Origin of the sequence: Pseudomonas lactis (assembly GCF_001439845.1) — a bacterium.
GTDB lineage: Bacteria > Pseudomonadota > Gammaproteobacteria > Pseudomonadales > Pseudomonadaceae > Aquipseudomonas > Aquipseudomonas lactis.
In genome coordinates this window covers 1-56196 of sequence record NZ_JYLO01000005.1, presented here as the reverse complement: position 1 = coordinate 56196, position 56196 = coordinate 1, and the positions used below count along the sequence as shown (strand labels likewise).

The window sequence follows — 56196 nt, the reverse complement described above, 5'->3', positions numbered from 1 at the left end:
GAGGATGGCCGGCTCATCGGGCGGACGGCCTGTGTAGGTACTGTGGTAGATCGGCTTGACCCGATGGGTGATGCGCTCGACGGTGAACACCGGAAAGCTGTCGACTTCGTTGTAGTAACCGGTGTGGTCGCCGTACGGGCCTTCATCGGCCATTTCACCAGGGTGAATCACGCCTTCAAGAATGATTTCGGCGGTGGCCGGCACTTGCAGGTCGTTACCGCGGCACTTCACCAGCTCCGTGCGATTACCGCGCAACAAGCCGGCGAAGGCGTACTCGGAGAGGCTGTCAGGTACGGGTGTCACTGCGCCGAGGATGGTCGCAGGGTCAGCACCCAGGGCGACGGAAACCGGGAACGGCTTGCCGGGATGCTTCTCGCACCACTCGCGGAAGTCGAGGGCGCCGCCGCGGTGGCTCAGCCAGCGCATGATCACTTTGTTACGGCCAATGACTTGCTGACGGTAGATACCGAGGTTCTGGCGGTCCTTGTTCGGGCCCTTGGTGACGGTCAGGCCCCAGGTGATCAACGGGCCGACGTCGCCGGGCCAGCAGGTTTGCACCGGGAGCATGGCCAGGTCGACATCATCGCCCTCAATGACCACTTCCTGGCATACCGCGTCCTTGACCACCTTGGGGGCCATGGCGATGATCTTGCGGAAGATCGGCAGCTTGGACCAAGCGTCCTTCAAGCCCTTGGGCGGCTCGGGCTCCTTGAGAAAAGCCAGCAGCTTGCCGATCTCACGCAGTTCGCTGACGGACTCGGCGCCCATGCCAAAGGCCACGCGCTCGGGAGTACCGAACAGGTTGCCCAGCACCGGGATATCAAAGCCGGTCGGGTTTTCGAACAACAGCGCCGGGCCCTTGTTGCGCAAGGTACGGTCGCAAATCTCAGTCATTTCCAGCACCGGAGAAATCGGCATCTGGATACGTTTCAACTCTCCGCGCTGCTCAAGTTGCTGCACGAAATCCCGAAGATCCTTGAATTTCATTAACCATGCCACCCGTAAAATAGGCGTACATCCTACCTGCTCTGAGGGCGGCTGGCAGCTTAATTGGCCGTCAATCCGCGTGATTGCAAGGAACTGAACAACGGCTCCAGGAAGGCTTCGATGTGTCGCGCACCGACGTCTGAAAGGTGGTTATCGTCGGTATACAGCGCGCGGCCATAGAGTTCGACCCGGCACAACCCATCGGCGCCGCACAGCAATGGCGCGGGGTCCAGCACCGCGACACCGCTGTCGGCAGCCGCCAATTCATCAAACAAGTGCGTGATAAAGGCCTGGCGCTTCACATGCTCGGCCACGGCCAGCCCTTCACCGTCCACGGGCCGGTTCATCATGGCCAGGCGGCTGAGACGGTAAGGCACGATGATTTCCTGCAGCGGCACTTCCTTGACCAGCCAGACCTTGTGCCCGGCAGCGCGCAAGCCCTGGATGCGCTCGCGCAGGCCCTGGGCAAAGCGTTGTTCGGCGACGGCACGCACATACTGGCCGGTGCCAGGGTCCTTGAGCGCATGCTCCTTGTCACCGGACATTTGCCCATACACATACAGGCTCCAGCGGGCGGCCAACACCACATCGCTGAACGTCTGCTCAGCCATGGCCTTCTCGACGCGACGGTTGAAATGCGCGCAGCGGGCAATATTTTCCAGGCCATCGAGGGGAATACAGCCGGCAAAACTGGCTTCGACCAGGCTGATATCGTGGCGATCAGCGCCCTCTTTGAGTGCCGGTATCAGCGCGGTGGCGTGGCTGTCACCCCATACCAACGCTGAAACCGATTGGCCTTTGGGGCCGAAATGGCAGAACAAGCGTTCATCGGGCGTATCTTTGTCGGCCATGCACGCCAGCAGGTCCGGGCTCCACTTCTTGGCTTGGGCAAAACGCAACGCCTGTTCGGACAAGCGCGAAGGCACGCCGTCAGCTTCGCGTATCGCAAGGCCAGTGAAACCCAGCCCCAGAATGCCGACCATGGCTGACGCCAGAATCGCCTTACGCGAAGCCAGCAAACGTTTTTCCCGAAACGGCGTTTCCACGAAACGCCAGGACAGATAGCCCAGCACCAGCGAAAGCAGCATCAGCCCCGCCAGTTCCAGCGCGCTCAAGCCATCCACCGCGGCATAGTTGGCGTACACGAATACCGGCCAGTGCCAGAGGTACCAGGAATAAGAGATCAGCCCGATGCCCACCATGATCCGCGTGCCCAACAGGCGAGCGACCCAGGTCTGTTGCTGACCGTTGGCCCAGATCAACCCGACCACACCCAGCACAGGCAACAACGCGGTCGCGCCTGGGAACGGCGTTTTCGCGTCGTAACCCAATACAGCGATGAGGATCAATGCCAGGGAAGCCAGGCTGACCCCTTGAGCCAAGGCCGGCGAGGCGCGCCATTCACGCTTGGGCTGCACCGCCAGCATCGCACCGGCCAGTAGTTCCCAGGCCCGCAGGTGCAACAGGAAGAAAGCTTTCTGCGGCTCATGCTGAACCGCCCAGACGCTCATGCCAAATGACACCAGCAGCACCGCGAACAATGCCAGGCGCCAGTGCTTCAAGCGACTGGAGAGCAAGGTCAGCAGTAACGGGAAGAAAATATAGAACTGCTCTTCTACTGCGAGCGACCAAGTATGCAGCAATGGCTTGATGTCGGATGAGGCATCAAAGTAGCCGTGCTGGCGTGAAAACAGCAGGTTCGAGGTAAAGGTCACCTGATAGTGCGCAGACCGCCCCAACTCTTCATAGTCCTTGGGCGCCAACAGAAACCAACCCACTGCCAGCGTCGCCGCGATCATCACAAACAGGGCCGGCAAGATACGGCGGGCGCGGCGGGCCCAGAAGTCGATGAAGCTGAAGCGGCCGGCCTGACGCTGACGCCAAATAATTGACGTGATCAGAAAGCCGGAAATGACGAAAAACACGTCAACGCCAACAAAACCGCCAGTAATGCCAGGTACACCAAAGTGAAACAACACGACTGCAAGGACAGCGATGGCACGCAGGCCGTCGATGTCTCTGCGGTAAGCAAGGGTGGTCATAAGAATGTGGTCAGTCTGCGACGAAAGGGATGAGCGAAGTCACGCGTCAATTTTTGTTACTTAACGGATACTTATGCCACAAAAATCGCAGAATCTCGACGCAAAAAAAATGGCGCCCCATTAAGGACGCCATTTTTTTGGACCTGAAACGCTGTATTACTTGCGTTTCATCGACAGGAAGAACTCGTCGTTGGTCTTGGTGGTTTTCAGCTTGTCGATCAGAAACTCGATGGCCGCAACTTCGTCCATCGGGTGCAGCAGCTTGCGCAGGATCCACATACGCTGCAGTTCGTCGTCTGCGGTCAGCAACTCTTCGCGGCGAGTGCCGGAGCGGTTGATGTTGATCGCAGGGAACACACGCTTTTCAGCGATGCGACGGTCCAAAGGCAGTTCCATGTTGCCGGTACCCTTGAACTCTTCGTAGATCACTTCGTCCATCTTCGAGCCGGTTTCAACCAGCGCGGTGGCGATAATGGTCAGCGAGCCGCCTTCTTCGATGTTGCGCGCAGCGCCGAAGAAACGCTTCGGTTTCTCCAGGGCGTGGGCATCGACACCACCGGTCAGCACCTTGCCGGAGCTCGGGATCACGGTGTTGTAGGCACGGGCCAGACGGGTGATGGAGTCGAGCAGGATCACCACGTCTTTCTTGTGCTCGACCAGGCGCTTGGCCTTTTCGATCACCATTTCGGCAACCTGCACGTGGCGGGTTGGCGGCTCATCGAACGTCGAGGCAACCACTTCGCCGCGCACGGTGCGCTGCATTTCGGTCACTTCTTCCGGACGCTCATCGATCAACAGCACGATCAGATGAACTTCAGGGTTGTTACGTGCAATGTTCGCGGCGATGTTCTGCAGCATGATGGTCTTACCGGCTTTCGGCGGTGCGACGATCAGGCCACGCTGGCCTTTGCCGATTGGAGCGCAGAGGTCGATCACACGGCCGGTCAAGTCTTCGGTGGAGCCGTTACCGGCTTCCATCTTCATGCGCACAGTCGGGAACAGCGGAGTCAGGTTCTCGAAGAGAATCTTGTTTTTCGCGTTCTCGGGGCGATCGAAGTTGATCGTGTCGACCTTGAGCAGGGCGAAGTAACGCTCGCCTTCCTTCGGGGGACGGATCTTGCCAACGATGGTGTCACCGGTGCGCAAGTTGAAGCGACGGATCTGGCTCGGCGAGACGTAGATATCGTCTGGGCCGGCGAGATAGGACGCGTCTGCAGAGCGGAGGAAGCCGAAGCCGTCCTGGAGAATCTCCAGCACGCCATCACCGGAGATTTCCTCGCCGCTTTTCGCGTGCTTCTTGAGCAGGGAGAAAATCACGTCCTGCTTGCGCGAACGGGCCATATTTTCTATGCCCATTTCTTCGGCCAGTTGGAGCAGGTCGGTAATCGGCTTTTGCTTGAGTTCAGTCAGATTCATATAGGAATGACGTAATCATTTATGGAGGGGGGAAATTAAGCTTTTGGCTTAATGAGGCCGCGCCGCAGAGAAGGCGACAGGATCGCGTACTAATCGAAAAGGAATGCGTCGGCGACGGCTTGCAGGGGGCAGTGGAGAAACCACTGCGGGGCCGAATGTACCACCTGGATTTCGGAGCGTCTAGCCCTGTTTCACGAAAAAGCCCCGCAATTTGCGGGGCTTTTTTGACGACGCTTAGATGCTCGCGTCGAGGAAAGCTTGCAGCTGGGACTTCGACAGCGCGCCCACTTTAGTCGCTTCGACGTTGCCGTTCTTGAACAGCATCAGGGTCGGGATACCACGCACACCATGCTTGGCCGGGGTCTCCTGGTTCTCGTCGATGTTCAGCTTGGCAATGGTCAGCTTGCCTGCATAGGTGGTTGCAATGTCGTCCAGGACCGGAGCGATCATTTTGCAAGGGCCGCACCATTCAGCCCAGTAGTCAACCAGCACCGGGCCGTCAGCCTTGAGGACTTCGGCTTCAAAGGTCGCGTCGGTGACGTGCTTGATAAGATCGCTGCTCATGGATGTCTCCGGATTGTAAGCAAAAAAAACGTTGCCCATCATAGCCGCCCTTCCCCTGTTCAGGAAGCCGCGTCTGATTGAGTCTTGCTATGAACTTGAATGAGTGTGGGTATGACCCCGTCACGGCGTAGCGGGCGTCACGAACGCAATGCCCGTGCGCAACGCTGCATTACGTATATGTTCCTGCATGGTTTTCTGCGCCGCCGTACTGCTGCGGCGGGCCAGGGCGCGCAGGATTCTGCGATGTTCCTGCCAGGTTTCCATGGCCCGTTCCGGCCGGATGAACGGTAGCTTCTGACTTTCCAGAAACACCTCGGCACTGGCGCTGAGGATGCTCACCATGGCCTGGTTACCGCTGGCCAGCAGAATGCGCTGGTGAAACTCGAAGTCCAGGCGGGCAGCCGCTTCGAAATCGCCCGCCTTGAGCACTTTGCGCATGGCTTGAACATTGTCTTGCAGGCTGTCCAATGCATCGAGGGTTAGTGTCACCGCTGCCAAGCCCGCCGCAAACCCCTCCAAGGCGTAGCGCAACTGGAAGATATCCGGCGGCGTGGCCTGCGCCGCAAAGGGCCAGGCGAACCCCGGCGCCTCTTGCACGTCCTGCACAAACACGCCCTTGCCCGGCTGCACGCTGACCACGCCCAAAGCGCTGAGGGACGACAGCGCCTCACGCAACGACGCCCGGCTCACCCCCAATTGCAGGGCCAGGTCGCGCTGGGACGGCAACGCGTCGCCCGGCCCGAAGCCCTGCTCCTTGATCAGTTTGCGGATGGCCTGCAAGGCCGCTTCCGGTACGGCTTGGGCAATGGAATTCATAAAAAGCTCAGGGTTCCCGATAGCGTGTGTGACCGTTGTAAAACTATTCAGGGCCGGCTGCAAGCCACGCCCCAAAGGGGCTCGCCGCTTTTTGCCGACGCTCGAAAAGGGTGCGAAATCCCTGGCCACTGTTCAGACCAGTAAGACCTGTACACCTCAACAACCATCAGCCTTGCAGACGATCCGAGCAGTGCTGGCATGGGCTGTGCACTGGGCAAACTCAGAAAATTCCTTCGCCATTTTCGGAGAGTTGCCATGACCAAGCGCTACAGCGCCCTGCTCACTGCCCTGTTTGCCAGCCTGATGCTGAGCCAGGCACCCGCCCAGGCGAATGGTCTGGATGACATCGTCGCCCGGGGCACCCTGAAGGTTGCCGTGCCCCAGGACTTCCCACCGTTTGGTTCGGTGGGTCCGGACATGCAACCCCGGGGCCTGGACATCGACACCGCCAAGCTGCTGGCCGACCAACTCAAGGTCAAGCTGGAACTGACCCCGGTGAACAGCACCAACCGCATCCCGTTCCTCACCACTGGCAAAGTCGACCTGGTGATTTCCAGCCTGGGCAAGAACCCCGAGCGCGCAAAGGTCATCGACTTCTCCAACGCCTACGCGCCGTTCTACCTTGCCGTGTTTGGGCCGCCTGACGCCGCCATCGTCAGCCTCGACGACCTCAAGGGCAAGACCATCAGCGTAACCCGTGGCGCCATCGAGGACATCGAGCTGACCGCGGTAGCGCCCAAGGAAGCCACGATCAAGCGCTTTGAAGACAACAATTCCACCATCGCCGCCTACCTGGCCGGCCAAGTGGACCTGATCGCCAGCGGCAACGTGGTCATGGTGGCCATCAGCGAACGCAACCCCAAACGCGTACCGGCACTGAAGGTGAAACTCAAGGACTCGCCGGTGTACGTGGGCGTGAACAAGAACGAGCCGGCGCTGTTGGAAAAGGTCAACCAGATCCTGGTGGCAGCCAAGGCTGACGGCAGCCTTGGGAAAAACGCGATGCAGTGGCTCAAAGAACCGCTGCCTGCCGATCTCTGACGCGGAGCTCAAAGATGGCCTATCAATTCGACTTTGTGCCGGTGCTGGCCAATACCGACCTGCTGCTGCGCGGAGCGCTGTTCACCCTTGAGCTGACGGCTATTGGCGCCGTCCTCGGAGTGGCCCTGGGCACCGTCGGTGCCGTGGTACGGGCGTGGAAGATCCAGCCGTTTGCGTGGATTTTTGGGGTGTATGTCGAGTTGATCCGCAACACGCCGTTCCTCGTGCAACTGTTCTTTATTTTCTTCGGCCTGCCGTCCCTGGGGTTGAAAATCACCGAGTGGCAAGCCGCCGTGCTGGCGATGGTGATCAACCTGGGGGCGTACTCCACCGAGATCATCCGTGCGGGCATCCAGGCCATCCCACGCGGGCAACTGGAGGCGGCCGCGGCGCTGGCAATGACGCGCTTCGAGGCGTTCCGCCATGTGGTGCTGCTGCCGGCCCTGGGCAAGGTGTGGCCGGCCCTGAGCAGCCAGATCATCATCGTGATGCTCGGTTCGGCGGTGTGTTCGCAGATCGCGACTGAAGAGTTGAGCTTTGCCGCCAACTTTATCCAGTCGCGTAATTTCCGCGCCTTTGAAACCTATGCCCTGACCACCCTGGTGTACCTGTGCATGGCGCTGATGATTCGCCAATTGCTCAACTGGATCGGCCGACGGTTTGTCATGAGGAACAGCCGATGAGTGATTTTTCGTTCTGGGACATCGTGCGCAACCTGCTGACCGGCCTGCAATGGACGCTGCTGCTGTCATTGGTGGCGTTTGTGGGCGGCGGCCTGATCGGCTTACTGGTGATGACCCTGCGTATCAGCCGCAAAGCGTTCCCACGCAATATGGCCCGCACCTATATCGAACTGTTCCAGGGCACGCCGTTGCTGATGCAGCTGTTCCTGGTATTTTTCGGCGTTGCCCTGCTTGGCGTGGACATATCGCCCTGGCTGGCAGCGGCGATTGCCTTGACCCTGTTTACCAGCGCCTACCTGGCAGAAATATGGCGCGGCTGCGTCGACTCCATTGCCCACGGCCAATGGGAAGCCTCGGCCAGCCTGGCCCTCAACCCGTTTGAACAACTGCGCTATGTGATCTTGCCTCAGGCGTTGCGTATTGCTGTCGCGCCGACGGTGGGCTTCTCGGTGCAGGTGGTCAAAGGCACCGCCGTAACCTCGATCATCGGCTTCACCGAACTGACCAAGACAGGCGGCATGCTCGCCAACGCCACCTTTGAGCCCTTCATGGTCTACGGCCTGGTGGCCCTCGGTTACTTTTTGCTCTGTTACCCCTTGTCCCTCAGTGCGCGCTACCTGGAAAGGAGACTGCATGCCTCTGCTTAGAATTTCTGCCCTGCATAAGTATTACGGCGATCACCACGTACTCAAGGGCATCGACCTGACGGTGGACGAAGGCCAGGTGGTGGCGATCATCGGCCGCAGCGGCTCGGGCAAGTCCACCTTGCTGCGCACCCTCAATGGCCTGGAGTCGATCAACGACGGCGTCATCGAAGTCGATGGCGAATACCTCGACGCCGCCCGCGCCGACCTGCGCAGCCTGCGGCAGAAGGTCGGCATGGTGTTCCAGCAATTCAACCTGTTCCCGCACCTGACCGTGGGCGAGAACGTGATGCTGGCGCCGCAAGTGGTGCAGAAAGTGCCCAAGGCCAAGGCCGCTGAATTGGCCAGGCAGATGCTGGACCGGGTCGGGCTGGGCGAAAAATTCGACGCCTTTCCCGATCGTTTGTCCGGCGGCCAGCAACAGCGCGTCGCCATTGCCCGCGCCCTGGCCATGTCGCCCAAGGTGTTGCTGTGCGATGAGATCACCTCGGCCCTGGACCCCGAACTGGTCAATGAAGTGCTGAGCGTGGTGCGCCAACTGGCCCAGGACGGCATGACCCTGATCATGGTGACTCACGAAATGCGTTTTGCCCGTGAGGTCGGCGACAAGCTGGTGTTCATGCACCAGGGCAAGGTGCATGAAACCGGTGACCCGAAGGTGTTGTTCGCCAACCCGCAAACAGTTGAGCTCGCCAACTTCATTGGCTCGGTGGAACAGCCTGGCTGATCAGTTCGAAACTGCCCAGCCCTTCAAGGTTGGCCTCCCCACGTACCATCAACGCCTCGAAGGGCAGTTCGGTGTCGAGATCGACCTGGGCGGTGAGTCGCCGCCCTGCCACCGGCAAACCTGCGGCGCGCGCGACCAAGGCCTGGCCGGGTAATAACTGGCCTCTGGCCGACTCGTCAGGCGCTTGAGCAGACACCCAGCCGACAGCTCGCCCGTCGACCTGGGCATGCTTGAGACGCAAGCGAAAACGCCCCTCACGACCAAACCGAAACCCTTGCCCATCGGCAGGCGCTGCGACAAAACGCAGGGCCATTACCGCCGGTTCAACACAGAGCACAGACAGGTTGAACGTGCGAGTGGCCAGCACCACAGCGGCGTTTTCGACCACTGCATCCCGGCGTATTGCGCCATAGTCGATGCGCGGCGGGCTCAGCGAAAGCCGACAATTTTCAGCTTGCGCATCGAGCGTTGCCAGCAGCACGCATGAGAGCGCCAAGGGCAGGCTGGTACGCTTAACCACCCTGGCATACCGCCGATGCAGCTTCATAGAATTTGTCATTGTCAGGCTTGGCCTCTGGGTCAATGTGCAACAGGCAAGTGGAAGAGTCCGGCAATGAAACCCTCAGGTTTTGCAGCTCGGAAACGTCGTTGAGAAAAATCATGCCCTCGCCCACCACGCTGGTGAGGAAGCGGTTGCCCTTGCCGAACACCGAGGCGCCCTGAGGCAATGGCCGGCCGTGCTGATCGTTGGCGGTCACCAGCATCCGGCGCACTTTCACCACGTCAAAATCCACGTGATTGAATGAGCCTCGGCCCGCCGCAATGACCTGGGTGCCGTTTTTCAGGTCTACCTGCTTGGGCAACGAAGGGGTCTGTACCTGGACGCGGCTGTTGGTGTAGGCCGGCAAGCCGGCGATCACCGCCTGGCCGCTGAAGTCGGTCCATACCGGGCCTTGTGGCGTCTCGACTTTCGCCGAGCCGATATCGCCGACCGAGACGATGCCGAACGTGTCCTGCACGCTGTACGGCGAAAAGGTCAGCCCGCCTTCGTGAGCCACCACGCCCCCCTGCAACTGGCCTGTGTAGCTGCTACCCAACGGGTCGTGGCTGACGCCCAGGCCCACTCGTGCATAGCGTGGCAACACGTCCACTTGCCCACGCAACGATTGCTCCCGGGCCCGCATGTCACGCTCCACCGCTACTTCGTAGTTCACATACTCGTTGACCCGTTCGCTCAGTGCAGTACCGGCAGTAAATTGCTCCCCACGGCGGCTGGTGTAGCTGCTCACACGGCGATCGCCGCCTAGCGGCACACTGACCTGCAACCGCAGGGACACGTCGTTATCTACCGCACGATCACGCCGGCTACCGGCATAGTTGGCGTCTTGGCGAGCCCGCGAGCCGCCCACTTGAGAGTCAGCGATCAGCGCCACATCGGCCCGGCCAAACGACTTGTTCCATGAGGCAAACACATGCTCGCTGGTTTGCCCGCCAAATTGCGCGCTGTGGGTGTAATTCAAAGAAAATACGCCCAGCGTGGGTTCGGCCCAGCTCACGCCTGCGGTGTACTGGTTTTTGAAGTACGAATTGAGATCATCGGCTCTGAGCGGCTGGCCCACCTGCGTGACTTCGCGATAACCACGCGTCTGGGTGGTGGCGCTGAGGTTGACGTCGATATTGGCCCCGACGGGGCTGCTCAGCGACAGGCTGCTGCGTGAGCCGGACACGGCCTTGTGGCTGTCCCGGGACAGGTTGTGGCGTGCGTTGACAGAAACCCGTTGGAAAAACACGCTACTCAGGGTCCCTCCTGCCGCCCAATAGTCATCGGTGCTCAACAAGCCAAAACCCGCAGACGAATGACTCCCCAGCCCCCAGGTGCCACTGCCCATGGCGATCACCGGGGATGGCCCTTCCTCACCCGCCGTTCTGCGCAGTTCGCCCACCGATAAATAGTAACCAGGCGCCGCCGGGGCAGCCCCCGCGAATGATGCCGCCGGTACCACGAAACTGCGCTTGGCGCCCCGCACATCAATCACGCTGACCTCAAGGTCGCTGGTGGCGTTGAGCAGGGGCAAGCCCGTCAGCCGGAACGGTCCTTCAGGCACCAAAGTACTGTGGACCAACACACCGGACTGGCGTATCTCGACCCGCGATTGGCTTTGGGCCAACCCCTCGACCACTGCGATATTGCCGCCTGCGGGTGTCCTGAACTGCCCATCGGGGGAAAACTGCACGCCAGACAGTTGGATCCCGCCAAACAGCGGGTTATTACTGGAGAGCTGGCCTGCCTGGAACGTCGAACGCAACCCGGCGATATCCCGCTGGGCATAAGCGTGCAAGTGTTCGGTACGGGTCTGGCCGTTGTCCGACACATAGAACTGGCGGCTGCGGACAATCCAATCGTCGAGGTTGAAACCCGCTTCGGTATAAGCCGACACGAACCGGCTGGGCCCGCTGCGCGAATGGCTGTCGTAACCCAGCACGTCATAGTTGAACAACGCTGCCGCGCCGCCCTGGGAAAAATCCCCGCTTTGCCACTCGGGTTCGCGCAAAGCCTGGGTCGGCACCACCAGCACCACTTCGTCGGTACCGGGACGCAGGCGCACCATCGTGGCGGGAAATGCGCCGAGAAAATCATGACAGGCCTGGCCTGGCCGGGCACCTGGCTGCAGGATTGCGCCAGGTTTAACCAGCCCGGCTTTCTCCAGTAAACCAGGGGTGAAACATAATTCCCCCTGTGGACCAAACTGAGCATCCACCAGCCCAAGCGGGTTGCCATTGACCCGTAACCCCACCACCTGGACACCTTCGCGAAAGCGCGCCGCACTGCGAAAGTAATCGGCAACCTTGGGGTCTATGCCGTGGGTTGTCAGGGCCGCCAGGTCAAACCCTTCCCCGAGTTCCAGCGCGGTCGCGATACCAGGTAAACTCCAGAGCGCCGCAAAACTGATGAACAACGTGGATCGACCGGGCCAGGAATTACCCGGAATGCCACGCCTGGAGCGAATCATCATGAACCGATCAACCCTCATCGGTGATGACCGGCGCTCGGTAGTTGTCTACCGAAAACCCGTAGACCGTGGCGGGCTGGATCTCTACTTGAGCCACATTGCCCAACGGACCTTCGCCCTTCGCCACCAATGCCTCACCTGGCAAAATGTAAGTGCGCGGCAATGTCGCCAGCGTGCCTTGTGGCAGCAGTTGCACATCTGGCGCCAGGCGCACTACATAGGCGCTGTCGTTGTGGACGCTGAGCCGGTCCCCGACGCGCTTCCACGTCAACAACTCCCAGGGCGTGTGGTGCCGTGGCAGGCCTTGGGGGTGCAGGATCAGCGGCAAATTCTGCCGCAGGGTGATGCCGATGGTCGCACCACCGGCAGCACGCGCTTGGGGGATGCCCTCGAACGACACGCGCTTGAGCCGCTGGGTCTTGAGCGGCTGTTTCAAGGTGCTGATAAAGCGCACAAGCTGCGTATCCCCCGCCTCCACACGGGTGACAGGCGGTGTGACAATCAGTAGCGGCTCCAGGTCTTCAGGCACATTCTCAACAACGGAATGCAACAGTGCCGGCCCCGCATCGGTGTTCTTGATACTCAAGGTGGCTTCGCCGTCTTCCTCATAAAGCACCACCACTGTTGTTTCCGGCAACATACCGTCGGCGGTGGCAACAGCACTAAAAAAAAGATGCCACAGCCATACACAACTTATTAAAAAACCACGCACTCAGTATTCCCCTCAACTCATGCCATTGACGATTGGCAATCGCGCAGCCATAGAAAAACAGCCAATAAGAAAGGGTTAGTTTCTTGATCGGCTGCTTTCAGTTATTTAGATGTAACTCAATACAAGCGTGGCGCGCCCATCAATGGAAATGTCGCGGCTTAAATCCAGATCCCGAGCCTTGTTGATTACCGCTTTCACCGCGAGCGTACCGGTCAATTGGCTGATAGCGGCAGGGGTAATCGTCGTGCCATTACGCCAAGAGTACTGGCTCGGCGACTGGGCCACTTTGCCATCGCTGTTGTACCAGGCCCCCAGGCCGCTGCGCATGATCGGAAACAGCGTTGTGCCGGAGGACCTTAGGTCCTTGAGAGTCACCGAATAGCCACCGGTACGCCGGGCGCCTACCATACCCAAACCATAGTTCTGTGCTTCGGTGAAGCCCGCGCCGAGGATGCCCGTCACCTTGCTGCCCGCTTGCAGGTCGGTAAACGTGAGCCCGAACCTGGCAGGCGTGGTGCCGCAATTGATCACCAGCGAAGTGGTCCTCTCTTCGCGCGGGTTAAACGCTGTTTGGGACAATTCGCCCGAGCGAATCGTGCCGTAGTCGATGATGCCACTGCCCGCCAGGCTGAGGTTGCAGGCAGCAGGTGTAATGGTGCCCCTGACGACCAACTGCGCACTGGTGGTTGCCTGGGCATTGAGGGTTGCAGCCAGGCACACCATACCGACGGTTAATCCAATAATTTTTTTCATGCTCGTCCTGTCATTAGGAATTAACAGGCGTTCTTTATTTTGGTTTTAGCGACTCCGTCGCTCAACGCTTTATCTTCCGTAACACAAAACTATAAATAAATAACACCCAGGCAGAATTGCCGAATGACAGTCTGGCGCCTTGGTGCTTGGCAAAAAAATCAGACATCGCGGTATTTACTGTGGGCTCTATTAAATTAGGCAACGGCTTTAATCTATCAGCAAAGTAGTCCTGTCGCTGAAATGGCATGATCTATGATCCTGATCACTGTAAGCAATGTCATACGCCACTTACGACGATATACAGTTAAAACGTCTTACAGTATCGGAGCACCTATTCGCTTAAAGCTTGCGAAGCTGCCCTACACTTCCCAGAGATTTACCTACAGACAGCATTGGCCCAATTACCGAAGCACAACGCGTTGGCGTCAGCGGTCGATCGTGGCACGATGGCAAGGTTATCGACCGAGATCCCCAAACCATGCCGCAATCCCAAGCCAAGAATCTGTCCTTGATCGCCGCCATCGACCTGGGCTCCAACAGCTTTCATATGGTCGTGGCCAAGGCCCAGAACGGCGAGATCCGCATCCTTGAGCGGCTCGGCGAGAAAGTGCAACTGGCCGCCGGGATCGACGACGAGCGCAAGCTCAATGAAGAATCCATGCAGCGCGGCCTCGATTGCCTCAAGCGTTTTGCGCAACTGATCAACGGCATGCCCCCTGGCGCGGTGCGTATCGTTGGCACCAACGCCTTGCGCGAGGCCCGCAACCGCAACGAATTCATCCATCGCGCCGAGGAAATCCTCGGGCATCCGGTGGAGGTCATCTCGGGCCGTGAAGAGGCGCGCCTGATCTACCTCGGCGTGTCCCATACCCTGGCCGATACGCCCGGCAAACGCCTGGTGGCCGACATCGGCGGCGGTAGTACCGAGTTCATCATCGGCCAGCGTTTCGAACCACTGCTGCGTGAAAGCCTGCAGATGGGGTGCGTGAGTTTCACCCAGCGTTATTTCAAGGATGGCAAGATCACCCCGGCGCGTTATGCCCAGGCCTACACCGCAGCGCGCCTGGAAATCATGAGCATCGAACATGCCCTGCACCGCCTGACCTGGGATGAAGCCATCGGCTCGTCCGGCACCATCCGCGCCATTGGCCTGGCCTTGAAAGCCGGCGGCCATGGCACCGGCGAGGTGAACGCCGAAGGCCTGGCGTGGCTCAAGCGCAAGCTGTTCAAGCTGGGGGATGCAGAGAAAATCGACTTCGACGGCATCAAGCCCGACCGCCGCGCCATTTTCCCTGCGGGCCTGGCGATTCTCGAAGCCATCTTCGACGCCCTCGAACTGCAACGCATGGACCACTGTGACGGCGCCCTGCGCGAAGGTGTGCTCTACGACCTGCTGGGCCGTCATCACCATGAAGACGTGCGCGAGCGCACCCTCAGCTCGCTGATGGAGCGTTACCACGTCGACCTGGAGCAAGCCGCCCGTGTGGAGCGCAAAGCCTTGCACGCCTTTGACCAGGTGGCCGAGGACTGGGACCTGGAAGACGGCGTCTGGCGCGAGCTATTGGGCTGGGCAGCCAAGGTGCACGAAGTGGGCCTGGACATCGCCCACTACCATTACCACAAGCACGGCGCCTACCTGATCGAACACTCGGACCTGGCCGGTTTCTCACGGGAAGACCAGCAAATGCTCGCGCTGTTGGTGCGCGGTCATCGTCGCAATATTCCCAAGGACAAGTTTGCCGAGTTCGGTAAAGACGGCATCAAGCTGATCCGCCTGTGTGCGCTGCTGCGCTTTGCAATCCTGTTCCACCACATCCGTGGCACCCAGGAAATGCCCCAGGTCAAACTGCACGCCGATGGCGACAGCCTGGAAGTGATGTTCCCCAAAGGCTGGCTGGATGAAAACCAGCTGACCCAGGCCGACTTCGCCCAGGAAGCCGAATGGCTGACGCGGGTGGGGTTCAGCCTGAACCTGCGCTAAGCAACTCTAAAAGCATTCTGCAAAACAAATGTGGGAGCGGGCTTGCCCGCGATGACGGAGTGTCAGCCAATGCATCTTTGGCTGACCTACCGCTATCGCGGGCAAGCCCGCTCCCACTTTTTGAACTGCGTTGGGTTTTAGTTCACCGTCAGAATCGGGCTACCCAACTTCTCCAACAACGTCGCCTGCGCGCTGCGCGGGTTCTGGTTGCCGGTCGGAGTGTTACGCACGTAGCGCCCATCCGACTGCAGGCTCCAGCTATGGGTGTTGTCGGTCAGGTAGCTTTCCAGCTCCTTCTTGACCCGCATGATCAACTTCTTGCCTTCCACCGGGAAGCAGGTCTCCACACGCTTGTCGAGGTTGCGCTCCATCCAGTCGGCACTGGAGAGGAACATCTGCTCTTCGCCACCGTTAAGGAAGTAGAACACGCGGGTGTGCTCCAGGAAGCGGCCAATGATCGAGCGCACGTGGATGTTATGCGACACGCCCACAATGCCGGGGCGCAGGCAGCACATGCCACGCACCACCAGGTCGATACGCACACCGGACTGGCTGGCCTTGTACAACGCGCGGATGATCTTCGGGTCGGTCAGCGAGTTGAACTTGGCGATGATGTGCGCCGGTTTGCCGTCGAGGGCAAACTGGGTCTCGCGGGCAATCATGTCGAGCATGCCCTTCTTGAGCGTGAATGGCGCGTGCAGCAGTTTCTTCATGCGCAGGGTCTTGCCCATGCCGATCAACTGGCTGAACAACTTGCCGACGTCTTCGCACAGCGCATCGTCGGACGTCAGCAAGCTGTAGTCGGTGTAGAGCTTGGCGTTGCCGGCGTGATAGTTACCGGTACCCAAGTGGGCGTAGCGCACGATCTCACCGGCTTCACGGCGCAGGATCAGCATCATCTTGGCGTGGGTCTTGAAGCCGACCACGCCGTAGATCACCACCGCACCGGCCGCTTGCAGACGGCTGGCCAGTTGCAGGTTGGACTCTTCGTCAAAACGCGCACGCAGCTCGATCACCGCAGTGACTTCCTTGCCGTTACGCGCCGCATCCACCAGCGCATCGACGATTTCCGAGTTGGCGCCGCTGCGGTACAGGGTCTGGCGCACGGCCAGCACATGCGGGTCTTTGGCGGCCTGGCGCAACAGGTCGACCACCGGGGTGAACGACTCGAAGGGGTGCAGCAGCAGGATGTCCTGCTTGCTCACCACGCTGAAAATGTTCTCGCTGTTTTGCAAAAGTTTCGGGATCTGCGGGGTGAACGGCTTGTATTGCAGCTCCGGGTGGCTGTCCAAGCCGGTGATGCTGAACAGGCGCGTCAGGTTCACGGGGCCGTTGACCTGGTACAGCTCGGATTCGGCCAGGTTGAACTGCTTGAGCAGGTAGTCCGACAGATGTTTGGGGCAAGTGTCCGCCACTTCCAGGCGCACCGCGTCGCCGTAGCGCCGCGAGAACAGCTCGCCGCGCAGGGCACGGGCCAAGTCTTCGACGTCTTCGGAGTCCAGCGCCAGGTCGGCGTTACGGGTCAGGCGGAACTGGTAGCAGCCCTTGACCTTCATGCCCTGGAACAGGTCATCAGCGTGCGCGTGGATCATCGACGACAGGAATACATAGTTGTCGCCCGCGCCACCCACCTCCTCCGGTACCTTGATGATCCGAGGCAACAAGCGTGGCGCCGGGATGATCGCCAGGCCCGAATCGCGGCCGAAGGCGTCGATACCTTCAAGCTCGACGATAAAGTTGAGGCTCTTGTTCACCAGCAAGGGGAACGGGTGCGTCGGATCGAGGCCGATAGGCGTGATGATCGGCGAAATTTCGTCCCGGAAGTAACGGCGCACCCAGGTCTTGATCTTGGCGGTCCAGTGACGACGACGAATGAAGCGGACCTGATGCTTTTCCAGTTCAGGCAGCAGGATGTCGTTGAGGATCGCGTACTGGCGGTCCACATGGCCATGCACCAGCTCACTGATGCGCGCCAGGGCCTGATGCGGTTGCAGGCCGTCGGCACCGGCTTGTTCACGGGCGAAGGTGATCTGCTTCTTGAGGCCGGCAACACGGATCTCGAAGAACTCATCCAGGTTGCTGGAGAAGATCAGCAGGAATTTCAGCCGCTCCAGCAAGGGGTAGGACTCATCCAGCGCCTGCTCGAGCACGCGGATGTTGAATTGCAGTTGTGACAGCTCGCGGTGGATGTACAGGCTGCTGTCATCCAGGTTGGTGACCACGGGCGCTGGCGCCGGCGCAGGTGCTTCGGCTACCACCGCAGGCGGTGCAGGCTCCAGCTCCGGCGGGGTCTCGGCGACTTGTTCAACCACCGGGTGAGCGTCTTTTACGGCAACTTCTGAGAGTCCTTCGGTATTCATCGAGTGTTCCTGTGAGGGCTATTGTTGCTCTCTAAGCAATTGGGCGGCGCGGGCGGCGAAGTAGGTCAGAATGCCATCAGCGCCGGCACGTTTAAAGGCAGTCAGGGATTCGAGGATCACCCCTTCACTCAACCAACCATTCTGGATTGCCGCCATGTGCATGGCGTATTCACCGCTGACCTGATAGACAAAGGTCGGCACTTTGAATTCCTCTTTGACCCGGTAAAGAATGTCCAGGTAGGGCATCCCCGGCTTGACCATCACCATATCGGCGCCTTCGGCCAAGTCGGCAGCCACTTCGTGCAGGGCCTCTAGGCTGTTGGCCGGGTCCATCTGGTACGAGGCCTTGTTGGCCTTGCCCAGGTTCAGCGCCGAGCCTACCGCATCGCGGAATGGGCCGTAGTAGGCGCTGGCGTATTTGGCCGAGTAGGCCATGATTCGTACATTGACGTGGCCAGCCAGCTCAAGGGCTTCGCGGATCGCCTGGATGCGTCCGTCCATCATGTCCGACGGCGCAACCACCTGGGCGCCTGCCGCAGCGTGGGACAACGCCTGCTTGACCAGTGCATCGACGGTGATGTCGTTCTGAACATAACCGTCTTCGTCAAGAATGCCATCCTGGCCGTGGGTGGTGAATGGGTCCAGGGCCACGTCGGTGATCACCCCCAGTTCCGGGAAGCGCTCGCGCAGGGCACGGGTGGCACGCTGGGCGATCCCATCGGGGTTCCAGGCTTCGGCGGCGTCCAGAGACTTGAGTTCGGCCGGGGTCACTGGAAACAGCGCCAACGCCGGAATGCCCAACTCGACCCAATTCGCCGCTTCTTCAAGCAACAAATCAATGGTCAGACGCTCCACACCCGGCATCGACGCCACCGCTTCCCGACGATTTTCACCGTCAAGCACGAAAACCGGCAGGATCAGATCATTCGTGGTCAGTACATTTTCACGTACCAGGCGACGAGAAAAATCATCACGACGATTGCGACGCAGACGGGTGGCGGGGAACAGGCGATTGGCAGGGGTAAAGCTCACGACAGACTCCTGAGCCCGTGTTTACGGGCGAGCGTTGCAGTTATAAGCGGCCATTATGACGAATGAATGACAGTTGTGCTTATCGACGCGACCTGTAGTCCCATTCGTCATTTGCGTAGGAATTGTTCACTTCGTGACACATCTCGATACTTTCATGAATCTTCGTGAAGGCGTAGGCTGCGCGTTCATTTCGCCAGCACCCTAGACCATGCTTCAACAATTTCTGCATGACTTCGGCTACTTTGCCCTCTTTCTCGGCACGTTCTTCGAAGGCGAGACCATCCTTGTACTCGCAGGCTTCCTGGCGTTCCGTGGCTACATGGATATCAACCTGGTGGTGGTCGTTGCCTTTTTTGGCAGCTACGCCGGCGACCAGCTCTGGTACTACATGGGGCGCAAGCACGGCCGCAAGTTGCTGGCGCGCAAGCCGCGCTGGCAATTGATGGGCGACAAGGCACTGGAACATATCCGCAAGCATCCGGATATCTGGGTATTGAGTTTCCGCTTCGTCTACGGCTTGCGCACGGTGATGCCCGTGGCGATTGGCTTGTCCGGCTACCCACCGCTGCGCTATCTGGTTCTCAACGGTATTGGCGCGGCGATCTGGGCGGCGGCATTGGGGGCGGCGGCCTACCACTTCGGCGCGGTGCTGGAAGGCATGCTTGGCAGCGTCAAGAAATACGAGCTGTGGGTACTGGGCGCCTTGCTGGTGCTGGGCTTTGGCCTGTGGTTGCGACGCCGCTTCAAGAATGCCCGCATCGCCCGCCAAGCGTGTGCCGAGGCCAAGGCTCGGCTGGCCAACGAGCCAGCCCCGGTGCAAACGCCTAAGACGCCAACCGAATAAGCCGGCTTCTGCAACAGTAGAGGCCGATGATGCTGAGCAGGCTGTAGCTCGCCAGGCCCAACCAGCCCAGGTTGCTGGCGGGCCACAACCCCACCAGCGGCGCCAGCCATACCAACGGCACATTCAGCGCCAGGCGTGCCAGCTCGGCCTTCAGTGCCCATGAGCGATTCTCCAGCGCCACGCCCAAGGTAAACAGCCCCAACGCCATCGTGCCCCAACCGAGGGCCAGCGCCGACGTGGGCAAGCCCTCACCGAAATTCATCAAATAGCTGCCAAACCCCACGTAAGCCGCAAACTGCAAGGCGATGTAGACCTGTTGGCTCACGTCCAGCGGCACCTCGAATTTGCGGAACTGGCTCAGGTCCGGCTTGGCCAGCGGGTACTGGGCATTGACGTCCGCCGGGCGCCAGCCGGTGCGCATGAACCAGATGCGCAGCTTGTCCCACCAACGTTCAGTACGCCGGGCGTCACTCCATAGCTGCGCATAAAACTGCAGGTTGGCCCACAGCGGGTTCCAGCTGGCCAGGGGTGTGGTCACGCCGAAAATCACCGGCTCGTTATCGTCTTCCTCCTGGAAGGTGCCGAACAGCCGGTCCCAAATAATGAACACCCCGCCGTAGTTGCGATCCATGTAGAGAGCGTTCTGTGCATGGTGGGCCCGATGATTGGACGGCGTGACCAACAGCCATTCGACCCAGCCGAGCTTGGGAACATGACGTGTATGGACCCAGAATTGATACAGCAGGTTGAGCGAGGCCACACTGATAAACACCACCAGCGGCACGCCGGCCACCGCCAGCGGCAGGTAGAAGATCCAACTCAGCAGGAAGCCGGTGCTGGTCTGGCGCAAGGCGGTGCTGAGGTTGTAGTCCTCGCTCTGGTGATGCACCGAATGCGCGGCCCACAGGATGTTGCGCTCATGGCCCATTCGGTGCAGCCAGTAGTAGCAAAAGTCATAGAACACAAAGGCGAATACCCAGGTCCAGACGTTTTCGGCTGGCAACTCGAACAGCGCCAGGTGCTTGAGGGCGAACGCATAGGTCAGCAGGCCCACGCCCTTGGTGAGCAAGCCGGTAGTGGTGGACAGCACGCCGGTGCTGAGGCTGTTGATGGCATCCGCCACTCGGTAGTTGCGCACGCCACGCCAACGGTCGGCCAACAACTCCACCACAATCAGGGCAATAAAAAACGGTACTGCGTAAGGCACAAAGTCCATGGGCGAGTCCGGTCTATTTTTGTTACATCAAGATTAGGTGCAGCGACGTGAGATCCCATTGGCAACAGGTTACAAATTAGTAGACATTTAACGCCATGAATCAGGAGAAATGCCCATGAGCAAAAAGATTGCAGTGATCCTTTCCGGCTGTGGCGTGTACGACGGCGCAGAGATCCATGAAAGCGTGATCACCCTGCTGCGCCTGGACCAGCGCGGCGCTCAAGTGGAATGCTTTGCACCCGACGTTGCGCAGTTGCACGTGATCAACCACCTCACGGGCGAAGAAATGCCCGAGTCGCGCAATGTGCTGGTGGAATCTGCGCGCATCGCCCGCGGCGCCGTGAAGGATATTGGCCAAGCCAATGCCGCAGACTTTGACGCGCTGATCGTGCCGGGCGGTTTTGGCGCGGCCAAGAACCTGTCGAACTTTGCCGTGGAAGGCGCCGGCTGCAGCATCAACCCGCAGGTGCTGGCGCTGGCTGAAGCCTTTGCCGAAGCGGGCAAGCCGGTGGGGTTGATCTGCATCTCGCCGGCCCTGGCCGCCAAGATCTACGGCCCTGGCGTGACCTGCACCATCGGTAACGATGCCGACACAGCGGCTGCCCTGGACAAGATGGGCGCCACCCACATCGAATGCACGGTAGAGGACATTGTCGAGGACCCGGCGCGCAAGCTGGTGAGTACGCCGGCCTATATGCTGGGCAAGAACATCAGCGAGGTGGCGTCAGGCATCAACAAGCTTGTGGATCGGGTGTTGGAGTTGACCCACGAGAACGACTGACGCCCTCTTTCTGTAGGAGCGAGCTTGCTCGCGAAGAACCTGAGAGCGCCGCGTTCATCCAGAGTGCCCGCGTTATCGTTGACGTTTTTCGCGAGCAAGCTCGCTCCTACAGAGGCTTCATCAAGCGGGTGAGGATACGGTCCAGTGCATTGGCAAACGCCTGCTTGTCCTTTTCGCCGTGGGGCGGTGGGCCGCCGCCCATCTGGCCTTGCTCGCGCAGGTCGGTGAACAGGTTACGCACCGCCAACCGCTCGCTCATGTTCGCCGGGCTGAATTCCTTGCCACGCGGGTCGAGGGCCGTGACCCCCTTCTTTACCAGGCGGTCGGCCAAGGGCACGTCGCTGCAAATCACCAGTTCGCCGGGCACGGCGTGCTCCACCAGGTAATCATCGGCGGCATCCGGCCCGCTGGGCACCACGATCAACTTCACACAGGCAAAGCTGGGTTTGATCTGGCTTTGCCCTGCCACCAGCACCACCTCAAACTGGCGCTTGAGGGCGAACTTCACCACTTGGTCCTTGGCCGCCCGAGGGCAGGCGTCGGCGTCGATCCACACCCGCATGCTACGCCGCCACCCGGCGCTTTTCGGTCAGGCGGCTACGGCCATACAGCACCACAATCGCCAGAATCGCCACGGCCTGCGCGCCCAGCGAATACGCATCGGCGTGGATGCCCAGCCAGTCGAAGTCAAAGAACGCCACCGGCCGCGTGCCAAAGATGCCCGCTTCCTGCAAGGCCTTCACACCGTGCCCGGCGAACACTACCGACAACGCACACAGCAACGCGGCATTGATGCCGAAGAACAGCGCCAGGGGCAGCTTCGCCGAACCGCGCAGGATCACCCAGGCCAGGCCCACCAGCAGCACCAGCGCCGTGGCACCACCGGCCAGCACCGCGTTGTGCCCGGCAGGGCCGGCTTGCAGCCACAGGGTTTCGTAGAACAGGATGACTTCGAACAGTTCGCGGTACACCGAGAAGAACGCCAGCACGGCAAAACCGAAACGCCCACCGCCGCCCACCAGGCTGCTCTTGATGTAGTCCTGCCAGGCTGCCGCGTGACGCCGGTCGTGCATCCACACACCAAGCCACAACACCATCACACTGGCGAACAGCGCCGTACAGCCTTCGAGCAATTCGCGCTGGGCACCGCTGACATCAATGACATAGGCCGCCAGGGCCCACGTAGCCAAGCCCGCCAACAGCGCCAGGCCCCAGCCGACGTTGACGCTGCGCACCGCCGATTGCTGGCCGGTGTTACGCAGGAAGGCGAGGATCGCTGCCAGCACCAGAATCGCTTCCAGACCTTCGCGCAGCAGGATCAGCAGGCCAGAGATATAGCTCAACGACCAGCTCAGGCCATCGCCGCCCAGCAAACCAGCCGATTCAGTGAGTTTGCCTTTGGCTGCATCCAAGCGCTGCTGCACCTGCTCGATAGGCAAACCGTCCTGCAACGATTGCCGATAAGCCATCAGCGCCTTCTCGGTGTCTTTGCGCACATTGGCATCGACGTTATCCAGGGAGCTTTCCACCAGCTCGAAGCCTTCCAGGTAGGCCGCGACGGACAGATCATAAGCCTGCTCGTGGTCGCCGCTGCGAAAGGCCGCGAGGCTCTTGTCCAGGGTGGCGGCGGTGTAATCGAGCAACTGCGCGGGGCCGCGCTGAACCTGCGGTGGCTGCGCACGCTGGGCGCGGAACGTCGCCGCAGCGCCAGGGCCGTCAGCGGCGAGCACTTCATTGGGGGTCTGGCGGGCCAGGTCGGCGAGGTTGAATGTCTGCTCGCCTTTGCCGGCGGCCGGGTCGGCCGTGAAGCCGGCGATATAGGTTGCCAGGTCCCAGCGCTGGCGGTCGTCCAGTTGGTCAGCGAACGACGGCATGTCGGTGCCTTCGACGCCCAGGCCGAGGGTGTTGTAGATCGCATAGAGGCTCAAGCGATCCAGGCGTGTGGCATCGCGCAGGTTAGCGGGTGGCGGCGTCATGCCCATGCCTGCGGGGCCATCGCCGGCACCTGCTGTGCCGTGGCACACCGAACAATGCTGGGCGTAGAGCGGCGCGCCTCGGGTCGGGTCCGGCGTGATGGCCGGGGCCTGGCTGACTTCATACGCCACGGCCAGTTTGGCGCCCAATTGACGGGCCTGGCGGGCAACGCTCGCTCCATCCTGGTGTGCAGTGACTGCGGCCAGCAGTTCATCAACGCCCTTTATCAGCTCGGCGCGCTCGGGTTTGTCTGGCAAATCAGCCACCAGCCCCTGCAACACCCCGAGAAATTCCACTTGTTCACGGTATTCCGAGTCATCTACCACCTTGCCCGCCTCCACCGTCGGTGGGTAGTCGGCGCCAATGTAGTCCAGCAAATGCAGGGCTTGCGGCGCGCCCTCGGCGGTCGCGGCCAACAGATTGGAGCTGCACGACAGCAACGCCGGCAACAGCAGCCAGGCGAGAAAGCGGAAAGGGGCGGTCATGAATGAATCTCAAGTGGAAATACGAAGTAACACTATTGTTGAGCTTTAATGGATTCGACTCAAGGTGTTATTTCATATCACTACAAAACGAGTGTGGGAGCGGGCTTGCTCGCGAATGCGGTGCTTCAGTCACTATTTCCTTTGACTGACACACCGCATTCGCGAGCAAGCCCGCTCCCACATTTTTGGTCCGTCGCTTGGTCAGGCCGTGGCGCGATGCAGGCTCGCCAGGAAACCGGCAGCGCCGACAAACAAGCCAGCAAAGGTGCGGTTTACGCGTTTCTGTTGTTTGGGTGTACGCAACAGGCGCAAGACTTTCGACGCCAACCCTGTGTAGCCCGCCATCACGATCATATCGACGCTGATCATGGTTGCACCCAGGATCAGGTACTGGACCAACAACGGCGCCTGCGGGTTCACGAACTGCGGCAGCACCGCCAGCATGAATACCAGCGCCTTGGGGTTGCTGGCGTTGACCAGAAAACCGCGGAACATCATCGCCATCGGTTTGCCAATGGGGCGTACGGCGGCGTCGTCGGTCATGTCCATGGGCAAAGCGCGCCATTGCTTGATGGCCAGGTACACGAGGTAGGCCACGCCGAACCATTTGATCGCATAGAACGCAGTAGACGAGGCCGCCAGAATGGCTCCCAGACCACCCGCAACCACGGCAATCTGCATCGCCAGGCCCAGTTGCAGGCCGATGGCGTTCCAGTAGCCACGCACAAAACCGTACTGCAGGCCGCTGGACATTGAGGCGATGGCGCCGGCGCCAGGAGAAAGGGAGATGATCCAACTGGCTAGGAAAAAGGCCAGCCATGTATCGAGAGCCATTGCACACCTCGTAAGGGAGTTAGCGGTTGTGCCTTAAGCTAACTCCTGCAACCAAAGGCTGGCTATAGATTTCTGTAGGAGCGAGCGTGCTCGCGAAGAACGTCAACGATAACGCGGGCAAACTGGATGAACGCGGCGCTCTCAGGTTCTTCGCGAGCAAGCTCGCTCCTACAGGATGTTGGTGCCAGAGCCGGGCCAACGGCGTACCGAACGCTGGAAGAACAGGCTATTGGGCACCTGCACCATCGCGCTGTTGGTCCCGGCTTCCTCGACTTCGATCAGCGTGGTGTAGAGCAAGTTGATCGCCACGACCCGGCCCTTCACGCCCGGCTTGTCGACGGTGTCCACCAACTCGACGATATCACCCAGGCGAAACGGCCCGACGGTAAAGATCAGGATCGCGCAAAGCAGGTTGGACAGCACCGACCACATGGCGAAAAACGCCACGGCCGCCACCGCGACAAAGCCCGACAGGGCGGTCCACAGCACCGTGGCGGACACACCCAGGCGGCCCAGCACAAAGATCAGCGCACTGCCCATGATCAGCCAGCGCAAGCCGCCGCGCAGGGGCATCAGCAATTGCGGCGGGAACGGGTAGCGCTCGCCCAGGCGTGTCAGGCCTTTGGCGACGAAGCGCTGGGCTAGGTAGCCAGCCAGCAGGATCAGCAGGATTTGCACGCCGATCCAGATGGGCTCGATCCATTGCACCGGTACTGGCAATTGCAACGCTTCCATCAGGACAGCGCCTCCAGTTGCGCTTGCAGGGTTTCGAGCAATTCGAGGGCCTCCATCCAGGTTTCCTCCAATTGCCCCTCGCGCACCTTGAGCTTGGCCTGTTCGGCCAACAGGTCACGCAGTTCATCCTTGCGCGCCGCCTCGTAGACGGCGCTGTCGCCCAGGCTGGCTTCGATCTTGGCCAGGCGCTCATGCACCTTGCCCAGCTCGGCTTCCAGCTTGTCGGCTTCGCGCTTGTGCGGTGCCAACTGCTGGCGCAGCGCGGCGGCGGCCTGGCGCTGGGCTTTCTTGTCGGTCTTGTCCGGGTTGACCGGCGTGTTGCTGGCCGGCGCATTGCGCAGGCGGTATTCGGTCAGCCAGCGCGCGTAGTCGTCCAGGTCGCCATCGAACTCTTCGACCTTGCCGTCGGCCACCAGCAGGAAGTTGTCGGTGGTGCTCTTGAGCAGGTGACGGTCGTGAGACACCACCAATACCGCACCGCTGAATTCCTGCAGGGCCATGGTCAGCGCCAGGCGCATCTCCAGGTCCAGGTGGTTGGTCGGTTCGTCGAGCAACAGCAGGTTGGGCCGGTCCCAGGCGATCAGGGCCAGGGCCAGGCGGGCTTTTTCGCCACCTGAGAAGTTCAGCACGGGCTCGTCGATACGCGCGCCACGGAAGTCGAAACCGCCGAGGAAGTCGCGCAGGGTCTGCTCGCGCTCGGCTGGCGCCAGGCGTTGCAGGTGCAACAGCGGGCTGGCCTTAGCGTCCAGCGAGTCCAGTTGGTGCTGGGCGAAGTAACCCACCACCGTGTTCTCGCCACGAGTGAGGCGACCGGCCAGCGGCTCAAGCTCACCCGAGAGGTTCTTGATCAGTGTCGACTTGCCGGCGCCGTTCGGGCCGAGCAAACCGATGCGGGCGCCCGGCGTGAGCTGCAGCTTAACCTTCTCCAGGATGGTTTTGTCGCCGTAGCCCAGGCGAGCGTCCGAGAGGTCCAACAGCGGGCTGGAGATCTTCACCGACTCACGGAAGACAAAGTCGAACGGCGAATCGACGTGGGCCGCCGACAGCTCTTCCATGCGTTCCAGGGCCTTGATCCGACTCTGCGCCTGGCGGGCCTTGGTGGCCTGGGCCTTGAACCTGGCGATGTAGCTTTCCATGTGCGCACGTTGCGCCTGTTGCTTTTCAAAGGCCTGTTGCTGCTGGGCCAGGCGTTCGGCGCGAGCGCGTTCGAACGCGGTATAGCCGCCACGGTAAAGGGTGATTTTCTTCTGTTCGACATGGGCGATGTTATCGACCACGGCGTCGAGGAAATCCCGGTCGTGGGAGATCAGCAGCAAGGTGCCCTGGTAACTCTTGAGGAAGTCTTCCAGCCACAGGATCGCATCGAGGTCCAAGTGGTTGGTCGGCTCGTCGAGCAGCAACAGGTCCGACGGACACATCAGCGCTTGGGCCAGGTTCAGGCGCATGCGCCAGCCGCCGGAGAAATCGGCGACCGGACGGTCCATCTGCTCGTTGGTAAACCCAAGGCCGGCAAGCATCTTGCGAGCGCGGGCGTCGGCGGTATAGCCGTCGGCGCTGTCCAGCTCCGAGTGCAGGCGCGCCTGGGCGGCACCGTCCTGGGCTTTTTCGGCTTCGGCGAGGTCGTGTTGTACCTGGCGCAGGCGCAGGTCGCCATCGAGCACGTAGTCGATGGCGATGCGGTCCAGGGTGTCGATCTCCTGGCGCATATGGGCAATGCGCCAGTCGGCCGGCAGCAGGCAGTCCCCGGAATCCGGGGTCAGCTCACCCAGCAACAAGGCGAACAACGTGGATTTGCCGGCGCCGTTGGCACCGATCAGGCCGGCTTTGTGACCGGCGTGCAGGGTCAGCTCGGCGTCTTCAAGAAGACGTTGCGGGCCACGCTGTAATGTTAGGCTTTGAAGTCGGATCATAATGGCGGCGGAGTCTACCAGCTTCGTTGGCCGCTGGCTTGGGTGTGAATATGTACGCTGACCTGTGGAGCTTTGCCCTGTCGACCTATGCTCGCCCGGGCGTGGAGGCCGCGTGCCTGCGCTTGCAGGAGCAAGGTGCAGACGTGTGCCTGTTGTTGTGTGGTGCTTGGCTGGAGCAACGAGGTGTGGCGTACAAGCCCGAACGCGTTCAGGCATTGCAACAGATCGCTCAGCCGTGGCGGGTGCAGGTAGTCGAACCGTTGCGACAAATGCGCGTGCAATGGCGCGCCTTGGCCCAGCAGGATGCGCAATTGGCATCGCTACGCGAGCAGATCAAGACACTGGAGCTGGAGGCCGAAAGAACGCTGCTGGCACGCTTGGAAGCGCTGGCGCAGGCATGGCCGATCAATGAGGTGCCGGGTCAGCAAGAATGGCGTGAAGGCCTGGCGACCGAAGCCGCCAACCTTGACCACGACGCGCTGCTGCAATTGCGCGTCATGGCCACCAACACTTAGGAAGCGCTGGTTGGGGTGGTGCTTGGCGCTACCGGTGCAGGAGTGCTGCTGGCCGATGCAGTTGGAGCGGTGGCTGCTGCCGGGGTGGCAGTGGGGGCTGCTGGCGTGGCTGGCTTGGCGGGCGCTGGCTTGGCAGTTGGCTTCGCGGCCGGTTTTGCGGCAGCAGGTTTAGCAGCTGGCTTGGCGGCTGGTTTGGCAGCAGCAGGTTTAGCGGCTGGCTTCACAGCTGGTTTGGCAGCAGCAGGTTTAGCGGCTGGCTTGGCAGCTGGTTTGGCTGCAGCGGTTTTAGCGACTGGCTTGGCAGCTGGTTTGGCGGCAGCAGTTTTAGCAGTTGGCTTCGCGGCTGGTTTGGCTGCAGCGGTTTTAGCGACTGGCTTCGCGGCTGGTTTGGCGGCAGCAGTTTTAGCAACTGGCTTCGCGGCTGGCTTGGCAGCAGCAGTTTTAGCAACTGGCTTCGCGGCTGGTTTGGCTGCAGCAGTTTTAGCAGCTGGCTTCGCGGCTGGTTTGGCAGCAACAGTTTTAGCAGCGGGCTTCGCGGCTGGCTTGGCTGCAGCAGTTTTAGCAGCTGGCTTCGCGGTTGGTTTGGCAGCTGCGGTTTTAGCAACTGGCTTCGCGGCTGGTTTGGCTGCAGCAGTTTTAGCGACTGGCTTGGCAGCTGGTTTGGCAGCAGCAGTTTTAGCAGTTGGCTTGGCGGCTACTTTTGCAGGCGTACGAGCGCCCAGTGCTTTAGCTACGGCTTCCTTCACACGACCAACGCCCTGGGCCAGTTTCAGGCTTTCTTGAGCGTCTTTTTTGAGTTGGGAAATGTAGCTGCGGGTTTCGGCTTGGCGATCCTTGAGAGCATCCAGCAGCTCTTCAAGTTCTTTGACCGCACCTTTGGCTTTGGCTTGTGCCTTGGACTTGCCGGCAGTGGCGGCGTCTTGCAGTTTGGTACGGGACTTGTGCAGTTTTTCTTGCGCTTTACCGCGCTGCTTTTCCAGTTTGGCGAGCAGTTTTTCTGCATCAGCCAAGGCTTGGGAGCACGCGCTTTCCAGATGTTCGAGCAGGCTGCCCGAAAGTTGTTGGAGCAAGTGCAACGGGGTATTTACAGGCTTCTGTTTGGCCGACATGGTTTACCTCCTGGCTGACGTGGGTGCGGCTCATACTAGCCCTCTGCTCTTACCGCCGCTAGGGCATGTTGACAGTATCCTTTGCCTTGCGTTGCACAGTGCGAAAATTCTTATCGATATAACGGAAAACCACGCCACTTTTTACGCACTCGCACTGGCATAATCCGTCGCACTTTCGCCGGGAGAATGACCATGTCGCGTTACCTTTTTCTAGTGTTCGGCTTGGCGATCTGCGTGGCCGATGCAAGCGAGCAACCTTCGTCAAACATCACCGACGCAACCCCGCACGACCTTGCCTATAGCCTGGGCGCAAGCCTTGGCGAACGGTTGCGCCAGGAAGTCCCCGACCTGCAGATACAGGCTCTGCTCGACGGACTCAAACAAGCCTACCAAGGCAAACCACTGGCGCTGGATAAGGCGCGCATCGAACAGATCCTCTCCCAGCATGAAGCGCAGAACACCGCCGACGCCCAACTGCCGCAAAGCGAAAAAGCACTGGCCGCCGAACAGCAATTTCTCACTCGGGAAAAAGCCGCCGCCGGCGTTCGTCAGCTAGCCGACGGTATCCTGCTCACCGAGCTGGCACCGGGCACTGGCAACAAGCCGTTGGCCAGCGATGAAGTACAGGTGAAATACGTGGGCCGACTGCCTGACGGGACTGTCTTCGACAAAAGTACGCAACCGCAATGGTTTCGCCTCAACAGCGTGATCAGCGGTTGGAGCAGTGCATTGCAACAGATGCCGGTGGGTGCGAAATGGCGCCTGGTGATTCCTTCGGCCCAGGCCTATGGCGCAGACGGCGCAGGTGAGTTGATCCCACCCTATACGCCGCTGGTGTTCGAAATCGAACTGCTCGGCACTCGCCACTGACCCATAAAAAACGGTGCGACATGCGCACCGTTTTTTATCTCGCCATCAGCTTCAAGCCTGGGTGGCGGGCTCTTCTTTATGAGCGTTGTGCAGCACTTCGATCAAGCAATCTTCCAGTTCGAAACGCTCATGCAACAGCGCGCCCAATTCCTTGAATTTTTCCGCAACACATTTCCCGGCATCACACAGGTCGGTGAACGCCAGCAGCTTTTCAGTAATCACATCGATGCGCGGGTAAATCGTCTCGGCCAACTCCAGGCCACGCTGATCATCGAAGGCTTCGGCCTCCTTGGTCAGTTGCTCGTAGACGCCGAAATGGCCGGCAGACACGTAGTCCACCAGCACACCGCAGAATTCCTGCAATGTCTCGCGATTCTCGCCCAACGCTTCGGGCTTGGCGCCGAGAGCATCAAAGGCCCGAACCAGTTCGTGACGTGCCTTCAACCAGCTGTCGATCAGCTTGTGCACTCCACCCCAGCGTTCCTGAGCATTCTGACAACTTTCCAACATGATGATCTCTCTTCCCTATTGGGGCGCCGCAGCTCTGTACCTGCGCAACACTTCAAGGATGAAGCAGCAGACGGACAAGGCCGCGTCTGACAAGCGGTTTGGATAACGCGTGCGGGCCAGATTATGCCCGCATGACTATGGCTTCAAGGTACGCAGGAGAGAATGTTCATACAAGTGTTTAATCCGCTCCTACAACCTGAGTCTCGTTTTCAATGCACTGCGAGGCGCAAATGCCTGCCGAACAACAACCGTGATACCTGCATGAGCCCCAGGATCAGCATCGCGACGAAGAACAACAGGCTCCACTCAGGCAGGCTCAGGTCAAATAGCGTCCAGTTGATTTCGACACAATCGACCGTGCCATTGAACACCGAGCGCATGGCCTGCCAGACAGACAGGCTTTCAAGCATGTGCTGCAGACTGGGCCAGCAATCCCCCACCTGACTTGCCGGCCTGTTCTGCAACAGGACTTGCCGGCCTGCGGTGATGGCGCCCAGCAACGCACAGCCCATACTCGCCAACCCATAAAGGCAAAGGCCGGAACGCCCAGGTTTGTGAAGCACGGCAATCAGGTTGATCAATGCAAAAGACGCGAGGAACAGGCGCTGTACCTGGCATAGAAAACACGGTCGTAGCAGCGCGCCGTATTGAAGGTAGAAAGACGCGCCCAACGTCAGCGCACCCGCCATGAACGCCAGGAAAAACAAAGAGCGTAAAGGGGCCAAAGACATTGTTTATCCGCACTGCAAGAGATAGGTCGCTACGGTAGAGGAAAGGCCCGACCCCTTTCAATACGCCCTAGAGCAGACATTTCCTCGAAAACATAAGGACATCCCGCCACGAGCCCGAGGAAATTCAGTTACAACAAGTAGGAATTAGCAACAAGGCCAGTTAAACCGAGTGTTTGCAGGGTTTGAAGGATCGGGGGCGGATCGGTCCGAGCCAATCCACTCACCCTTTCCTACTTCAAACTCGCGCAGGCACCGGCAGCGGCGAGGACAGCAGACGATTGTCGAGCAACCCCAAGCCTTCCTGAAACAGCTGGTTGCTGCGCTCGGTGTCGCCCAATTGGGCCAGCAGCCGAGCCAATTCGGCGCAGGCTTCGGGATTGCGTTGTACTTGCAGGCTGCTTTCCAGATAATCCCGCGCCTTGCCCCACAGACTGTTTTGCAGGCACAGACGACCCAGCGTCAGCAGCAGGCTGGCATCGCCTGGATGGTCCTTGAGCCAGCCTTCGGCAAACTTCAATTGACGCGCAGGGTCACTGCCGCGCAGCAGGCCATACAGCCGGATCAAGTGACTGTCGTAACCGCGCTTGAGCGCACCACGCAGCACTTCTTCGGCCTTGGCATCGGCGCCCAATCGACGCAGTTGGTCGGCATACGCCAATACCAGTTGTGGCTGTTGGCGCTGGGCAGCGGTCAGTTGCTCCCATGCGCGCTCCAAGGACTGCAACCCCGCCTCGCCTTGCTCTTCACGCTGGGCCGCCAGGCTCAGGTTCTCGCCCCACGCGCGGCGCTCCAGCTCGGCCAGCTCATTGGCGGGCAAGACTTTGTCCTTGCGCAGTTCCGGCAGCAGGCGAATCACCGACGACCAATCGCCACGCTGCTGATGCAGGCGTTGCAACTGTCGCAGCACTTGCGCGTTATGCGGATGACGCTCATGCATCGCCTGAAGGGTGACCAGAGCGCCTTCCGTATCGCCACGATCCATCTGCAATTGCGCATGGCTCAGTGCAATGGCCAGTTCGGCCTGGGGCTGGCGCTCCAGCGCGCGCTCCAGCAAACCGTCGGATTCCTCATAACGACCCTGCTCATTCGCCGCACGGGCCGCGCCGATGTAATACAGCAAAGGTTGACGCTCTGCTTCGGCGGCGCGGTGCAGGTGGCGTTCGGCGCTGGCCCAGCGGCCCTCGGCGAGGTCCATCTGGCCTTGCTCGATAGCAATCTGCACACGACGGCTGCGGTTGCGTCGTGACCAAGGGTTGACCACGCCACCGGATGTGGTGACCAGACTCCACAACACACGAATCAGGTAAATCGCCAGGCCAATGGCGAACAGCGCCACCAATGTCGCCCACAGGCTTGATTCGTAATGCAGCAAGTGAGGATAGGTAATCAACACGTAGCCGGTGTGCTTCGAAATGCCCACGCCCAGGGCCAGGGCGAGCGCAATTGCGAGCACCAGGATCACATAGAAACGCTTCATCAGCTCTACTCCTGGGTCGCCGGTTTGCCAGCCGAGGCCTTGGCTTCGTCGGCAGACAGATGACGACGCTCAAGGTACGCCTGCACAGCAGCCAGGCTCGCGGCCAGGTCAGGCGTGACCACCGACACGGCCTTGGGCTCGAGCTCGGCAATACGCGCCAGCATCGCCTTGCTCTGCGGGTTGTCCTGGTTGAAGTTGTCCTGCAACACGCTGCGCGCTTCTCCCAGCGAGCGGCTGTACACCGCCGCCTCGCCGTTAAGCGCAGCCCACTGGGCTTGCTCCAGCGCCAGGCTCAAGGCCAGGCGCACTTGGTTCAGACCTTGGCCTGCCAACAATGGGCGGATGTTGTCATCCGGGTTGAAGTCGATGCGGAAGTAACGGGAAATCTGCTCCCACCATTGGCTCAACTGGTTCTGCGTATCGCTGGTGGGACGCCCCTGGGAAGCGGGCTCGGTGAGCTGATACTCTGGGGCAATCGCCGCCAGTTGCACCACTTGGTCACGCAAGGCGGCCAGTTGCAGGTACAGGCCGGTACGGTCCGGTTGCTCGGTGCTGCGCAGCGCGGCCAGGCTCTTGGCCAGTTGCTCGCGTGCGGCGAAAGACCCTGGGTCGCTCTGCTCGCGAAGAATCTCGTCGGCCCCCTGGACCAGCGACTGAGCGCTGTTGATGTCTTGCAAGGCGGACAAACGCAAGCTGGCCAGACGGATCAGATGCTCGGCCTCGGCCAGGCGCCAGTCCTTGCGGCTGGCACCCAACACGGTTTCCAGACGCTGGTTGAGGCGCTGCTGATCACCCTGTAACTGAGTGACCAGACGGCGACGTTCTTCCAGCTCATCCGCACCCGGCAACTGCGCCAGGCGGGCGGCCAACTGTTGCTGGCCTTGCTTGAGGCTCTGGGACTGGTCATCCAGGGTCTGCACCTGGCCCAGCTGGTGCTGGCTGCTGGTTTGCAGGGCACGGACCTGCCAGATCCCCCAACCGCCGGCGGCTACGCCCGCAGCGCCCAACAGCAAGGCGACGATGGCCAGGCCATTGCCACGGCGTGGCGCGCTGACCGGTGTCTCGACCGGCGCATCAAGCGCGGGCTGAGCTTCATCTTTAGGCAAGGCTGTTTCGCTCACGTATCCGTCCTTTGCGTATCAGAGAGTGGGAACGGGATAGCTCCCTAACGCCACTAACAAAGCCGCGGCACTCGCGCCGCGACAATCCACAACTTTTTCTGCACCCGCGGCCCGCGCCATTTCATATACACGCGGGCTGGGCACGAACAACGGCAGCTGTGCCACCTCTGGCCAATCGGGGCCGGCCAACGCGTGCAAGTGTAAAAAACCCTGCCCACTGCTGACCACCAGGCCGTTCAAGCGTTCCAACTGGATGCGTTGCATCAGCGCGCCCTTCTCATACACTGGAAGAAAACGCCGATACAATTCCAGGTAGTCGACACTAGCACCTTGCTCGCGTAAACGCTCTGCCAGCAACTCGCGCCCGCCCTCGCCACGCAGAATCAACACCCGGGCGCCCGGCACTGCAATAGCCTCGCGCAAGGCGGGCAGTTCAAGCAAGGCCTCGCTGTCATCGCCCGTGGCGGGACAGTGAACGTTAAGGCCATGATCGGCCAGTATCTGAGCCGTGGCCGCGCCGACACTGAACCAGGGCATTGGCGGCACACTGCCCCCCAACTGCTGCAACGCCAGGCGCGCGGCCGGCTTGCTCACCACGATGACGGCGCAATAGCGCGGCAGCGCGCCGAACACCGCGCGTTGCTCAGCGGTCACCGGCAAGGCTTCAGTCTCCAGCAAAGGCAGGCAGTTGCTGTGAATACCGCTATGGGCTAATAACGCCGCCAGGGCCGTCGACTCCTCGGCAGGCCGCGTCAGCAGCACTCGCCAATCGGTCACTGCGGGCCGGCCTCGCCATAGACTTTTTGCAAAATGGCACCCGCACCTTTTTCCAGCAACGCTTCGGCGACCTGAATCCCCAAGGCCGTGGCATCACGTTGCGGCCCACGCACCTCGGCGGTCAGCAGGTTACCGCCGTCCGGATCACCAACCAGGCCACGCAGCCACAGGTTCTCACCCTCGAGTACGGCATAACAGGCGATGGGCACTTGGCAGCCACCGTTAAGGTGTTTGTTCAAGGCACGCTCGGCGGTGACGCGCACTTCGGTGTCTGCGTGATCGAGAGGTTTTAGCAGCGCATGAATTTCGCTGTCGGCGGTGCGGCATTCGATCCCGACTGCGCCCTGCCCGCCAGCCGGCAGGCTGTCTTCGACGCTGATGGCCGAGGTGATGCGGTCTTCAAAGCCCAGGCGGATCAGTCCGGCAGCGGCGAGGATGATCGCGTCGTATTCGCCGGCGTCGAGCTTGGCCAGGCGCGTGTTGACGTTGCCGCGCAAAAAGCGGATCTGCAGGTCGGGGCGACGTGTCAGCAACTGGGCCTGGCGGCGCAGGCTGGAGGTGCCGACGATACTGCCCAGCGGCAATTCGTCCAGGGACGCGAAGGTGTTGGAAACAAAGGCGTCGCGCGGGTCTTCGCGCTCGCAGATGCAAAAAAGGCCCAGGCCTTCAGGAAAGTCCATGGGCACATCTTTCATCGAATGCACGGCGATATCGGCTTCGTTGTCCAGCAGCGCGGTTTCCAGCTCCTTGACGAACAGGCCCTTGCCGCCGATTTTCGACAGCGGCGAGTCCAGCAGCTTGTCGCCGCGACTGACCATGGGCACCAGGGATACCTTGAGGCCGGGATGGGCCTGCTCAAGGCGGGCTTTGACGTATTCGGCCTGCCACAAGGCCAGGGCGCTTTTACGGGTGGCGATGCGGATTTCGCGAGAGGACATGGATCAATCCGTACTGAATAGATACGGCGGATAATAACAGCTCAGGCAAATACGCTTTGATTTGAATCAGCAAGTGCGGGGCCTCCCTGGCCACGTCGCACCGGGATTAGGAATGCAGACCGCGCCGCAGCCCTTGGGCTAAAGCTGCTGCATCATCTTGCGCACGCCGGCGACATGGCGTCGGCTGACAATCAAGGCATCGCCATTGAGCCCCTTCAGGAATAGCTGAAAGTGCCCCAGGGGCGTGCGCTGCAGGCGCTCGATGCGTTCACGGGCGACCAGCGCATTGCGATGAATGCGCACGAAACGCTCGCCAAACTCGTCTTCAAGGGCCTTGAGCGGCTCATCGAGCAACACTTCACCGGTCTCGTGGCGCAAGGTCACGTATTTGTGATCGGCAATAAAGTAGACCACTTGGCCGAGTGGGATCAGCTCGATGCCCTTGCGGGTACGCGCACTGATATGGCTGCGTGGCCCGTTACCACTTTGCGCAGCCGGTTGCGTCAAGGCAGCCAGTTGGGCGCGGCTGGGACGCTCGGCTTTTTTCAAGGCTTTGAGCAAGGCTTCGGCAGTGGCCGGCTTGACGAGAAAACTGACACCGCTGTCTTCCAGCGCTTGTGCAGAAAACTCATCCTGCGCCGCACACAACACCACGGCGGGCGGCGATTCGCGTTCGCTCAAGCGGGCGGCGACTTGCAGGCCGTCGAAGCCCGGCATGCGGATATCGAGCAGCACTACATCCGGCTTGTGGCTGTCGATCAGCGTCAACGCCTCTTCGCCGCTGGTGGCACTCGGTTCAAGGACTGTATAACCCTCGAGTTCACTGACCAGACGGCTCAGTCGCTCGCGGGCTTGGGGTTCGTCATCAACGATCAGGACATTCATATTGCGCTGGATTCCTGCGTGAGTCTCGCACAAGGATAGCGTAGACAGGTGCGGTGACTGACGTCACAGCGATCCACGCTAAGACTAGCGCGAGCGGCAAAAAGTGCCCTGAGAATGGCACCCAAATTTACCCGGACCTGTTCAATAGCGCCCAAGACCCGCTGCCTTCGGGCATCGTCGTAGGGTTCACTGATAAACAATCCGAATACCCCCCTGTTTAATGGATAGTCTGGTTATGACCGCATCACCCGACTTTGGTGCATTCACACACTATCAGTCCAACTGTAGACGCTCACTGAGGCGACATTGCTCAATCGTCAAATATCGTTTCAATAAGTACCTGCCCCCAGTCTCGTCCCGGATGCGGTCGGCGGCAAGGCACTTAGCCATCTCTTACACAAATAAAATTGCCGATCACCCGCAGCACCGCCTCCACGGGCAACCCTGTTATGATCGCCGGCACACCTTCATGCCTCTTTTAAGCAGATCACGAGCGAATCCATGAGCACCGACAAGACCAACCAGTCCTGGGGCGGCCGCTTCAGTGAACCCGTCGACGCCTTCGTCGCGCGCTTCACCGCCTCCGTCACCTTCGATCAACGCCTGTACCGCCACGACATCATGGGCTCCATCGCCCACGCCACGATGCTGGCCAAGGTCGGCGTGCTGACCGACGCCGAGCGTGACAGCATCATCGACGGCCTGACCACCATCCGCGGTGAGATCGAGGCAGGGACGTTCGACTGGCGCGTCGACCTCGAAGACGTGCACATGAACATCGAGGCACGCCTGACCGATCGCATCGGCGTGACCGGCAAAAAATTGCACACTGGCCGTAGCCGTAACGATCAGGTCGCCACCGATATCCGCCTGTGGCTGCGCGATGAGATTGACCTGATCCTGGGCGAAATCACCCGCCTGCAAAAAGGTTTGCTGGAGCAGGCCGAGCGCGAATCGGACACCATCATGCCGGGCTTCACTCACCTGCAGACCGCACAGCCTGTGACCTTCGGCCACCACCTGCTGGCCTGGTTCGAAATGCTCAGCCGCGACTACGAGCGCCTGGTCGATTGCCGCAAGCGCGCCAACCGTATGCCGTTGGGCAGCGCTGCACTGGCCGGCACCACCTACCCGATCGACCGTGAGTACACCGCACAACTGCTGGGCTTTGACGCCGTGGGCGGCAACTCACTTGACGGCGTCTCGGACCGGGACTTCGCCATCGAATTCTGCGCCGCGGCCAGCATCGCGATGATGCACCTGTCGCGCTTCTCCGAAGAACTGGTGCTGTGGACCAGCGCGCAATTTCAGTTCATCGACCTGCCGGACCGCTTCTGCACCGGCAGCTCGATCATGCCGCAAAAGAAAAACCCCGACGTGCCAGAGCTGGTGCGTGGCAAGAGTGGCCGTGTATTCGGCGCACTGATGGGCCTGCTGACCCTGATGAAAGGCCAACCACTGGCCTACAACAAGGACAACCAGGAAGACAAAGAGCCGCTGTTCGACGCCGCCGACACCCTGCGCGACTCGCTGCGCGCCTTTGCCGACATGATCCCGGCGATCAAGCCCAAGCACGCGATCATGCGTGAGGCGGCCCTGCGTGGTTTCTCCACCGCGACCGACCTGGCGGACTACCTGGTGCGCCGTGGCCTGCCGTTCCGTGATTGCCACGAAATCGTTGGCCACGCCGTGAAGTACGGTGTGGACACCGGCAAGGACCTGGCGGAAATGAGCCTGGAAGAACTGCGCCAGTTCAGCGACCAGATCGAGCAGGATGTATTTGCCGTGCTGACCCTGGAAGGCTCGGTGAATGCCCGTAACCATGTGGGCGGCACTGCGCCGGCGCAGGTCAAGGCAGCGGTCGTGCGCGGCAAAGAATTGCTCGCCAGCCGCTAAAAGCATCGCAGGCAAGCCAGCTCCCACATTTGATTGGGTTCACACATCAAAATGTGGGAGCTGGCTTGCCCGCGATGGCGCTCTTATCAGATGCCAAAGATTTATTTCTTGGCCGCAATCATCGCCATGAACGCTGGCATCGCCGCCTGCCTGTCCGCCTCTACCTTCTGCGCGTTGGGCATCTCATTCAGGCGCGCCAACAAGGTCTTCGCCTTCGGCAACTGCGCCAGCAGGTCCAACCCAAACAGCTTCTCGCCCACACCGCAGGCCAGGTTCAAGCTGTACATGAAATACAGGTCCGCGAGGGTGAAGCTCTCCCCTGCCACATAAGGCGCGAACTTAGCGTGCCGGCCTAACGTACCGATCCCAAGCAACAGCTCGGCCCTGGACTTTTCCTTGATCGCCTCCGGCACCGTCATGCCGAAAAAAGCCTCGGCGTAACACGCCCGCGCAGGCAGCTCGATGTACAGCTCGATCTCACGGCACAGCGCCAGCACCTGTGCCCGCGCAAACGGGTCGGCGGGCAGCAGCGCAGGGCCTTCCTGGCTCTGCTCCAGGTATTCGAGGATGACGCTGGTTTCGTTGATGAACCCCTGCTTCACACCCAGCACCGGCACTTTGCCGCGGGGGCTGACCGCCAAGGCTTCGGGGGTTTGCCCGGCGTAAAAAGGCACTTCTTCGAAGGGCAGTCCTTTCTCCAACAGCGCCAGCTTGACCATGTTGTAGTAGTTGCTGACCGAAAATCCGTAAAGCTTGAGCATTGCAAAGCCTCCAGGCCGGGTGTGGGGTTGGCTGCAAGAGTTATAGATCCTCGAGGCCACCCTGACCAGCAGCATCACCCACCTGAATGGGGGTAGACTGACGCCCTTTCCTTGAGGAGCCTGCCATGAGCGAGCCGACCGATATCGACAACGACGAAGAAGAATTCACCGAGACCACGCTGATCGAAGCCATCGAGAACCAGATCGAGAGCGATAACCCGCCAGCGGCCAAGGCTACGTTCAACAAACTGACCCTGGTGGGTTACGAGCGCGACGATATCCTCAATCTGATGGCTCACGTGCTGGCCTTCGAGATCGACGCCATGCTGGACGAGGACCGCGCTTTCAATACCGAGTGGTATGAAACGGCACTGCGGGCACTGCCCGAGCTGCCGCCGGAGAAGCAATAACCCTGGCACGCAGCAACACGCTGGACAGTTCGGCAAAGTGCGTTCACCTTATGGCCTGCTAGCCTCTAATAAATTTTAGAAAGTCTGGAGTCCTTATGTCGTATACCCCTGAGTTGGTTGCCGAACTGGAAATCCTTGTACTCTTCCCCTTGGACAGCACCAAGGAAGGCTTGAAAGTCCATCAGACTGCCGCCCCTACTGCCATCGCCGCTGCCAAGCGCCTCCATGCCAAAGGGCTGATTGACCAACCGGACGGGGGCTATCTGACGAGCCTTGGCCGGGACGCTGCCGAGCAAGCCCAAACCCTGCTGACCATCCTCACCACTGCCAGCACCAAAGAAGCCGCCTGATACCTGATACCGCCCATGGAGTCCGCCGCCTGCGGATTCCGCGGGCATTGCTGCGCGGCATACAAAATTCTGACGCCAAAAAGCCACTTCCCTCTAAAACTCCTACGCTACTGTCTGTAAACTCCTGCATGGCCGCCCGCGTCGGGCCCTGCGAGCCAACGAGTTCGACATGACCCGCACCCATGAAATCCGCCCCGATCTGGACGAAGGCATCGACCGCAAGGTGCTGACCCAACTGCGCGCGCGTTTCATGACCCTCAATCAAGGCCGCATGGCCCGGGCCGTCGAGGGGCTGACGCCACGCCAGCAAAGCGTGCTGGCTTTGTTGCCGCTGTTTTTCCACGTCAATCACCCGCTGTTGCCAGGCTACGTCTCCAGCAGCACGCCGGCCGGGTTGTCGAATTTTGAACCGGACGCCCAGGCCCTGGCCGATGCCCAGCGCCTGACCCGCTCGTTTTCCTATAAACCGCGCCACGGTAACCCGCCTACGCCGATCCACGGTTTGTTCCTGATGGGCAGCCTGGGCACGCTGGCCCAGGCCGATCAAAGCGATATGGATGTGTGGGTGTGCCACGCCCCCGACCTGAGCGAGACCGAGCTGGCCGAGCTGCGCAAAAAGTGCCAACTGCTGGAAACCTGGGCCTTGGGCATGGGCGCCGAGGCGCATTTCTTCCTGATCGACCCGACGCGCTTTGTGTTGGGTGATCGCGATACACAATTGAGCTCCGACGACTGCGGCACCACCCAGCACTACCTGCTGTTGGATGAGTTCTATCGCACCGCGATCTGGCTGGCCGGACGCACGCCCATCTGGTGGTTGGTGCCGGTCTACGAAGAAAACCGCTACGCCGAGTTTACTCACGCACTGATTTCCAAGCGCTTTATCCGCGCCGATGAAACCCTCGACCTCGGCCATTTGGCTCATATTCCTCCGGGGGAATTTATTGGCGCCGGGCTGTGGCAACTGTTCAAGGGCATCGAGTCGCCCTATAAATCGGTGCTCAAGCTGCTGCTGACCGAGGTCTACGCCAGCGAACACCCGAAGGTGCAGTGCCTGAGCCTGCGCTTCAAACAGGCGGTGTTCAGCCATCAGGTAGACCTGGATGAGCTGGACCCGTACATCATGGTCTACCGCCGTATCGAGGAATACCTCAAGGCCCGCAACGAGCTGGAGCGCTTGGAACTGGTGCGCCGCAGCCTGTACCTGAAGGTCAACCGCAAACTCAGCGCCGGCCAGCGCACTGCTGGCTGGCAACGGCAGCTACTGGAACGCCTGGCGCATGAATGGGGGTGGGACACACGCCAACTGGCCCTGCTGGACAGCCGCAGCCAATGGAAAGTGCGCCAGGTCGCTTCCGAGCGCCGCGCCCTGGTCAATGAGTTGAACTACAGCTACCGCTTCCTCACCCAGTTCACACGCAGTGAACAGTCCGCCAGCCCGATCAATAAACGCGACCTCAATGTACTGGGCCGCCGTTTGTACGCGGCGTTCGAGCGCAAGGCCGGCAAGGTCGAGTTTATCAACCCCGGCATCGCCCCGGACCTGGCCGAAGACACTTTGACCCTGGTGCAGTCGCCCAACCGCAAGGAGCCGGGCCAGCACCATTGGGGCCTGTATAACGGCAACCTTACCGCTCTGGAGTGGGAACACTTCGCCCCGATCAAACGCAGCCGCGACCTGCTGGAAATGCTCACCTGGTGCCATCGCAACGGCGTGATCGACAGCAGCACCCGCCTGGCGCTGCACCCCGGCACCAGCGACATGACCGAGTTCGAGCTGTTCAACCTATTGGGCAGCCTGCAACAGACCATCGCCCTGCCCCTGTCCAGTGTCGATGAGAGCCGCTTGCTGCGCCCGGCAGTGCCGGAAGAGGTGCTGCTGCTGATCAACGTCGGGGTTGATCCGCTCAAGCATCATCGCGACCTGAATATCCTGATGACCACCGAGCGCACCGACTCCCTGAGCTATGCCGGCGTGCGCGACAATCTGGTGCTGACCCTGGACCAGGTCACGCTCAACAGCTGGAACGAAGTGATGGTCAGCCGCTATGACGGCCCCCACGCCCTGCTCGACTGCCTGCGCGACTACCTCAACCAACTGCCATCGAACCATCTGCCACGCCTACGGGTGCGCTGCTTCTGCCACAACCGGGCACAGTTCATTGCCCAGCGGGTGGAAGAGGTATTCGACACCGCGCAGCATCTGCTGCTCGGCCAGGGCAATCATCGCTACCTGCTCCAGGTGCAGCAGCATTATCACGTCATGGAACTGGTACCGGGCCAGGCCACCCATGTGTCACTGCCGACCCAGGACGCGCTGATCGCCTACCTCAGCGAGGAGCTGGCCAGCTACAGCCCGTGGCACCTGGACGCCATGGCCCTGGAAGACCACGACCTGGCGCTGCTGCTGCCCATGGGCCAAGCCGAGTGTGTGCAGGTGTTCTACCGGGTCAATGAAGGCTTCGCCGACGTCTACGTGCTCGACGAATTCAACGCGCTCTGGCAACAGCGCTTGCCGTTTCATGATGAGCAAAGCCTGTTGGCGCCGCTGCAGCGTTTTTTGCAATCGATCCTGTATCGCCGCGAAGCGCTATCGTCCCTGGACGCCCAGCAACCCGCGAGTGAGGTACAGATCCTGTACTACCAGCTGTTGCCATCGGGCAGTGGCCGGGCGCGCGGCGTGGAGCGACGGCCAGCCCCACAAGACCCTGCCAACAAGGCGTTTTATGACGTGCAGGCGATTATCGGCAAAGGCGCGCCAGGCCACGTAGGGATCACCCTGTACTGCAATCAGCGGGAGTTTTCCGAACTGGAATTTGGCGACCAGCTGTTTACGGTGGTCGCCCGGGAGATCGTCGGGCAACGTCGGGAAACCGAGCGTTACCGCTGCTATATCACTGACCTGGATCTGTCGGGGCTGCTCGGTGATGTGCAAAGCCCAAGCAATCTGTACCTGCGCTATAAAGCCGAACTGGAACAGTCACTCAATGCGGCCTTCAATCAGGTTTAGAGCGGGAAGGCGCCGCCATCTTTGGGCTGGCCTTCGACGCTGAGCAATTCCAGCTTCAGGGTCTTGCCGCCAGGCGCCGGCCAGTCGATGTGCTGGCCCACTTGCAGGCCGAGCAATGCGCTGCCCACGGGTGCCATGATCGAAATTTTGCCTTCGTCGGCGTTCGCGTGCTTGGGGTAGACCAACGTCAGGTGATAGTCCTTGCCGCTGCTTTGCTCACGGCAATGCACGCTGGAGTTCATGGTCACGACACCCGCAGGCACTTCATCGTGACCAACCACGTCTTCGGCGCGGTCGAGTTCGGCTTGCAATGCTTCGGCGCCGGGAGAGTTGTCGCCCAAGCGGTCGATCAGTTGCTCCAGACGCTGCACGTCAAGACGGGTAAGAATGATGGACGGTGCGGTGGTCATGATTCAGGCAGACTCCTTTTTTCTGCACAAAAAAGCAAAACCCCGCCAGGAAAAGGCGGGGTTCTCACGGACCTCGATGAATGGAGGTGTATCCGGACACTACCACAGCGACACAAATAAACAAGACGCCGTCAGGTGCTCGCCTTGCGCTGCTCGGCCTCTGCACAGATCACCCGGCGCCGCGCATCGTCGGCAGAGCGCCATTCCCGGATGTCTTCCACATGGCGGAAGCAGCCAAGGCAAACTTTCTGCTCGTCCAGGCGACACAAACTGATACAAGGTGACGGCACCGCCGGGCTGACATTGCTGAACAGCGGCTTGGGCGGGCGTACGGTTGCAGGCTCACTCACCATCAGATCTCGTCGAAATCCAGTTCGTCGCCGGTGTATTCCTGGACCAGGCGGGCGAGCATCTCACCCAGCAACTCTTCACTCTTGTCGCACTGCCACTTACCGCTTTCTTCGTCGTAATCGAAGTGAACGCCACCGGAGCGCGCCGCCAGCCACAGCTGACGCAGCGGCTCCTGGCGGCTGAAGATCAGTTGCTGGCCGCTCTCGAACTTGACGGTCAGCACACCGGCCGAGTTTTCCAGATCCACGTCCAGGCCGCTGTCATCGAAAATATCTTCCAGCCCCTGCTGGGTGGTATCCACCAGGTCGTGAAAACGGGCTTCGGTCAAACTCATTGTGGCAACCTCAAAAGTGTCTGGTTTTGCTCAAGCGCCGCACGATACGGGCGAGCTTCGCCGATTGCAAAGGATACTGATTTCATCACGGATGACGGTACGAAATATCCCCAGGCATCGTAGCCTGCTTCCCTACTGTCTCGGCAAACCCCCGCCGGACGGGTGTTGCGGCGCATAGGCAAGCTGGCGGGTGGTCGGTATACTCGGGCGCAATTAATGCATATTCAAGGATTTCGCCATGAAGCGCCTGATCTCTTCCCTTGCTGCGCTCGTCGCGGTCGCTTGCCTCGTTAGTGCCTGTGGCCAGAAAGGCCCGTTGTACCTGCCCGATGACAGCAAAGATCCAAACGAACAGGCGCAATCGTCGCAAAAGCCGTCAAAAGCCCATAAGCACGACACCTACTAAGCCAAGGGAAACTTATGGACGCTTTTAACTACCGGGACGGCGAGCTGTTCGCGGAAGGCGTGGCCTTGTCCGCGATTGCCCAGCGCTTCGGCACCCCGACCTATGTGTACTCGCGTGCGCATATCCAAGCCCAATACCGCTCGTTCACCGACGCGCTCGACGGCGTGCCGCACCTGGTGTGCTACGCAGTCAAGGCCAACTCCAACCTGGGTGTACTCAATGTCCTGGCGCGTCTTGGCGCTGGTTTTGACATCGTGTCCCGTGGCGAGCTGGAACGCGTACTGGCCGCCGGCGGCCAGGCGGACAAAATCGTCTTCTCCGGCGTCGGCAAGAGCCGCGACGACATGCGCCGCGCCCTGGAAGTCGGCGTGCACTGCTTCAATGTCGAATCCACCGATGAGCTGGAGCGCCTGCAAGTGGTCGCTGCCGAGATGGGCGTGCGTGCGCCGATCTCCCTGCGCGTCAACCCGGACGTCGACGCCGGCACCCACCCGTACATCTCCACCGGTCTCAAAGAGAACAAGTTCGGCATTGCCATCGCCGACGCCGAAGACGTGTACATCCGCGCCGCCCAACTGCCGAACCTGGAAGTGCTGGGTGTCGACTGCCATATCGGCTCGCAACTGACCACCCTGCCACCGTTCCTGGATGCCCTCGACCGCCTGCTGGGGTTGATCGACCGCCTGGGCGAGTGTGGCATCTACCTGCACCACATCGACCTCGGTGGTGGCGTGGGTGTGCGTTATCGCGATGAAGAGCCGCCGCTGATCGCCGACTATATCCAGGCCGTGCGCGAGCGCATCGAAGGCCGCGACCTGACGCTGATGTTCGAGCCAGGCCGCTACATCGTTGCCAACGCTGGCGTGTTGCTGACCCAGGTCGAGTACCTCAAGCACACCGAACACAAGGATTTCGCCATCGTCGATGCGGCGATGAACGACCTGATCCGCCCGGCGCTGTACCAGGCCTGGATGGATGTCACCGCCGTGACGCCGCGCGCAAGCGAAGCCCGCGCCTATGACATCGTCGGGCCGATCTGCGAGACCGGCGACTTCCTGGCCAAGGATCGTGAGTTGGCGCTTGAGGAAGGTGATCTGCTGGCCGTGCATTCGGCCGGTGCCTACGGGTTTGTCATGAGTTCCAACTACAACACCCGCGGGCGTACCGCCGAGGTGCTGGTGGACGGTGATCAAGCATTTGAAGTGCGTCGCCGCGAGACGGTAGCCGAGTTGTATGCTGGCGAAAGCCTGCTGCCGGAGTAAGCCATGCTGCTGCGTTTTACCAAGATGCACGGGCTGGGTAATGATTTCATGGTCCTCGACCTGGTCAGCCAGCACGCGCACATCCTGCCCAAGCACGCCAAACAGTGGGGCGATCGCCACACCGGGATCGGTTTCGACCAGTTGCTGCTGGTCGAGGCGCCGAGCAACCCGGAGGTGGATTTCCGCTACCGGATCTTTAACTCCGACGGCTCCGAAGTGGAACAGTGCGGCAACGGCGCGCGCTGCTTTGCGCGCTTTGTGCTCGACAAGCGTCTGACTGCCAAACGCCAGATTCGCGTCGAAACCAAAGGTGGCGTGATCGAACTGGACATCCGCAACGATGGCCAGATCAGCGTCAACATGGGCGCGCCGCGCCTGGTGCCGGCGGATATTCCGTTCCAGGCCACCGAGCAGGCCCTCAGTTACGCGTTGGACGTGGATGGCAAAACCGTGGAGATCGCCGCCGTGTCCATGGGCAACCCCCATGCAGTACTGCGGGTCACCGACATCAATAACGCCCCCGTGCACGAACTGGGGCCGAAGATCGAACATCACCCGCGCTTTCCGGCACGGGCCAATGTGGGCTTTTTGCAGGTAATCGACCGTAACCGTGCGCAATTGCGCGTATGGGAACGCGGCGTCGGCGAAACCCAGGCTTGCGGCACCGGTGCTTGCGCCGCTGCCGTGGCCGCGATCAGCCAGGGGTGGATGGATTCGCCGCTGTTGATCGACCTGCCCGGTGGACGTTTGTCCATCGAATGGGCAGGCCCTGGCCACCCGGTGATGATGACCGGGCCGGCCACGCGTGTATACGAAGGACAGGTCCGTCTATGAGTGAGCCAAGCTAATGACCGATAAGCCTCAAGTACCCGCACACGCAACCCCGAGTGAAAGCCTGGAGGCCGCTGCTGTCGCGGCGTACCTTGAGGCTAACCCGGACTTCTTCGTCGAACACGAAGAGCTGCTGCCGGCCCTGCGCATCCCTCACCAGCGCGGCGATACCGTATCGCTGGTGGAGCGGCAGATGAAGATCCTGCGCGAGCGCAATATTGAAATGCGCCACCGGCTCTCTCATCTGATGGACGTGGCCCGCGACAACGACCGCTTGTTCGACAAGACGCGCCGCCTGATTCTGACCCTGATGGATGCCACCAGCCTGGAAGAAACGGTGATCGCCGTGGAAGACAGCCTGCGTGAGGATTTCCAGGTGCCCTTCGTCAGCCTGATCCTGTTCAGCGACAACCCAATGCCGGTGGGTCGCTGGGTCACAGGTGGCGAGGCGCAGACGGCCATCGGCGGCCTGTTGTCCGAAGGCAAGACCGTCAGCGGCACCTTGCGCGAGCATGAACTGGACTTCCTGTTTGGCGCCGAACAGCGCAAGCAGATCGGTTCTACGGCCGTCATCGCCCTCAGCCATCAAGGCTTGCACGGGGTACTGGCCATCGCCAGCCGCGATCCGGCGCACTACAAAAGCTCGGTGGGCACGTTGTTCCTGACCTATATCGCCGAAGTGCTGGGCCGCGTCCTGCCACGCCACACCACCACCCTGCGCGCGGTGCGCTGATCATGGAGCGGCAACTGGACGCTTACTGCGCTCACCTGCGCAATGAGCGCCAGGTGTCGCCCCATACGCTGGAAGCCTATCGGCGGGACTTGAACAAGGTCCTGGCCTATTGCGAAAAACAGCACGTCAGCAGTTGGAAGGCCCTGGATATCCAGGCCCTGCGCAGCCTGATCGCTCGGTTGCATCTGCAGGGCCAATCCTCACGCAGCCTGTCTCGCCTGCTGTCGGCGGTGCGCGGCCTCTATCACTACCTCAATCGCGAAGGCCTGTGCGACCACGACCCGGCCAATGGCCTGTCACCGCCCAAAGGCGAACGGCGTCTGCCCAAGACCCTGGATACCGACCGCGCCCTGCAACTGCTCGACGGTGCCGTCGAGGATGACTTCCTGGCCCATCGCGACCAAGCCATCCTTGAGCTGTTCTATTCCTCGGGCCTGCGCCTGTCGGAGCTCACAGGCCTGAACCTCGATCAACTGGACCTCGCCGATGGCTTGGTGCAAGTGCTCGGCAAAGGCAGCAAGACCCGCGTACTGCCCGTGGGCAGGAAAGCCCGTGAAGCCTTGCAGCTATGGCTGCCGCTACGCCTGCTGACCAACCCGGCAGACGATGCCGTATTTGTCAGCCAGCAAGGCCGGCGCCTGGGGCCACGGGCGATCCAGCTGCGGGTCAAGGCCGCCGGCGAGCGGGAGCTGGGGCAGAATCTGCACCCGCACATGTTGCGTCACTCCTTTGCCAGCCACCTGCTCGAATCCTCCCAAGACTTGCGCGCCGTGCAGGAACTGCTCGGGCACTCGGATATCAAGACCACGCAGATCTACACCCACCTCGACTTCCAGCACCTGGCAACGGTGTACGACAGCGCCCATCCACGGGCCAAACGCATCAAGGGCGGCGACTCATGAGTATCAAGCTGATCACCTTCGACCTGGACGACACCCTCTGGGACAACGTACCCGTCATCATCAGCGCCGAAGCGTCGATGCGCGAATGGCTGGCAGTTCACGCATCCAAGGTTGGCGAGCTGCCCCTTGAGCATTTTGCCAGCCTGCGCCAGCAGATGCTGCAGCGTCATCCCGAACTGAAGCACCGCATCAGCCTGCTGCGCCATCGCGTGCTAATGCATGCGTTCGAGGAGGCCGGTTATCCCCAGCCTGAGGCCACAGAGATGGCGGACGTGTGCTTCGAAGCGTTCATCCACGCACGTCACCAACTCACCGTGTTCCCGGAAGCCGAGCCGATGCTCAAGGCGCTGCGCCAGCACTTCCTGCTGGGGGTGATCACCAATGGCAATGCCGATGTGCAGCGCGTGGGCCTGGCGGACTATTTTCACTTTGCCCTGCGCGCTGAAGATATCGGCATCGCCAAGCCGGATGCACGGCTGTTTCAGGAGGCGCTGCAACGTGGCGGTGTGGACGCCAGCGCGGCTGTGCATGTGGGCGATCATCCTGGGGATGACATTGCCGGCGCGCAGCAGGCGGGGCTGCGGGCGGTGTGGTTCAACCCCACGGGCAAGGCCTGGGAAGGTGACAAGCACCCGGATGCGCAGATTCGCAGCCTGACGGAGTTGCCGCCCTTGCTGAGTCGCTGGAGCTAACACTGACCCAAAATGTGGGAGCTGGCTTGCCTGCGATAGCGGTGGGTCAGTCAACACAGGGCTCGCAGATAGACCGCTATCGCAGGCAAGCCAGCTCCCACAGGGTATTGCAGCGAACTGGTAAATTGCTCCAGACATGAAAAAGCCCGCAGCGACGGCGGGCTTTTTCTTACAAGCAGGAGGCAGACCTCAGATAGGTCGGCTGCCGTACTTGTTATCCGGCTTCTTCGGTGGATCAGCCACCACGTTGGCCTCGACTTCCTGCACTTTGCCGCCTTTAGCGAGGAACTCTTCCATCGCACGGGCCAGGGCATCGCGCTCTTTGTTCTTGGCTTCAACACTCGGCAACTCGTCTACCGAAACAGCCGCCTTGGCTTTGCCTTTGGCTTTGGGAGCCGCGTCATCGCCAACACTGTCATCGGCATCTTCCGCAACGTCGTCAGCCGCTACTGCTTCAAGACCGTCTTCGGTGTCGTCTTCATCACCTACTTCGAGGTCGTCTTGTTCCAGATCATCGTCGCTCATGTTCTACCTCATGACTTGCGAAAAGCAGATTAGTTATAGCCCAGCTTCACCCTCTGTCGAGGCCGCTGGAAAAAAATCAACATCCACAGGATTCCCTATGGCTTATGCCCCTTCACCGTGCAAGGTGGCGAGGACTTTACGAGCACCGCCATGATCACGGTGCTCGCCCAGATAAACACCTTGCCAGGTCCCTATCGCCAAGCGGCCGGCCTTGACCGGCAAACTCAGCTGGCAGCCCAGCAGACTGGCCTTGAAGTGCGCCGGCAGATCATCCGGACCTTCGTCGTTATGTTCAAACCCTGCGCGACCTTGTGGCACCAGCAGGTTGAAAAAACGCTCGAAGTCACGGCGAACCGCCGGGTCGGCATTCTCGTTGACGGTCAACGAGGCCGAGGTGTGCTGCAGCCACAGATGCAACAGGCCCACACGGCACGCCTTCAATTCAGGCAAGCCGGCAAGCAACTCGTCCGTTACCAAGTGAAAGCCCCGGGGCTTGGCCCGCAGGGTAATCAGGGTCTGTTGCCACATACAGTTCTCCGCCCATCGGCGCGCATTCTAGCGCGCTCTGAGAAAAAACAAAGGGCCGAATACGCCTTCATGCCTGTAAGACATTTGCACCCTTAGAAGTGCTGTGTGGATCCCATCACAAAGTCGATAAAAAACCCATGCACCTTTAGCCACAGACAAACGCCAGGCAAAAAAATGCCCGGCAAGCCGGGCATGTTTTTTTCGCCTGGTTACAAGTTGTAGCCGCGCTCGTTGTGTTGCGCCAGGTCGAGGCCAACCGCCTCTTCTTCCTCGGTGACACGCAGGCCCATGACCATGTCGAGCACCTTGAGGATGACGTAGGTCACGATCGCCGTGTAGATCACGGTGAAGCCCACCCCTTTGCACTGGATCCATACTTGGGCTGCGATGTCGGTCACGGTGCCGAAGCCGCCCAGTGCAGGGGCTGCGAACACACCTGTGAGGATCGCACCGACGATACCGCCGATACCGTGCACGCCGAAAGCGTCCAGGGAGTCGTCATAACCCAGCTTGCGCTTGAGGCTGGTCGCGCAGAAGAAGCACACCACACCAGCGACCAGGCCAATCACCAGAGCGCCCATCGGGCCCACGGTGCCCGCTGCTGGCGTCACGGCGACGAGGCCGGCGACCACGCCCGAGGCGATACCCAGCGCGCTTGGCTTGCCGTGGGTGATCCACTCGGCAAACATCCAGCCCAAGGCCGCAGCTGCTGTAGCGATTTGAGTTACCAGCATCGCCATGCCCGCGGTGCCGTTGGCCGCCGCGGCGGAACCGGCGTTGAAGCCAAACCAGCCGATCCACAGCATGGCCGCGCCCACCAGGGTATAGCCCAGGTTATGCGGGGCCATTGGGGTGGTCGGGAAGCCTTTGCGCTTGCCGAGCACGATGCACGCCACCAAGCCAGCCACACCCGCATTGATGTGCACGACGGTGCCGCCAGCGAAGTCCAGCACGCCCCAGTCCCACATCAGGCCGCCGTTGCCGCTCCAGACCATGTGCGCAATCGGCGCATAGACCAGGGTGAACCAGATAGCCATGAAGATCAGCATCGCGGAGAACTTCATACGCTCAGCGAAAGCACCAACGATCAGCGCCGGGGTAATGATGGCAAAGGTCATCTGGAAGGTGATGAACACGGCTTCCGGAAACAGCGCCGCCGGCCCGGTGATGCTGGCCGGGGTGACACCTGCCAGGAACGCCTTGCCCATGCCGCCAAAGAAGGAATTGAAGTTGACCACGCCCTGTTCCATACCGGTGGTATCGAACGCGATGCTGTAGCCGTAAACGACCCAGAGGATGCTGATCAGGCCAGTGATGGCGAAGCACTGCATCATCACCGACAGAATGTTCTTGGAGCGGACCATGCCGCCGTAGAACAGCGCCAGGCCAGGGATGGTCATGAACAGCACCAGCGCGGTGGCAGTGAGCATCCAGGCGGTGTCGCCGGAGTTGAGGACTGGAGCAGCCACTTCATCTGCCGCCATGGCCAGGCTAGGCATTACGATGGACAGCAGGGCTCCGAGCCCTGCGAATTTACGCAGAGTCATATTGTTTTCTCCTGGGGCGTTGGGGTTTGGCGGCTTAGATTGCGTCGGTATCGGTTTCGCCGGTACGGATGCGAATAGCCTGTTCCAGATTGACCACGAAGATCTTGCCGTCACCGATCTTGCCGGTGTTGGCCGCCTTGGTTATCGCCTCGATAACCCGGTCAAGATCTTTGTCGTCAATGGCGACATCGATCTTCACCTTCGGCAGGAAATCGACCACGTATTCCGCGCCGCGATACAGCTCGGTATGACCCTTCTGCCGACCGAAGCCCTTGACCTCAGTAACGGTAATGCCCTGCACGCCGATCTCGGACAGTGACTCGCGAACATCGTCCAACTTGAACGGCTTGATGATGGCAGTGACTAGCTTCATGAAAACTCTCTCCCGAATTTGGTGGACTTGCCCCAGGAAAACAAACCCGTCTCAAGTCTAAGCGCAGTGCCTGGCTTTGTAACGCATCGTCGCCTCGGCATTTGCCGTCGCGACGCCAGCGAACCACTGGTGACGAGCCCTGTACCCGGATCCGTCGGCGCACTGCATTCGTCACAGCGACTGCATCAGTGCATGGGTCATGATCGTCTAAGCAGAAACCTTGCCAGCTCCGTAAAAACCACTGAAATCAATCCATTGCCCGCTTGTGCCCACCTACGGGGCGCCTGCGCGGCCGCAATGCGCATCAAAACAGTGCGCGGCCGCCCGCCCCAATGCGCGAAAACCGTGCGCAGCAGGGCGTAAAAATGACTATAGACGCTGCGTGATACACTGCCGGCCAACTGTTTTCCGGAATATGTCCAATGCTCGCGCCCAAAGACTTCCTCGACGCCCTGAGCGGCCACGCCTCTCGCCTGTTCAGCGGCGACACCCCACTGCCCCGCAATGAAATCGAAAGCCAGTTCAAGGCTTTGCTACAGAGTGGTTTCAGCAAGCTCGACCTGGTCAGCCGGGAAGAGTTTGACAGCCAGATGGTGGTGCTGGCCCGCACACGTGCGCGGCTGGAGAGCCTGGAGGCGAAGGTGGCTGAACTTGAAGCCCGGTTCACGCCACCTTCTGCTGAGTGAACGCGATTGTTGTGGGAGCTGGCTTGCCTGCTCCCACACTTGTTTTGCGTTGCCGCCCGGATACGTTCTGTAAAACCTCCCCCGCCCCGCTCCATCCCACCTCGTCTACCCTTGAAAAAACCGCAGGAAGCGGCCCTCCCATTCAAGGAACGAGCATGTCCCTCGCCATTGTCCACAGCCGCGCCCAGGTCGGTGTGGAAGCCCCAGCCGTCACTGTCGAAGTGCATATGGCCAATGGCCTGCCGTCTCTCACCTTGGTGGGTTTGCCCGAAACCGCAGTGAAGGAAAGCAAGGACCGCGTGCGCAGTGCCATCCTCAACTCGGCGCTGCAATATCCGGCCCGGCGCATCACACTCAATCTTGCGCCCGCCGACCTGCCCAAGGACGGCGGGCGTTTTGATCTGGCGATTGCCCTGGGCATCCTGGCGGCCAGTGTGCAAGTGCCGGCGTTGATGCTCGATGACGTGGAATGCCTAGGGGAATTGGCGCTGTCCGGCGAGGTGCGCGCGGTGAAGGGGGTATTGCCGGCCGCGCTGGCAGCGCGCAAGGCCGGGCGCACCGTGATAGTGCCGCGCGCCAATGCCGAGGAGGCGTGCCTGGCGTCGGGGTTGAAGGTGATTGCGGTGGATCACTTGCTGCAAGTTGTGGCGCACTTGAATGGGCACGCGCCGATTGAGCCATACAGGTCCGACGGCTTGCTGTACTTGAACAAGCCTTACCCGGACCTGAGTGAAGTACAGGGCCAACTCGCGGCCAAGCGTGCATTGCTGATCGCGGCGGCGGGCGCGCATAACCTGTTGTTCAGCGGGCCACCGGGCACCGGCAAGACTTTATTGGCCAGCCGGCTGCCGGGCTTGCTGCCGCCGTTGAGCGAGCAGGAAGCACTTGAAGTGGCCGCTATCCAATCCGTAGTCAGCCTGGCCCCTCTGAGTCATTGGCCTAACCGCCCGTTCCGTCAGCCACACCACTCGGCATCCGGGCCGGCGCTGGTGGGTGGCGGCTGTCGGTTTTTGAAATAGATGCGACTTTTTTGAAATTAATGCGACTGGCGTACTGTGTGCCGCTCTTAGTCTCGACTAACGATGCTGGAGGCTCAATCGTCGGCGCCAGTGGACATTAATGCGACTGGCTTTTGACCAGTGTCAACAGCCCCCCGCTATCACAAGCCACTATTGACGCGCAGCTGCAATAATCAGTTGCCACTTCACCCCTTGATTTACCGTAGTGAACTCGCGCTGGTCACCGCTGTTGATGGTGAAACTACTGGACTGGTCGTATCCCTCACTGACAGGCCTTTGTACTTCAACATCACCAAACATTTTCTTATCGAAACGGATCAGTTTTTTGTAGTCGAAAACGTACTTAACTAGGATCTGCCCGTCGCTTGTGACCCTTGGAGTGAACACTGCACTGACACCTTCGGCAAACGTCCCAGATTTGGGCCACCACTTACCACCACTCTTGACTGCAGATTCGATGAATCCAATTTGTGTAAGCTCTTGATAAGGCGCCGGTACACCGTTTTGTCCGGACAAATCAAACCTCTTGACCGTCTTACCGTCACGAGTGAGCTCAGCAGACACGGAAATCATCTCGGACGCTGGAGCCGCTTGTGCGGCAGTTGTTATTGCTGCAATTACAGCAAACAGAACTGCTTTCAATTTCATGGATCTTCCTTGGTAAAAAAAGGGGCGAAATGCCACCCCCGTACTGGCTTAACCCCGTCGAGCGGCGCTAAGAAGTGAACAAGTACTCTGCTGTTAATCGTTTTGGCTCCGGAAGTTTTTTCACCAACTGAGTCCGAGTAAGTTAGTTCACTCTGCCATCATCACAGTGATTGGCGGGATCTCCTAACAGCAATTAGCCGCTCGCTTTGGGGAAAACCCAACCGAAATATGATCACCGATCCTGGCATGCTCTTCACCTCCGCCACGCACTGATGCAGGCTCATGATCGACCGAACAATCGCCAGGCCTAACCCGGTGCTACCCTGCGAGCGGGAGCGACTACTGTCGACTCGATAGAACCTATCGAACAGATGCGGTAGTTGTTGCGCTTCAATTCCTGCACCGGAATTGCTTACCAGAAGCGAAACTTGGGTCGCTCCTTGTTCAATCAGCAACGAATCGAGTTTTCTACACGCCTCTAGAGCATCACCAAAACACCTTAACGGCTCGCAAAGTCAGGTTCTTCACTGAGGTTCCATGGAAGTTTTGAAGACTCGTAAGCTTGAACACGCGGCCGGACTACGTCTTTCAGCGCTCGGACCACCTGACGCTGATGTAGCACCTGAGCATCATCAACACCGAGCAACTCCCTTGCCACCCTGTCGGCAGCACGAGCGTCGGACATCCCCTCAGCAACAAGGTCCCAACAAGCCAGCCCGGCAATCATCGGCCTAGCGCTGGTGAAGGCCCCCATGAGTTCATGGCTTTCGGGCGGATCCGTCATCAAATCGAGCAAAAGCCTCTCGCCACGGCCTTCAGAATCGCAGTCCTCGTATGGTTGGTAAACACCACGGTTTAGTCTCTCAACCATTCGTAAAGCTTTGGCCCCGCGTTGCGTGATACGGAGCAGAGCCTCTATCTGCCTCATAGGGGGAAGAGGTTTTAAAAGGTCAAACTCCAATACAACCCGGTCTTTTAGTTCATGGCCGTCAATGGTGACTTCATGCTCGTCAGTCGTGTATGCATAAACACCCCGTGGCCGTACACGCTCAGGAAAGCGGACGGGCGCCTGGAGGGAAGAGATTGTGTTCACCGGGTCTCCGACTCTTATCGTCGGCTCCTCTTCACCTTCAAACTTCAACTCTTCGGTTGCTATCACAGGCCTGCACTCTCCATGAGTTGAAAATCTTCCTCTTGCGTTTAGCTCTTGGCGACCTTTGGTTGAAATAATGTAGGACCACCAGTCATGGAGCAACGCAAGATCAGTCTCGATCGAGAAATCCGAAAGCCAAAAGCCGCGATAATGGTCGAGATTGTTCTTGATGACCCAAGCTCGCCTACCAAACTCTTTCGTTGCCTTTTTTATCAACTCTGCATGTTGGGGATCGCTCACCCTATTCAACATGTGCTTTCCGAATTGGACAATGTTGAGGACTACTTCTTCTCCGCCTTCACAAGGCTCGTCCAACTCGCTCGAGAAACTCCCAAAAAACGACTCGAGCTCTGCTCTCAGCCCCAAGAGCTGGGAAAAAACGTCACCTTGGCATAGGCGAGCTTTTCGCTTGGCGATCTCAATCCAGAACAGGCGTTCTAGGCCATCCTTTACCCACAGCTCGGATTCCGTATATTCAGCTTTCGGCATTTGTCAACTCTAATTTGGGTCATCCCCGTTTGGAATAGCATCGAGTTCGGGGCAATCGTAATCTCTCAATCGCCAAGCAGTTTAGTGAAAACCTTGGCTTCCATTAACCGGCAGACGGAGATTACCTATGCCTATACTCGCTCCAGGGTTCCGAGAACTGAACCATAAACGCATCACTCAGCTTGCTAAAGAAGGTTTGAGTCCTCAAACGATTGCAGGGGTCATCCGTGACGAGACGCAATCAGATGTGAAGCTAAACGCCGCTGACATTCCCCCCTCTGGCAGGATAGTTGTCACCCTCCAGTTTTCCCCAGATAGGCGGTAAAGGACACCGATGTGGCCCGTTATTCCCATGAGCGAAAAGAAGCCGTGCTGAGCAAGTTGTTGCCGCCTTACAAC

Annotated in this window: 55 protein-coding genes and 2 pseudogenes (1 of these 57 only partly in view); 21 read left to right on the top strand and 36 right to left on the bottom strand. The window is 60.2% G+C overall.

Annotated elements, in window-relative coordinates:
• The 5 genes from ubiD to TX24_RS09155 all read right to left on the bottom strand — a co-directional run.
• Positions 1-987: the 5' portion of a 4-hydroxy-3-polyprenylbenzoate decarboxylase gene (ubiD, locus tag TX24_RS09175; protein WP_003195329.1), read on the bottom strand. 480 nt of this gene lie to the left of the window's left edge; the window shows 987 of its 1467 coding nt (coding positions 1-987); its start codon is at positions 985-987; its stop codon lies off the left edge, out of view.
• A gap of 59 nt (positions 988-1046) precedes the next feature.
• Positions 1047-3029 (bottom strand): acyltransferase family protein, encoded by a 1983-nt coding sequence (locus TX24_RS09170; RefSeq protein WP_057710207.1) that lies wholly within the window; start codon positions 3027-3029, stop codon positions 1047-1049.
• Between the two features lie 156 nt (positions 3030-3185).
• Positions 3186-4445: a transcription termination factor Rho gene (gene rho, locus TX24_RS09165; protein WP_003176825.1), complete on the bottom strand. Its 1260-nt coding sequence runs from the start codon at positions 4443-4445 to the stop codon at positions 3186-3188.
• 234 nt (positions 4446-4679) lie between these two features.
• A complete protein-coding gene (trxA, locus tag TX24_RS09160) occupies positions 4680-5009 on the bottom strand; it encodes a thioredoxin TrxA (protein WP_003195333.1) in 330 nt (109 codons plus the stop codon).
• Between the two features lie 120 nt (positions 5010-5129).
• The gene (locus tag TX24_RS09155) at positions 5130-5825 is read right to left on the bottom strand and encodes a FadR/GntR family transcriptional regulator (protein ID WP_034134033.1); all 696 of its coding nucleotides are present in this window, start codon (positions 5823-5825) and stop codon (positions 5130-5132) included.
• 255 nt (positions 5826-6080) lie between these two features.
• Here TX24_RS09155 and TX24_RS09150 point away from each other — a divergent pair, with 255 nt between their 5' ends.
• The 4 genes from TX24_RS09150 to TX24_RS09135 are packed head-to-tail and all read left to right on the top strand — an operon-like array spanning position 6081 to position 8920.
• Complete coding sequence (locus TX24_RS09150; RefSeq protein ID WP_003195337.1) at positions 6081-6866, top strand: transporter substrate-binding domain-containing protein; 786 nt, start codon at positions 6081-6083, stop codon at positions 6864-6866.
• A gap of 14 nt (positions 6867-6880) precedes the next feature.
• Positions 6881-7549: an amino acid ABC transporter permease gene (locus TX24_RS09145; RefSeq protein ID WP_003195339.1), complete on the top strand. Its 669-nt coding sequence runs from the start codon at positions 6881-6883 to the stop codon at positions 7547-7549.
• A complete protein-coding gene (locus TX24_RS09140) occupies positions 7546-8196 on the top strand; it encodes an amino acid ABC transporter permease (protein WP_003195341.1) in 651 nt (216 codons plus the stop codon). The genes TX24_RS09145 and TX24_RS09140 overlap by 4 nt, the downstream gene beginning before the upstream one ends.
• The gene (locus TX24_RS09135) at positions 8183-8920 is read left to right on the top strand and encodes an amino acid ABC transporter ATP-binding protein (protein ID WP_034134034.1); all 738 of its coding nucleotides are present in this window, start codon (positions 8183-8185) and stop codon (positions 8918-8920) included. The genes TX24_RS09140 and TX24_RS09135 overlap by 14 nt, the downstream gene beginning before the upstream one ends.
• Here the strand turns inward: TX24_RS09135 and TX24_RS09130 are convergent.
• The 4 genes from TX24_RS09130 to TX24_RS09115 form a co-directional block, all read right to left on the bottom strand.
• The gene (locus tag TX24_RS09130; RefSeq protein ID WP_232964698.1) at positions 8892-9467 is read right to left on the bottom strand and encodes a DUF1120 domain-containing protein; all 576 of its coding nucleotides are present in this window, start codon (positions 9465-9467) and stop codon (positions 8892-8894) included. The genes TX24_RS09135 and TX24_RS09130 overlap by 29 nt on opposite strands.
• On the bottom strand, positions 9433-11934 hold the full coding sequence (locus TX24_RS09125; protein WP_169878745.1) for a fimbria/pilus outer membrane usher protein: 2502 nt from the start codon (positions 11932-11934) through the stop codon (positions 9433-9435). The genes TX24_RS09130 and TX24_RS09125 overlap by 35 nt, the downstream gene beginning before the upstream one ends.
• A 7-nt stretch (positions 11935-11941) precedes the next feature.
• On the bottom strand, positions 11942-12628 hold the full coding sequence (locus TX24_RS09120; RefSeq protein WP_087149718.1) for a fimbria/pilus chaperone family protein: 687 nt from the start codon (positions 12626-12628) through the stop codon (positions 11942-11944).
• A 120-nt stretch (positions 12629-12748) separates the two neighbouring features.
• Positions 12749-13396 carry a DUF1120 domain-containing protein gene (locus tag TX24_RS09115; protein ID WP_014720430.1) on the bottom strand — a complete coding sequence of 216 codons (648 nt, stop codon included), beginning with the start codon at positions 13394-13396 and terminating at the stop codon, positions 12749-12751.
• Positions 13397-13874: 478 nt separating this feature from the next.
• Here TX24_RS09115 and ppx point away from each other — a divergent pair, with 478 nt between their 5' ends.
• Positions 13875-15377, top strand: coding sequence for an exopolyphosphatase (ppx, locus tag TX24_RS09110; RefSeq protein WP_003195352.1), 1503 nt, complete (start codon positions 13875-13877; stop codon positions 15375-15377).
• Between the two features lie 137 nt (positions 15378-15514).
• On the opposite strand, the gene ppk1 is transcribed toward ppx, so the two are convergent.
• Together ppk1 and hemB are read right to left on the bottom strand one after the other, a co-directional pair.
• Positions 15515-17737 carry a polyphosphate kinase 1 gene (ppk1, locus tag TX24_RS09105; protein WP_003195353.1) on the bottom strand — a complete coding sequence of 741 codons (2223 nt, stop codon included), beginning with the start codon at positions 17735-17737 and terminating at the stop codon, positions 15515-15517.
• An 18-nt stretch (positions 17738-17755) separates the two neighbouring features.
• Entirely contained in the window at positions 17756-18769 is a 1014-nt protein-coding gene (gene hemB / locus TX24_RS09100) for a porphobilinogen synthase (RefSeq protein ID WP_003195355.1), read from the bottom strand.
• Between the two features lie 208 nt (positions 18770-18977).
• Here hemB and TX24_RS09095 point away from each other — a divergent pair, with 208 nt between their 5' ends.
• Complete coding sequence (locus TX24_RS09095) at positions 18978-19613, top strand: DedA family protein (RefSeq protein WP_034134036.1); 636 nt, start codon at positions 18978-18980, stop codon at positions 19611-19613.
• Here the strand turns inward: TX24_RS09095 and TX24_RS09090 are convergent.
• Complete coding sequence (locus TX24_RS09090; protein WP_057710206.1) at positions 19594-20829, bottom strand: sterol desaturase family protein; 1236 nt, start codon at positions 20827-20829, stop codon at positions 19594-19596. The two genes, TX24_RS09095 and TX24_RS09090, sit on opposite strands and share 20 nt — an antisense overlap.
• Positions 20830-20944: 115 nt before the next feature.
• Here TX24_RS09090 and elbB point away from each other — a divergent pair, with 115 nt between their 5' ends.
• The gene (gene elbB / locus TX24_RS09085) at positions 20945-21610 is read left to right on the top strand and encodes an isoprenoid biosynthesis glyoxalase ElbB (protein WP_003195362.1); all 666 of its coding nucleotides are present in this window, start codon (positions 20945-20947) and stop codon (positions 21608-21610) included.
• A 106-nt stretch (positions 21611-21716) separates the two neighbouring features.
• Here elbB and TX24_RS09080 read toward each other — a convergent pair whose 3' ends face one another.
• The 5 genes from TX24_RS09080 to abc-f form a co-directional block, all read right to left on the bottom strand.
• Entirely contained in the window at positions 21717-22172 is a 456-nt protein-coding gene (locus TX24_RS09080; protein ID WP_032894581.1) for a YaiI/YqxD family protein, read from the bottom strand.
• 1 nt (position 22173) lies between these two features.
• A complete protein-coding gene (locus TX24_RS09075; protein ID WP_057710205.1) occupies positions 22174-24069 on the bottom strand; it encodes an FTR1 family protein in 1896 nt (631 codons plus the stop codon).
• A gap of 201 nt (positions 24070-24270) precedes the next feature.
• A complete protein-coding gene (locus TX24_RS09070; RefSeq protein WP_003195369.1) occupies positions 24271-24903 on the bottom strand; it encodes a LysE family transporter in 633 nt (210 codons plus the stop codon).
• 168 nt (positions 24904-25071) lie between these two features.
• A complete protein-coding gene (locus TX24_RS09065) occupies positions 25072-25638 on the bottom strand; it encodes a mechanosensitive ion channel family protein (RefSeq protein WP_003195372.1) in 567 nt (188 codons plus the stop codon).
• Entirely contained in the window at positions 25638-27548 is a 1911-nt protein-coding gene (abc-f, locus tag TX24_RS09060) for a ribosomal protection-like ABC-F family protein (RefSeq protein WP_057710204.1), read from the bottom strand. Before abc-f ends, TX24_RS09065 begins: the two co-directional genes overlap by 1 nt.
• Positions 27549-27598: 50 nt before the next feature.
• Between abc-f and TX24_RS09055 the strand changes: the two genes are divergently transcribed.
• A complete protein-coding gene (locus TX24_RS09055) occupies positions 27599-28063 on the top strand; it encodes a TIGR02444 family protein (protein WP_003195376.1) in 465 nt (154 codons plus the stop codon).
• Here the strand turns inward: TX24_RS09055 and TX24_RS30600 are convergent.
• Positions 28060-29172, bottom strand: a complete 1113-nt coding sequence (locus tag TX24_RS30600) for an AlgP family protein (RefSeq protein WP_082628790.1) — start codon at positions 29170-29172, stop codon at positions 28060-28062. The genes TX24_RS09055 and TX24_RS30600 overlap by 4 nt on opposite strands.
• Before the next feature lie 192 nt (positions 29173-29364).
• On the opposite strand from TX24_RS30600, the gene TX24_RS09040 reads away from it, so the two are divergent.
• On the top strand, positions 29365-30042 hold the full coding sequence (locus TX24_RS09040; protein WP_057710202.1) for an FKBP-type peptidyl-prolyl cis-trans isomerase: 678 nt from the start codon (positions 29365-29367) through the stop codon (positions 30040-30042).
• A gap of 51 nt (positions 30043-30093) precedes the next feature.
• Here the strand turns inward: TX24_RS09040 and TX24_RS09035 are convergent, their stop codons facing one another.
• The 7 genes from TX24_RS09035 to TX24_RS09005 all read right to left on the bottom strand — a co-directional run bounded on the left by TX24_RS09035 (position 30094) and on the right by TX24_RS09005 (position 36481).
• Positions 30094-30552, bottom strand: a complete 459-nt coding sequence (locus TX24_RS09035; RefSeq protein WP_003195380.1) for an Rsd/AlgQ family anti-sigma factor — start codon at positions 30550-30552, stop codon at positions 30094-30096.
• Positions 30553-30761: 209 nt separating this feature from the next.
• Entirely contained in the window at positions 30762-31283 is a 522-nt protein-coding gene (locus tag TX24_RS09030) for a disulfide bond formation protein B (protein WP_003195382.1), read from the bottom strand.
• Positions 31284-31518: 235 nt separating this feature from the next.
• Positions 31519-32760 (bottom strand): heme biosynthesis protein HemY, encoded by a 1242-nt coding sequence (locus TX24_RS09025; protein WP_003195384.1) that lies wholly within the window; start codon positions 32758-32760, stop codon positions 31519-31521.
• A gap of 5 nt (positions 32761-32765) precedes the next feature.
• A complete protein-coding gene (locus TX24_RS09020; RefSeq protein ID WP_057710201.1) occupies positions 32766-33881 on the bottom strand; it encodes a uroporphyrinogen-III C-methyltransferase in 1116 nt (371 codons plus the stop codon).
• Positions 33882-33899: 18 nt separating this feature from the next.
• Complete coding sequence (locus TX24_RS09015) at positions 33900-34658, bottom strand: uroporphyrinogen-III synthase (protein WP_057710200.1); 759 nt, start codon at positions 34656-34658, stop codon at positions 33900-33902.
• Positions 34655-35596, bottom strand: a complete 942-nt coding sequence (hemC, locus tag TX24_RS09010; RefSeq protein ID WP_003195391.1) for a hydroxymethylbilane synthase — start codon at positions 35594-35596, stop codon at positions 34655-34657. Before hemC ends, TX24_RS09015 begins: the two co-directional genes overlap by 4 nt.
• Positions 35597-35734: 138 nt before the next feature.
• Entirely contained in the window at positions 35735-36481 is a 747-nt protein-coding gene (locus TX24_RS09005; RefSeq protein ID WP_003195394.1) for a LytR/AlgR family response regulator transcription factor, read from the bottom strand.
• A gap of 501 nt (positions 36482-36982) precedes the next feature.
• Between TX24_RS09005 and argH the strand changes: the two genes are divergently transcribed.
• Positions 36983-38377, top strand: coding sequence for an argininosuccinate lyase (argH, locus tag TX24_RS09000; RefSeq protein ID WP_003195396.1), 1395 nt, complete (start codon positions 36983-36985; stop codon positions 38375-38377).
• Positions 38378-38478: 101 nt separating this feature from the next.
• Here argH and TX24_RS08995 read toward each other — a convergent pair whose 3' ends face one another.
• Entirely contained in the window at positions 38479-39138 is a 660-nt protein-coding gene (locus tag TX24_RS08995; protein WP_057710199.1) for a glutathione S-transferase family protein, read from the bottom strand.
• 125 nt (positions 39139-39263) lie between these two features.
• On the opposite strand from TX24_RS08995, the gene TX24_RS08990 reads away from it, so the two are divergent.
• The 3 genes from TX24_RS08990 (at position 39264) to TX24_RS08980 (ending at position 42908) form a co-directional block, all read left to right on the top strand.
• Positions 39264-39548 carry a hypothetical protein gene (locus TX24_RS08990; RefSeq protein WP_003195400.1) on the top strand — a complete coding sequence of 95 codons (285 nt, stop codon included), beginning with the start codon at positions 39264-39266 and terminating at the stop codon, positions 39546-39548.
• A gap of 95 nt (positions 39549-39643) precedes the next feature.
• Positions 39644-39898, top strand: coding sequence for a TIGR02647 family protein (locus TX24_RS08985; protein ID WP_003195403.1), 255 nt, complete (start codon positions 39644-39646; stop codon positions 39896-39898).
• A gap of 169 nt (positions 39899-40067) precedes the next feature.
• Positions 40068-42908 (top strand): class I adenylate cyclase, encoded by a 2841-nt coding sequence (locus TX24_RS08980; RefSeq protein WP_057710198.1) that lies wholly within the window; start codon positions 40068-40070, stop codon positions 42906-42908.
• On the opposite strand, the gene rnk is transcribed toward TX24_RS08980, so the two are convergent.
• From rnk to cyaY, 3 genes are all read right to left on the bottom strand, one after another.
• Positions 42905-43318 carry a nucleoside diphosphate kinase regulator gene (rnk, locus tag TX24_RS08975; RefSeq protein WP_003195408.1) on the bottom strand — a complete coding sequence of 138 codons (414 nt, stop codon included), beginning with the start codon at positions 43316-43318 and terminating at the stop codon, positions 42905-42907. The two genes, TX24_RS08980 and rnk, sit on opposite strands and share 4 nt — an antisense overlap.
• 131 nt (positions 43319-43449) lie before the next feature.
• Entirely contained in the window at positions 43450-43668 is a 219-nt protein-coding gene (locus TX24_RS08970) for a DUF1289 domain-containing protein (protein WP_032897694.1), read from the bottom strand.
• Positions 43669-43670: 2 nt separating this feature from the next.
• Complete coding sequence (gene cyaY, locus TX24_RS08965) at positions 43671-44003, bottom strand: iron donor protein CyaY (protein ID WP_003195412.1); 333 nt, start codon at positions 44001-44003, stop codon at positions 43671-43673.
• A 238-nt stretch (positions 44004-44241) separates the two neighbouring features.
• Here cyaY and lptM point away from each other — a divergent pair, with 238 nt between their 5' ends.
• The 6 genes from lptM to TX24_RS08940 are packed head-to-tail and all read left to right on the top strand — an operon-like array spanning position 44242 to position 48829.
• Positions 44242-44409, top strand: a complete 168-nt coding sequence (gene lptM, locus TX24_RS30590; protein WP_003195417.1) for an LPS translocon maturation chaperone LptM — start codon at positions 44242-44244, stop codon at positions 44407-44409.
• 14 nt (positions 44410-44423) lie between these two features.
• Complete coding sequence (gene lysA, locus TX24_RS08960; protein WP_057710197.1) at positions 44424-45671, top strand: diaminopimelate decarboxylase; 1248 nt, start codon at positions 44424-44426, stop codon at positions 45669-45671.
• A 3-nt stretch (positions 45672-45674) separates the two neighbouring features.
• Complete coding sequence (dapF, locus tag TX24_RS08955; RefSeq protein ID WP_003195419.1) at positions 45675-46505, top strand: diaminopimelate epimerase; 831 nt, start codon at positions 45675-45677, stop codon at positions 46503-46505.
• A gap of 13 nt (positions 46506-46518) precedes the next feature.
• Entirely contained in the window at positions 46519-47235 is a 717-nt protein-coding gene (locus TX24_RS08950) for a DUF484 family protein (protein ID WP_014720458.1), read from the top strand.
• A 2-nt stretch (positions 47236-47237) separates the two neighbouring features.
• Complete coding sequence (gene xerC, locus TX24_RS08945) at positions 47238-48137, top strand: tyrosine recombinase XerC (protein WP_003195423.1); 900 nt, start codon at positions 47238-47240, stop codon at positions 48135-48137.
• The gene (locus TX24_RS08940) at positions 48134-48829 is read left to right on the top strand and encodes an HAD family hydrolase (RefSeq protein ID WP_057710196.1); all 696 of its coding nucleotides are present in this window, start codon (positions 48134-48136) and stop codon (positions 48827-48829) included. The genes xerC and TX24_RS08940 overlap by 4 nt, the downstream gene beginning before the upstream one ends.
• 189 nt (positions 48830-49018) lie before the next feature.
• Here TX24_RS08940 and sutA read toward each other — a convergent pair whose 3' ends face one another.
• The 4 genes from sutA to glnK form a co-directional block, all read right to left on the bottom strand.
• Positions 49019-49354 (bottom strand): transcriptional regulator SutA, encoded by a 336-nt coding sequence (gene sutA, locus TX24_RS08935; protein ID WP_003195427.1) that lies wholly within the window; start codon positions 49352-49354, stop codon positions 49019-49021.
• 102 nt (positions 49355-49456) lie between these two features.
• Entirely contained in the window at positions 49457-49882 is a 426-nt protein-coding gene (locus TX24_RS08930; RefSeq protein WP_003195429.1) for a secondary thiamine-phosphate synthase enzyme YjbQ, read from the bottom strand.
• 209 nt (positions 49883-50091) lie between these two features.
• On the bottom strand, positions 50092-51429 hold the full coding sequence (locus TX24_RS08925) for an ammonium transporter (protein WP_020302863.1): 1338 nt from the start codon (positions 51427-51429) through the stop codon (positions 50092-50094).
• A 34-nt stretch (positions 51430-51463) separates the two neighbouring features.
• On the bottom strand, positions 51464-51802 hold the full coding sequence (gene glnK / locus TX24_RS08920) for a P-II family nitrogen regulator (protein WP_002555808.1): 339 nt from the start codon (positions 51800-51802) through the stop codon (positions 51464-51466).
• Positions 51803-52224: 422 nt separating this feature from the next.
• Between glnK and TX24_RS08915 the strand changes: the two genes are divergently transcribed.
• Positions 52225-52488: an accessory factor UbiK family protein gene (locus TX24_RS08915; RefSeq protein WP_057710195.1), complete on the top strand. Its 264-nt coding sequence runs from the start codon at positions 52225-52227 to the stop codon at positions 52486-52488.
• A gap of 155 nt (positions 52489-52643) precedes the next feature.
• A pseudogene (locus TX24_RS08910) lies at positions 52644-53495 on the top strand (YifB family Mg chelatase-like AAA ATPase); the annotation flags it as partial.
• A 162-nt stretch (positions 53496-53657) separates the two neighbouring features.
• Here TX24_RS08910 and TX24_RS08905 read toward each other — a convergent pair.
• From TX24_RS08905 to TX24_RS08900, 3 genes and pseudogenes are all read right to left on the bottom strand, one after another.
• A complete protein-coding gene (locus tag TX24_RS08905; protein ID WP_057710194.1) occupies positions 53658-54155 on the bottom strand; it encodes a hypothetical protein in 498 nt (165 codons plus the stop codon).
• Between the two features lie 161 nt (positions 54156-54316).
• Positions 54317-54616: pseudogene (locus tag TX24_RS30585) on the bottom strand (ATP-binding protein); the annotation flags it as partial.
• 38 nt (positions 54617-54654) lie between these two features.
• Positions 54655-55797, bottom strand: a complete 1143-nt coding sequence (locus tag TX24_RS08900; protein WP_057710193.1) for a hypothetical protein — start codon at positions 55795-55797, stop codon at positions 54655-54657.
• Positions 55798-56196: the final 399 nt, after the last annotated feature.

Excerpts from the sequence above, each read along its gene's own strand:
- TX24_RS09055 (WP_003195376.1), top strand. The coding sequence starts at position 27,599 with ATGTACGCTGACCTGTGGAGCTTTGCCCTGTCGACCTATGCTCGCCCG.
- TX24_RS09095 (WP_034134036.1), top strand. The coding sequence starts at position 18,978 with ATGCTTCAACAATTTCTGCATGACTTCGGCTACTTTGCCCTCTTTCTC.
- TX24_RS09125 (WP_169878745.1), bottom strand. The coding sequence starts at position 11,934 with ATGATGATTCGCTCCAGGCGTGGCATTCCGGGTAATTCCTGGCCCGGT.
- TX24_RS09035 (WP_003195380.1), bottom strand. The coding sequence starts at position 30,552 with ATGTTGGAAAGTTGTCAGAATGCTCAGGAACGCTGGGGTGGAGTGCAC.
- TX24_RS08940 (WP_057710196.1), top strand. The coding sequence starts at position 48,134 with ATGAGTATCAAGCTGATCACCTTCGACCTGGACGACACCCTCTGGGAC.
- TX24_RS09025 (WP_003195384.1), bottom strand. The coding sequence starts at position 32,760 with ATGAAGCGTTTCTATGTGATCCTGGTGCTCGCAATTGCGCTCGCCCTG.
- rnk (WP_003195408.1), bottom strand. The coding sequence starts at position 43,318 with ATGACCACCGCACCGTCCATCATTCTTACCCGTCTTGACGTGCAGCGT.
- TX24_RS09065 (WP_003195372.1), bottom strand. The coding sequence starts at position 25,638 with ATGGAAGCGTTGCAATTGCCAGTACCGGTGCAATGGATCGAGCCCATC.
- hemC (WP_003195391.1), bottom strand. The coding sequence starts at position 35,596 with ATGTCCTCTCGCGAAATCCGCATCGCCACCCGTAAAAGCGCCCTGGCC.
- TX24_RS08925 (WP_020302863.1), bottom strand. The coding sequence starts at position 51,429 with ATGACTCTGCGTAAATTCGCAGGGCTCGGAGCCCTGCTGTCCATCGTA.
- lptM (WP_003195417.1), top strand. The coding sequence starts at position 44,242 with ATGAAGCGCCTGATCTCTTCCCTTGCTGCGCTCGTCGCGGTCGCTTGC.
- glnK (WP_002555808.1), bottom strand. The coding sequence starts at position 51,802 with ATGAAGCTAGTCACTGCCATCATCAAGCCGTTCAAGTTGGACGATGTT.
- TX24_RS08915 (WP_057710195.1), top strand. The coding sequence starts at position 52,225 with ATGCTCGCGCCCAAAGACTTCCTCGACGCCCTGAGCGGCCACGCCTCT.
- TX24_RS08900 (WP_057710193.1), bottom strand. The coding sequence starts at position 55,797 with ATGCCGAAAGCTGAATATACGGAATCCGAGCTGTGGGTAAAGGATGGC.
- lysA (WP_057710197.1), top strand. The coding sequence starts at position 44,424 with ATGGACGCTTTTAACTACCGGGACGGCGAGCTGTTCGCGGAAGGCGTG.
- ppk1 (WP_003195353.1), bottom strand. The coding sequence starts at position 17,737 with ATGAATACCGAAGGACTCTCAGAAGTTGCCGTAAAAGACGCTCACCCG.
- TX24_RS08985 (WP_003195403.1), top strand. The coding sequence starts at position 39,644 with ATGTCGTATACCCCTGAGTTGGTTGCCGAACTGGAAATCCTTGTACTC.
- TX24_RS09075 (WP_057710205.1), bottom strand. The coding sequence starts at position 24,069 with ATGACCGCCCCTTTCCGCTTTCTCGCCTGGCTGCTGTTGCCGGCGTTG.
- TX24_RS09140 (WP_003195341.1), top strand. The coding sequence starts at position 7,546 with ATGAGTGATTTTTCGTTCTGGGACATCGTGCGCAACCTGCTGACCGGC.
- TX24_RS08995 (WP_057710199.1), bottom strand. The coding sequence starts at position 39,138 with ATGCTCAAGCTTTACGGATTTTCGGTCAGCAACTACTACAACATGGTC.
- TX24_RS09030 (WP_003195382.1), bottom strand. The coding sequence starts at position 31,283 with ATGTCTTTGGCCCCTTTACGCTCTTTGTTTTTCCTGGCGTTCATGGCG.
- TX24_RS09115 (WP_014720430.1), bottom strand. The coding sequence starts at position 13,396 with ATGAAAAAAATTATTGGATTAACCGTCGGTATGGTGTGCCTGGCTGCA.
- trxA (WP_003195333.1), bottom strand. The coding sequence starts at position 5,009 with ATGAGCAGCGATCTTATCAAGCACGTCACCGACGCGACCTTTGAAGCC.
- sutA (WP_003195427.1), bottom strand. The coding sequence starts at position 49,354 with ATGAGCGACGATGATCTGGAACAAGACGACCTCGAAGTAGGTGATGAA.
- TX24_RS09150 (WP_003195337.1), top strand. The coding sequence starts at position 6,081 with ATGACCAAGCGCTACAGCGCCCTGCTCACTGCCCTGTTTGCCAGCCTG.
- TX24_RS09080 (WP_032894581.1), bottom strand. The coding sequence starts at position 22,172 with ATGCGGGTGTGGATCGACGCCGACGCCTGCCCTCGGGCGGCCAAGGAC.
- ppx (WP_003195352.1), top strand. The coding sequence starts at position 13,875 with ATGCCGCAATCCCAAGCCAAGAATCTGTCCTTGATCGCCGCCATCGAC.
- TX24_RS08990 (WP_003195400.1), top strand. The coding sequence starts at position 39,264 with ATGAGCGAGCCGACCGATATCGACAACGACGAAGAAGAATTCACCGAG.
- argH (WP_003195396.1), top strand. The coding sequence starts at position 36,983 with ATGAGCACCGACAAGACCAACCAGTCCTGGGGCGGCCGCTTCAGTGAA.
- TX24_RS09145 (WP_003195339.1), top strand. The coding sequence starts at position 6,881 with ATGGCCTATCAATTCGACTTTGTGCCGGTGCTGGCCAATACCGACCTG.
- TX24_RS09155 (WP_034134033.1), bottom strand. The coding sequence starts at position 5,825 with ATGAATTCCATTGCCCAAGCCGTACCGGAAGCGGCCTTGCAGGCCATC.
- rho (WP_003176825.1), bottom strand. The coding sequence starts at position 4,445 with ATGAATCTGACTGAACTCAAGCAAAAGCCGATTACCGACCTGCTCCAA.
- cyaY (WP_003195412.1), bottom strand. The coding sequence starts at position 44,003 with ATGAGTTTGACCGAAGCCCGTTTTCACGACCTGGTGGATACCACCCAG.
- TX24_RS09130 (WP_232964698.1), bottom strand. The coding sequence starts at position 9,467 with ATGAAGCTGCATCGGCGGTATGCCAGGGTGGTTAAGCGTACCAGCCTG.
- TX24_RS08905 (WP_057710194.1), bottom strand. The coding sequence starts at position 54,155 with ATGAAATTGAAAGCAGTTCTGTTTGCTGTAATTGCAGCAATAACAACT.
- TX24_RS09005 (WP_003195394.1), bottom strand. The coding sequence starts at position 36,481 with ATGAATGTCCTGATCGTTGATGACGAACCCCAAGCCCGCGAGCGACTG.
- TX24_RS09170 (WP_057710207.1), bottom strand. The coding sequence starts at position 3,029 with ATGACCACCCTTGCTTACCGCAGAGACATCGACGGCCTGCGTGCCATC.
- TX24_RS09040 (WP_057710202.1), top strand. The coding sequence starts at position 29,365 with ATGTCGCGTTACCTTTTTCTAGTGTTCGGCTTGGCGATCTGCGTGGCC.
- xerC (WP_003195423.1), top strand. The coding sequence starts at position 47,238 with ATGGAGCGGCAACTGGACGCTTACTGCGCTCACCTGCGCAATGAGCGC.
- TX24_RS09135 (WP_034134034.1), top strand. The coding sequence starts at position 8,183 with ATGCCTCTGCTTAGAATTTCTGCCCTGCATAAGTATTACGGCGATCAC.
- TX24_RS09070 (WP_003195369.1), bottom strand. The coding sequence starts at position 24,903 with ATGGCTCTCGATACATGGCTGGCCTTTTTCCTAGCCAGTTGGATCATC.
- TX24_RS08980 (WP_057710198.1), top strand. The coding sequence starts at position 40,068 with ATGACCCGCACCCATGAAATCCGCCCCGATCTGGACGAAGGCATCGAC.
- TX24_RS09090 (WP_057710206.1), bottom strand. The coding sequence starts at position 20,829 with ATGGACTTTGTGCCTTACGCAGTACCGTTTTTTATTGCCCTGATTGTG.
- abc-f (WP_057710204.1), bottom strand. The coding sequence starts at position 27,548 with ATGATCCGACTTCAAAGCCTAACATTACAGCGTGGCCCGCAACGTCTT.
- elbB (WP_003195362.1), top strand. The coding sequence starts at position 20,945 with ATGAGCAAAAAGATTGCAGTGATCCTTTCCGGCTGTGGCGTGTACGAC.
- TX24_RS08950 (WP_014720458.1), top strand. The coding sequence starts at position 46,519 with ATGACCGATAAGCCTCAAGTACCCGCACACGCAACCCCGAGTGAAAGC.
- dapF (WP_003195419.1), top strand. The coding sequence starts at position 45,675 with ATGCTGCTGCGTTTTACCAAGATGCACGGGCTGGGTAATGATTTCATG.
- TX24_RS30600 (WP_082628790.1), bottom strand. The coding sequence starts at position 29,172 with ATGTCGGCCAAACAGAAGCCTGTAAATACCCCGTTGCACTTGCTCCAA.
- TX24_RS08930 (WP_003195429.1), bottom strand. The coding sequence starts at position 49,882 with ATGTGGCAACAGACCCTGATTACCCTGCGGGCCAAGCCCCGGGGCTTT.